Raw genomic sequence first — 57,405 nt, 5'->3', positions numbered from 1 at the left:
GTGAAGCCGTCGTGGGCGGTGACGAAGTTGACGGAGGCGTAGGGGCGGCGGCCGCCCCAGGCGTAGAGGTCGCTGGAGCCCGAGAGCCGGTAGCCGAGGTCGCGCATGTCGGGCAGGGCGCCGCGCCAGTAGTCCCGCACGGCGTCGCGGTAGCGGTCGTTCCACTCCGTCCACAGCGGCGGGAAGGAGCCGACCTGGTAGCCGCCCGAGCCCACGTCCCACGGCTCGGCTATGAGTTTGACGCGGCGCAGCACGGGGTCCTGGGCGATGACGGCGAGGAACGGCGAGAGCATGTCGACGTCGTGCATGGAGCGGGCGAGCGCCGCCGCCAGGTCGAAGCGGAAGCCGTCGACGCCCATCTCCGTCACCCAGTAGCGCAGGGAGTCGGTGATCAGCCGCAGGACGTTCGGCTGGACGACGTGCAGGGTGTTGCCGCAGCCGGTGTAGTCGGCGTAGCGGCGCTGGTCGCTCTGCAGCCGGTAGTAGCGGCGGTTGTCGATGCCCCTCAGGGACAGCGTGGGGCCCAGCTCGCCGCCCTCGGCGGTGTGGTTGTAGACCACGTCGAGGATGACCTCCAGGCCCGCCGCGTGCAGCGCGCGCACCATGCGCTTGAACTCGCCCACCTGCCGGCCGTCGGTCCCGGACGCCGCGTAGGCGGCGTGCGGTGCGAAGTAGCCGATGGAGTTGTAGCCCCAGTAGTTGCGCAGGCCCCGCCGCAGCAGATGGTCCTCGTGCGCGAACTGGTGCACCGGGAGCAGCTCCACGGCCGTCACCCCGAGCCGCACCAGGTGCTCGACGGCCGCGGGGTGCGCGAGCCCGGCGTACGTGCCGCGCAGCCCCTCGGGGACGCCCGGGTGGAGCTTGGTGAAGCCGCGCACGTGCAGCTCGTAGATGACGGAGTCGGGCCAGGGCGTCTTGGGCCGGTGGTCGTCCGCCCAGTCGTCGCCGTCCGCGACGACCACGCCCTTGGGGACGTACGGGGCCGAGTCGCGCTCGTCGCGGACGGTGTCGGCGACGTGCTGCTGGGGCCAGTCCCGCACGTGCCCGTACACCTCGGGGGGCAGGGTGAAGTCGCCGTCCACGGCGCGGGCGTAGGGGTCCAGCAGGAGCTTGGCGGGGTTCCAGCGGGCGCCCGTCCAGGGGTCCCAGCGGCCGTGGACGCGGTAGCCGTAGCGGCGGCCCGGCAGCACTCCGGGGACGAAACCGTGCCATATCTCGTGTGTCAGCTCGGTCAGCGGCAGCCGTGTCTCGCCCTGCGGCGGGCCGTCCGGGCCGCCGTCCCCTCCGCCGTCGAACAGGCACAGCTCGACGGCCTCCGCGCCGCCGGCCCACAGGGCGAAGTTCGTCCCCGCCGTGCCGTCGGCGGCGGTCCTGAAGCGGGCGCCGAGCGGCTCGGGGCTGCCGGGCCAGACCGTGGCGCCGGGCAGCGGCCGCAGGGCCGCATCCGGACGGGGGTGTCCGTTGACGGCGGGGCCCGGGGCCCCCGCGGGCCGTCCGGCCGTGCGGTCGTCCTCGGGGCGCCGGGTCCGGCGGCCGCCGAACTCGTCCCCCCGCTCCGCCTCTTGCTCGGGTGCGCTCGACACGTCTTCGCCTCCGGCGGCTCGCGGGCAGCGCGCCGGGCGCCCGGCGTCCCGTGCCGGGCGGCGGCGGTTCCGTCCTTGCCCCCAGTTCTGCCCAGAACCACGCGTGCGCTCACACGTGTGATCGGACGGCAGGCCGGGGCGTCCGGGCGGACGGGGCGGCGTCGCGGGCGGGGCTCTGCCCGCCTGCGGGCAGCGCGCCGACCCTGGGCCGGAGCACTCAGGTGGCCGGATTATGATGCTCACCTTCAGCCACAGGGTTCACCCCCGCCGCATGTCTCGTACCACCGTTCCCATTTGGGACCCAACGGTGACATTCCACGGGACGGCGGCGCCGGAGCCCTGTGGTTATCTATCGCCAGCGCGTGAGCCGCGCTTCGGGGGCGCCGCGTGGCCGCGGGCCGTGCGAGGGGAGACAACGGATTTGAACGTGCATCTGATACCGAGAGGGCGGGCAGCCCGGAGCAAGGGGCTGCTCGCTCTGCTTCTCGGCGCGCTGATGCTGCTGGTCACCGCCTGCGGCGGCGGTGACGACGACGGGAAGAAGAACGGGGCCAAGAAGGTCCCGGACGGACCGTCGGAAGCCGTCGTGTCCATCACGCCCGACGACGGCACGAAGGACGTCAAGACGTCCGGCGCGCTCAAGGTCACCGCCCAGAAGGGCAAGCTGGCCTCCGTCAAGGTCGCCGACGCCAAGGGCCGTACGGTCGAGGGCAGGATCACCGGCGACGGCGCCGCCTGGGAGCCCACGGCACACCTGGGCGCGTCCACCCAGTACACGGTCGACGCCCTGGCCAAGGACGAGGCCGGCCGGCCGTCGGCCAAGCACGCGTCGTTCACGACCCTCACGCCGCAGAACACCTTCGTCGGCTACTTCACGCCCGAGGACGGCAGCACGGTCGGCGTGGGCATGCCCGTATCGATCAATTTCAGCCGGGGCATCGAAGACCCCAAGGCCGTCGAGCGGGCCGTCAAGGTGACCACCGAGCCGGCCGTCGAGGTCAAGGGCCACTGGTTCGGCAACGACCGCCTCGACTTCCGCCCCGAGAAGTACTGGGCGGCCGGCACGAAGGTGACGGTCGACCTGAACCTCGACGGCGTCCAGGGCCGTCCGGGCGTGTACGGCTCGCAGCGCAAGACCCTGAAGTTCACCGTCGGCCGCAGCCAGGTCAGCACGGTCGACGCCAAGTCCCACCAGATGGTGGTCGAGCGCGACGGCAAGGTCTTCAAGACCATCCCGATCTCCGCCGGCGCCCCCGCCAACCCGACGTACAACGGCCAGATGGTCATCAGCGAGAAGCACGAGGTGACGCGCATGAACGGCGCCACCGTCGGCTTCACGGGAAGTGACGGCAAGGGCGAGTACGACATCCCCGACGTGCCGCACGCGATGCGCCTGTCCACCTCCGGCACCTTCCTGCACGGCAACTACTGGTCCGGGTCGTCCACCTTCGGCTCGGCGAACGCCAGCCACGGCTGCGTGGGCCTGGAGGACGAGCGCGGCGGCGGCGACCCGAACTCGCCGGCGGCCTGGTTCTTCAACAACTCGCTCATCGGTGACGTCGTGATCGTCAAGAACTCCGACGACAAGACGATCAAGCCGGACAACGGGCTCAACGGCTGGAACCTGCCGTGGTCCGAGTGGGGCAAGAGCACCCCCCAGGCCGGCTGACGGCCCCTCGTACACACCCCGCGGCCCGGAGCACTCGTCACGAGTGCCCCGGGCCGCTCGGCGTAACGGGCCCGGTCCGAGCCCGGTCCGCGCCCGCTCCGCGCCCGATCGGGGGGAGCCCCCGAACCCCCGTGTCACTAACCTGGTGTCATGACTGTGCATCTTGAGGTTGCCGAGGGCGTCGGAACCATCCGTCTGGACCGCCCGCCGATGAACGCGCTCGACATCGCCACCCAGGACCGGATCCGCGAGCTCGCCGAGGAGGCGACCCGCCGCGAGGACGTGCGGGCCGTCGTGCTGTGGGGCGGGGAGAAGGTGTTCGCGGCCGGGGCGGACATCAAGGAGATGCAGAAGATGGACCACGCCGCGATGGTGGCGCGGTCCCGCGGCCTCCAGGACTCCTTCACCGCCGTGGCCCGGATCCCCAAGCCCGTCGTCGCCGCCGTCACCGGCTACGCCCTCGGCGGCGGCTGCGAGCTCGCGCTCTGCGCCGACTTCCGGATCGCCGCCGACAACGCCAAGCTCGGCCAGCCCGAGATCCTGCTCGGCCTGATCCCCGGCGCGGGCGGCACCCAGCGCCTGTCCCGGCTGATCGGCCCGTCCAAGGCCAAGGACCTCATCTTCACCGGCCGTATGGTCAAGGCGGACGAGGCGCTCGCGCTCGGCCTGGTCGACCGCGTCGTGCCCGCCGCCGAGGTGTACGAGCAGGCGCACGCGTGGGCGGCGCGGCTCGCCGCCGGCCCCGCGCTGGCGCTGCGCGCGGCGAAGGAGTCCGTGGACTCCGGCCTGGAGACGGACATCGACACGGGTCTCGCCATCGAACGGAACTGGTTTGCGGGCCTGTTCGCGACCGAGGACCGGGAGATCGGTATGCGCAGCTTTGTCGAGGACGGGCCGGGTAAGGCCAAGTTCGTCTGACAACCGGCCGGTTGGCGGCGGTTCCGGACAGGGCCGCCGCTGCCCACGGCGTTGACGCACGGTCGTGCCGGTGTCCACCCCGGGGTGCCTCTTGTGGGGGAATTACGCGCAGTGCGCGACCCCGCGGAACCGTCGTTCCGGCCGTTCCGGGCGATCTTTCCGGGCCCCGTGGTCGCCGCAGGTCAGTCAGGGTTTCCCGGCTGATTTCCTGCCCTTGGCATATGTCGTCGCACGGGCTCGGAGGGTGTCGTTCCGGTCAGGTGAATCCCCCGGTTCCAGCCCCGGGCGTGCCCGCGGCGGCCATGATGGGGGCATGGCGGGCCTGGAGGGAACGGAGCAGCCACGGCAGCGGGCCGGCACGGCCGCTGTGCGCTGGTCGCCGACCGTGGAGGATGAGCTGGCGCTCAAGGCGCTCGATCTGTTCGGCAACCCCACGCAGGGCGAGGTGCGCCTGCCCTCCCGCCCCGAGTCCGCGGTCGCGGCCCGCCGGCTGACGCAGTCCGTGGTCCTGCGCCAGTGGGGCCTCTCGGGTCAACTCACCGAGCACGCCGTCCTGCTGGTCTCCGAGCTCGTCGGCAACGCCGTCCGCCACACCGGCGCGCGCTACTTCGGCCTGCGGATGCTGCGCCGGCGGGGCTGGCTCCGCATAGAGGTCCGCGACCCCTCCCGCGGGCTGCCGTGCCTGATGCCCGTGCACGAGCTCGACGTCACGGGCCGCGGCCTCTTCCTCGTCGACAAGCTCTCGGACCGCTGGGGGGTGGATCTGCTGGCGCGCGGCAAGACCACCTGGTTCGAGATGCGGGTCGCCGACCGCTGAGGCCTGCCACGCAAAGAAGAGGCCGTACAACGAAGAGGCCCCCATCCGTCGGCGTGCGACGGGCCGGGGGCCTCTTCGTGCGCCGCGGAGAATGGGGTGTGTTCCGCGGCGGATGACGACCTGGCTCGGGTCAATGAGGGTCGTGGCTTCCGACTATGGCAGACGGGGTGCGTTCCAGCCAAAGCGGCTATTTGTTCAATTCGGGCAATGCTGGCTATTTCTCTCCGCAATCAAAGGTGAGGTGGGCCACCGTGCCTTGAATTCATCGAATGGATCAGCGGTGCCGCTTATTTTTATGCGAAATTACACAGAGTGAGCTCTGGCCGTGATCGATCTGACCGAAAGGGCCGCTACTCTGTGCCGGTCATACCAGCACACCAAGGGGAGGCTCACATGGCTGACATCGAGAGCGCACGCGAGACGTTCGCCAAGTTCGACATAGACGGGGACGGTTTCATCACGGCTGCCGAGTACAAGAAGGCCATGGCGCAGCTCGGCGACCACTTCGTCACCGAGACCGTCGCGCAGTCCATCATCGACTCCAAGGACACCAACGGCGACCGCCTGCTGTCCTTCGAGGAGTTCTGGAACTCTCTCGACAAGGGCTGACCCGCACGGAACGGCCGACCCTTGCGGAAGGCCGGCCCGGGCCGCGACCCGCGGCCCGGGTCAGCGCCAGCCGCGCCGCTGCGCCCCGGCCCGCCGCCGCCGGTCGTTGCACAGCAGGCAGCGGCCCCAGCCCGGCGGCAGGGGATCGGTCTTGTCCCCGTACAGCGGATCCACGGGGCCCTTCGGGTGCTCCGAGCAGCCCGTCGCCCCCAGGCCGCCGCCCAGGGCACTCGCCGCGGTCAGCGCCCTGCGCAGGGCGTCCACCAGCTGCTCGGCCTCATGGGGTGCGGGTGCGGCGGCGTCGAGGGAGAAGGCGATGTCCGAGGCGGTGGTGAGCGCGCTCTGGAGTTCGCGCAGGTCTGCGTAACTCATGTCTGCGAGCGTAACGGCCGCCACTGACAACGCCGTCCCGCCGCCCGTCGCGCAAGGCTCCTGCGGTCCGTCGCGCAGGGCTCCTGCAGTACGGGCGCGGCCCCCTGCGGTACGGTCGCGCCATGCCGCAGGCCCAGTACATCGCCGTGATGACGGCGACCGACAGCGAGGAGCGCGCCAGGCACCTCGCCACCACCGCGGTCGAGGCGCGGCTCGCCGCCTGCGCCCAGATCGACGGCCCCGTCACCAGCGTCTACCGGTGGCAGGGCGAGGTGCACAGCGACACCGAGTGGCGCGTCCTCTACAAGACCGCGGCGGACCGCTACGGCGAGCTGGAGGCCCACATCAAGGGCGAGCACACCTACGAGACCCCGGAGATCATCGCCACCCCCGTCACGGCGGGCAGCGACGCCTACCTCGCCTGGCTCCGGACGCAGACGCGCGTCAGCCGCGGCTGAGGAACCAGCTCCGCTCCGCTCCCGCCGAGGCTCCATCGCGGACCGTCCGCACCCCCTCGCCGGTCGCGTCGCGCGACGTGCCGGTGCGGTGCGTGGCCTGCTCCCAGATCCGGCCGTCGGCCTCCGCGACGACCTTGACCCGCCCGCCCGAGCCGGTCCGCTCGGTGTGGAAGCGCTGCTCCGCCGCGTCCGCGTCGCACGGCACGGTGACGAGCAGCGCGCCCTGTCTGCCGATGCAGCGATACGGCTGCGCCTGCGACGAGAACTGGTGCGTGGCGGAGCTGTAGACCCAGGTCTGGGCGGTCCGCTCGGAATCCTGGCACGGCTGCAGCGCCACCAGCCAGGGCCGCAGGGTGCCGCGCGGGTCGCGGTAGCCCGATCCTTCGACGGTCAGGCAGCCGCCGTGCGCGCCGTTGTGGATGCGCACGGCGCCGGCCGGCGCCGCAGGCGTGGTCCCGGTGTCGGCGCCGGCCAGGGGGGCCGTCGCGCCGAGGGCGGCGACGGCGCCGAGGATCGCTGCGGTGGCGCGGAGGGAATGGCGCATGGCGAGAGCTCCTCGATCAAGGGGGTAACGGAACGAGGGCGTTGACATTACTGACGGCACCGGTCCGCTGACACGCTGTTTCCGGTCATGGTCATTTCCATTCGCAGTCCGTGATCAGCCGGGATATCCTCACCGAAACTTTACGAAGTACGGATAAAGGACAGTAAGGCACTTGAAGGCGATACGTAAGAGCGTCGTGGCGGCCACCGGGATCGCTCTCGCTCTGAGCCTGGCGGCGTGCGGTGGCACCGGCGGCGGCAAGGACGAGCCCGCGGGCTCCGGCGGGAAGAGCGACAGCGGCGCCGACAAGGCGCTCAAGGCGGCGGAGCCGGCCGGCACCCTCAAGGCGGCCGCGGCCAAGGGGGCGCGGCAGAACACCTTCCGCACCAAGGGGACGCGCAAGGACAAGGACGGGGAGTACGTCACGGAGGGCGCCTTCCAGGTGAAGCCCGACGCCTCCGAGATGAAGGACGTGGGCCCGAAGACGGCCGAGTCCCCCGACGGCGTCAGCCACATGATCACCGTGAACGACAAGATGTACTTCAACGGGGAGAAGGTCCCCGGCAAGAAGTGGTGGACGTTCAGCGTCGAGGGCGCCGACAAGAGCAAGGACCCGTCGTCGGAGCTCTTCGTCCGGCTGACGTCGGCCCTCGCCACGTCCAAGGACGTGAAGAACACGGGCGTGGAGACGGTCGGCGGCCGCCGCGCGGCCCGCTTCCAGGGCACGGTCGTCGTGTCGGAGCTCGCCGCGTACAAGGGCGACGCGATCCAGGACAAGGACCGCGACTTCGTCGTCAAGGGCTACAAGGACGACGGCGTGGAGAAGGTCGACCTCGTCGTCTGGGTGGACAAGGACGGCGTGGTCGCGAAGACCGAGGAGTCGGGCAAGGGCTCCAAGGGAGAGTTCGAGGGAGACTTCCGCCGGACCGACGAGTACTTCGACTGGGGCGCGGACCTGGGCATCAAGCCTCCGCCGGCCGCCGAGACGGCGACCGAGAAGGAGGTCCTGGAGGCCGAGATGAAGAAGCTGCAGAAGTAGCAGAAGCAGCTTCCCGCACGCGAGAGGCGCCCCCCGCCCGGCATCGGCCGGGCAGGGGGCGCCTCTCGCGCAGTGGTGCGGCTCAGCGGTGCGTCAGCACTCGATGATGTTCACGGCGAGACCGCCGCGCGCCGTCTCCTTGTACTTCACGCTCATGTCCGCGCCCGTCTCCTTCATGGTCTTGATGACCTTGTCGAGGGAGACGTGGTGGCGGCCGTCGCCGCGCAGGGCCATGCGGGCCGCGGTGACCGCCTTGGCGGCCGCCATGCCGTTGCGCTCGATGCACGGGATCTGGACCAGACCGCCGACGGGGTCGCAGGTCAGGCCGAGGTTGTGCTCCATGCCGATCTCGGCGGCGTTCTCCACCTGCTCGGGGGAGCCGCCGAGGACCTCGGCGAGACCGCCGGAGGCCATGGAGCAGGCCGAGCCGACCTCGCCCTGGCAGCCGACCTCGGCGCCGGAGATCGAGGCGTTCTCCTTGAAGAGCAGGCCGATGGCGCCCGCGGCGAGCAGGAAGCGGACGATGCCGTCCTCGTCCGCGCCGGGCACGAAGTTCATGTAGTAGTGCAGGACGGCCGGGATGATGCCGGCGGCGCCGTTGGTGGGGGCGGTCACGACGCGGCCGCCCGCGGCGTTCTCCTCGTTGACGGCCATGGCGTAGATCGTGATCCACTCCATGGCACGGGCCTGCGGGTCGCCCTCGGCGCGCAGCTGGCGGGCGGTGTTCGCGGCGCGGCGGCGGACCTTCAGGCCGCCCGGCAGGATGCCCTCGCGGGACATGCCGCGCGTGACGCACGCCTGCATGACGCCCCAGATCTCCAGCAGGCCCTCGCGGATCTCCTGCTCGGTGCGCCAGGCCTTCTCGTTCTCCATCATCATCGCGGAGATCGACAGGCCCGACTCGCGGGACATCCGCAGCAGCTCGTCGCCCGTGCGGAAGGGGTACTTCAGGACGGTGTCGTCCAGCTTGATGCGGTCCTCGCCGACCGCGTCCTCGTCCACGACGAAGCCGCCGCCGACGGAGTAGTACGTCTTCTCCAGCAGGGGGGCGCCGGCCTCGTCGTAGGCGAAGAGGGTCATGCCGTTGGCGTGGTACGGCAGGGAGCGGCGGCGGTGCAGGATCAGCTGCGTCGACTCGTCGAAGTCGATCTCGTGGGTGCTGCCGATCTCCGCGCCGAGCAGCCGCAGCCGCTTCGACTCGCGGATGCGCTCGACCTCGGCGTCCGCGAGCTCGACGTCGACGGTGCGCGGGGAGTAGCCCTCCAGGCCGAGCAGGACGGCCTTGGGGGTGCCGTGGCCGTGGCCGGTGGCGCCGAGCGAGCCGAACAGCTCGGCGCGGACGGAAGCGGTGTGGGCCAGCAGGCCCTCGTTCTTCAGCCGGCGCGTGAACATCAGCGCGGCCCGCATGGGACCGACCGTGTGGGAGCTGGACGGGCCTATGCCGATCGAGAAGAGATCGAAAACGGAGATGGCCACGGTGGCTGCTCCCTGTCTGCTTGGAGGTGGTACTGGGGTGGTACGGGGGCGCGTGGTGCGGGGCACCGGGCGCCACTGTTCAGTGTGCCCGGTGCCCCGTACCCGCGGGTGAATCGGATGCTGATGTGTTACTTCAGGCCGGGGTACAGCGGGTGCTTGTCCGCCAGGGCCGTGACGCGGCCGCGCAGGGCCTCCGCGTCGTAGACCGGCTTCAGCGCCTCGGCGATGATGTCGGCGACCTCACGGAAGTCCTCCGCCTGGAAGCCGCGGGTGGCCAGCGCCGGGGTGCCGATCCGCAGACCCGAGGTGACCATCGGCGGCCGCGGGTCGTTCGGGATGGCGTTCCGGTTGACCGTGATCCCGACCTCGTGGAGGCGGTCCTCGGCCTGCTGGCCGTCCAGCTCGGAGTTGCGCAGGTCCACCAGCACCAGGTGCACGTCCGTACCGCCGGAGAGGACGGAGACGCCCGCCTCGGTGACGTCCGGCTGCATCAGACGCTCGGCCAGGATCTTCGCGCCCTCCAGCGTACGCTGCTGGCGCTCCTTGAACTCCTCGCTGGCCGCGACCTTGAAGGAGACGGCCTTCGCAGCGATCACGTGCTCCAGCGGGCCACCCTGCTGACCGGGGAAGACAGCGGAGTTGATCTTCTTGGCCAGCTCGGCAGTGGAGAGAATCACACCACCGCGGGGACCGCCCAGGGTCTTGTGCGTGGTGGTGGTCACGACGTGCGCGTGCGGCACCGGGGAGGGGTGCAGCCCGGCGGCGACGAGGCCCGCGAAGTGGGCCATGTCGACCATCAGGTACGCGCCGACCTCGTCGGCGATCCGGCGGAAGGCCGCGAAGTCCAGCTGGCGCGGGTACGCGGACCAGCCGGCGACGATCAGCTTCGGGCGGTGCTCCTTGGCGAGGCGCTCGACCTCCTCCATGTCGACCAGGTTGGTCTGCTCGTCGACGTGGTAGGCGACCACGTTGTAGAGCTTGCCGGAGAAGTTGATCTTCATGCCGTGGGTCAGGTGCCCGCCGTGGGCGAGGTTCAGACCCAGGATGGTGTCGCCCGGCTTGATCAGCGCGAACATCGCGGCGGCGTTGGCCTGCGCACCGGAGTGCGGCTGGACGTTCGCGTGCTCGGCACCGAAGAGCGCCTTGATCCGGTCGATGGCGATCTGCTCGACGACATCGACGTGCTCGCAGCCACCGTAGTAGCGGCGGCCGGGGTAGCCCTCGGCGTACTTGTTGGTGAGGACCGAGCCCTGGGCCTCCATGACCGCGACCGGAGCGAAGTTCTCCGAGGCGATCATCTCGAGGGTGGACTGCTGGCGGTGGAGTTCGGCGTCGACAGCGGCGGCGACGTCGGGGTCGAGCTCATGGAGGGAGCTGTTCAGCAGAGACATGAGTTCTTCCTGGACTTCCTGGGCGAGGGAGGGCGAGGGGTGGGGTCAGCCTGCGGTGAGGGTGACGTACTCGTCGGCGGAGAGGAGGTCCGCCGGCTCGTCCGTGATCTTCACCTTGAACAGCCAGCCGCCCTCGAAGGGGGCGGAGTTCACCAGCGCGGGGTCGTCCACGACGGCCTGGTTGGCCTCGGTGACCTCGCCGGTCACCGGGGAGTACAGGTCGCTGACCGACTTGGTGGACTCCAGCTCGCCGCAGGTCTCGCCCGCGGTGACGGTGTCACCGACGGCGGGGAGCTGGGCGTAGACGACGTCACCGAGCGCGTTCGCGGCGAACTCGGTGATGCCGACCGTGGCCACGCCGTCCGCGTCGACGGCCGACAGCCACTCGTGCTCCTTGCTGTAGCGCAGCTGCTGGGGGTTGCTCATGGCTAGATTCTCCTGGATGCGCGTGAGTGCTTGTGCAACGGGTCTTGACAGAGGGAGATGAGAGAGGGCAGGGAAGCCCCCGGGCGAGCCTCGGGGAAGATCAACGCTGCCGCTTGTAGAAGGGCAGGGCCACGACCTCGTACGGCTCGTGGCTGCCGCGGATGTCCACGGCCACGCCCTGCGTGCCGGGCGCGGCGTGCGCCGCGTCGACGTAGGCGATGGCGATCGGCCTGCCGAGCGTGGGGGAGGGGGCGCCGGAGGTGACCTCGCCGACGGCCTCGCCGCCGGCCGTCACCGTGAAGCCGGCGCGCGGCACGCGGCGGCCCTCGGCGATCAGGCCGACGAGCTTGCGCGGCGGCTGCGCCTCGGCGCGCTCGGCGGCCGCCTGCAGCGCGGCGCGGCCGACGAAGTCGCCCTCCTTCTCGAACTTCACGACCCGGCCCAGGCCCGCGTCGAACGGGGTGGTCGCGGTCGTCAGCTCGTGCCCGTACAGCGGCATGCCCGCCTCCAGGCGCAGCGTGTCGCGGCAGGAGAGGCCGCACGGCACGAGGCCGGCGTCCGCGCCCGCCTCCGTGAGGGCCTGCCACAGCTTCACGGCGTCGCCCGGGGCGACGAACAGCTCGAAGCCGTCCTCGCCGGTGTAGCCGGTGCGGGCGATCAGGGCGGGGACGCCCGCGACGGTGCCCGGCAGGCCCGCGTAGTACTTCAGGCCGTCCAGGTCGGCGTCCGTCAGGGACTTCAGGATGCCGGGCGAGGCCGGGCCCTGGACGGCGAGGAGGGCGTAGGCGTCGCGGTCGTCGCGGACGGCCGCGTCGAAGCCGGCGGCGCGCTCGGTCAGGGCGTCCAGCACGGTCTGCGCGTTGGAGGCGTTGGCGACGACCATGTACTCCGCGTCGGCGAGGCGGTAGACGATCAGGTCGTCGAGGATGCCGCCGTCCTCGCGGCAGATCATCGTGTAGCGGGCGCGGCCTACGGCGACGCTCCCTATGTTGCCCACGAGGGCGTAGTCCAGCAGGGCGGCGGCCTGCGGGCCGGTCACGGTGATCTCACCCATGTGCGAGAGGTCGAACAGACCGGCGCGGGTGCGGACCGCGACGTGCTCGTCGCGCTCGCTGCCGTAGCGCAGCGGCATGTCCCAGCCCGCGAAGTCGGTCATGGTCGCGCCGAGCTCGCGGTGCAGGGCGTCAAGGGCGGTGCGGCGAGGGGTGTCGGTCATGGTGTGGGCTCCCGGACATGGCAGTGAGGACGTCCTCCCCATCTGTCATCGGAACCTGAGAGGTTCACCGGAAGCCGCCGCGACACGCGGGGGTCCGGCTTGCACCTTGGGTGGAGCCGCGCACGGTGCGGCCCGCTTTTCAGATCTGCCTCGTCCGCGCGGTACGGGGCCTGAGAGATTCAAGGGAGGAACTTGCTCCTTCGGCGCCCAGCGCACACGCCGTAGCGTGCAGCCTGGGACTCTCCCGCGCGGATTCGAGCGGCCGGTATGCAGTTGGATACGCAGTTGGCGCGCACATCATTGCACGTGCAGGCGCGTTACGGACTGCCTGGCGGCCCTCGAATTCGATTACCTTTCCTTTACGTTCCGTGGGTAGGGGGCAGTGACGGGCAGTGACCGGGCCGGGGGAGGGGCAGGACGGATGGGAACAGCGCCGACGACAGGGGCAGCGGAGACGGCCGGGACGGCCGGGGCCGCGCGGGCGCGCGGCGCGGCCGCGGCGGGGAGTGGCGCGGTGCGGGCCCGGGCGGGGGTGCTCGACCTGCGCGCCGGAGCGGGCCTGGGGGAGCTCCGCTTCCCCGCGGGGGACGTGCTGATCGTCTCCGGGCTGCCCGGCAGCGGGAAGTCCACGCTCATCCGGCGGGCGGTCTCCGCGCTGGACGCACGGGACGGCATCGTCTGGTGCATCGACTCCCAGGACACCCGGGAGCGGCTGGAGCGGCGCACGCCCCCCTGGCTGCCGTACGCGGCCTACCGGCCCTTCGCCCGCCTCGCCCACTACGCGGCGCTGCGGCGCGCCCTGCGCTCCGACGCGAGCGCCGTCGTGCACGACTGCGGGCAGCGCGGCTGGGTCCGCCGCTGGGTCGCGCGCGACGCCCGGCGCCGGGGCGGGGCGGCCCACCTGCTGCTCCTCGACGTGCCGCCGGGCACGGCGCTGGCCGGGCAGGCGGCGCGGGGCCGGGGCGTCTCGCCGCACGCGTTCCGCCGCCACCGGCGGGCGATGGCCCGGCTGGTCGCGGCGGTGTCGCACCCCCCGGTCCCGGACGGCCCCGGGCGCCTGCCGGCGGGGGTGGCGTCGGTGGTGCTGCTGGACCGCGCCGCGGTGGATGCGTTGCGGACGATCGCGTTCGAGTAAAGGCGCCCGGGGTGCGGCCGTGAGCGTGCGCGGCGTCGCCTACAGCGGCAGCGGTGCCGGCAGTGTCGAGCCGTCTTCCGCCAAGGGGAGTTTCGCCAGGAGGTCCTTCACGACGGTGAGGGCCTCCGTGATGGCCGCCTGCACCCCCGGCTGGTCGTGCTTCGTCGCCGCGTCGATCAGCTTCTCGATCGCCTTCTGCAGCTTCTTCAGCAGGTCGTGGACGTCGTCCCCCGGCGCCGCCGCCGGGCGACCCACGGCGGGCGGGGACTGCCTCAGGGAGTCCCCCAGCCGGTTCGCCGACGCCCGCAGCCGCTGCTGCATCTCCTTGAGCGCGTCCACGTCCGGCGTCCTGGACTGCGCCTCCTTGCCGATTCGGGAGACCAGCGTGAGCGCATCCCCCAGTTGCCCCACCGCATCGAGCTGCTGGTGGACGGCGGCCGCCGACTTCGGTTCGGTGGCCGGGAGTACGTGGGACATGTCGGGGTCCGGTGCGCCTACGGCGGCGAGGGAGGGGCCCGCGACGCCGACGGCCACGGAAGCGCAGGCGGCGACGGCTATCGCCGAGGCGGCGAACTTGTTGACACGCATGCTGGAGGTTCCCTTCGGTCCGGGGAGCCGGCGGGCCGGCGCGGGGCCGGCGGAGCCGGTGGGGCTGCAGGGCAACTGTCCGCATCACCCTGTGGCCGCTGGTGGCCCTGTGCAACCCGGTGGATACGGTCAGTGCCGTGACGGGAGTGGGTGGTGCTCCCGCACCGCCCGCCCTGACCTGGGACATCACCGGCGATTTCGGCAGCCGGAGAGAGCCGGCGGGGGTTCAGCCGTTAGGGTGCGTGTGCGGCTTTGTCGAGACGGCGGTTGGGCGGCATTGGACGAGTTGGGCGAGTTGGACGAGATGAGCATCCCCGGGCAGTACGACTGGAGTCCGGCCCCCGGCGGCGGCGTGCCCGCGGCCGCCCCGCACGGTCTGACCGGCCTGCCCGCCAATGAACTCGAAGAGGTGCTCGCCGCCTCCGTGGGCGTGCCCGGCGCGGGCGCGCGCATCGTGGAGGCGCTCGGCCGCAGCCACGTGTGGATTCCGCTGCCGGGCGGCGGCGGCCCGGACAGCGCCGATCTCGATCTGCCCACGCTGGAGCTCGGCGGCCAGGTCTTCGTGCCCGTCTTCAGCTCCGAGGGAGAGTTCCGGAGGGTCGCGGGCGAGCGCATGCCGTATGCCGTCGCCCCGGCCGTCGAGTTCGCCCGCGGCCTGCCCCCGCAGGTGGGCATCGTCGTCAACCCCGAGGGCTCCGTGGGCGCACCGCTGCCGCCGGCCGCCGTCGCCGAGCTGTGCCGGGCCGGCCGCACCGCCCTGGACGGCGACGCCACCGGCGGCCGTGTGCGGCTCTTCGAGCCCGACTGGCAGGAGGAACCCACGGCCTTCCTGGCGGCCGCCGGGCCGGAGTTCGCCGCCGCCCGGGTCGTCCGCACGGCGCGGCGCGCCCTCGCGAGCGTCGAGGGGGCCGCTCCGGCGCTGTTCATCGGCGTCGAGCTCGACCTGCCGGACCCCGACAGCCGGTCCGCGGCGCTGTCCGCCCTCGGCCGCGCCCTGGGCTCCGCGCCCGTGCCCTGGCCCGTCCAGCTGGTCTTCCTGGACGTCGCGCGGGACCCGGTCGGCGACTGGATGCGGGACCGGATCCGTCCGTTCTACGACCGCGACCTGTGACTCCTCCCCTGTCCGCCCCGGCGGGCTCGTAAGCTGGTCGGACGACCACGGGGGCGCGACGGCGCTCCCGGGTCTGCAGCAGTCAAGGCCGAGAGAAGAGGCGGACCCAGGTGAGCGCGGGCGCGGAGAGCGGCGTGGAGCAGATGCTGCGCCAAGTGACGCCCGGCCGGTACGACGCATACGAGGCGCTGCTGCGGTCGCTGGCCGAGGGACGGGTGTGGATGCTGCTCTGGCACGGCCAGGCCGGTTCGCCCGACGCCCAGTACGGCAACATGGACGTCGAAGGCCTCGGCTACGCCCCGTGCGTGACGTCCGCGCAGGAGCTCGCGGCCAGCGGCTGGAACCGCGCCCATGAGGTGATCTCCGGCCGGGCCGTGGCCGAGGCCCTCTACCCCGGGCGCTGGGGCCTGTGGCTCAACCCGCACGCGCCCGGTGGCGGCGTCGGCATCCCCTGGCTCGACCTGCGCCGCATCGCCGGCGGCCTGGACCGGCTGCCGGCCGGCCCGCTGCGCCTGAGCGAGCCCGGCGTGGACATCCCGCAGTTCTACGCCCTCCTCGGGCAGAACGCCCACCGCACCCCCGCCGTGCGCTCGCTGCGCCGCGCCTGGGTGCAGCCCGCGCTCGGCACCGCGTACCTGGCGATCGGCCTGGACCTCTACGACAGCTCGCAGGGGGCCGTGGAATCCGTGCGGCTGATGATGCAGCAGTCGATCGGTGCGGTCCCGGACGGGCTGCCGGTCTCCACGGTGGCGATGTCGGACGAGCACGACCCGGTCGCGATGTGGATGCGGGCCAACGCCCGCCCGTTCTACGACCGCGACGCCTACGGCGGCGGAGCGGCGGGCGGCTCGCAGGCCGCGCCGTCGGGCTACGGATACCCGCCGCAGCCCCCTCAGGCCGGGGTCTACTGAACCTCCTGCCGACCCGCCCACCGATCCGCCACCGATCCGCCGGCCGACCGCCGGCGGATCACTGCTGTCCGTACGGACGGATCACTGCTGTCCGTATAACGGAACTCCTCTCCACACATCACGGTTGCGCATCCTTTGCGGACCGGGTCTGGCGGGTGATCGCGGAGCCGTTGAAGACTCCCGCCACAAGGACTCCCGGTCCTGCGTACCGTCCCGCGTACGTCCTGTGCACGACCTGCTCCGCGTGAACTTCCCGCACCATCGCACCTTTCGCACCACTGATGTGAACCAGCCGCATCCGCGGCGGGCGTTGGGCCGGTCGGCACCGGCCGAGAGGGGTCCACCAGACGATGACGGCACCACTGCACGACACGGGCGCGGCGGAGACCGCAGCCGTCGACGTCGCCGCCGGAGTCCCGGCCAAGGCGATCGAGGGCCGTTCGCCCTGGCGGATCGCCTGGATCCGGCTCAAGCGCGACAGGTTCGCGCTGGCCGGCGGTGTCGTCGTCCTGCTGCTCATCCTGGTGGCGATCCTCGCCCCGGTGATCGTGAGCCTGCTGGGCCACCCGCCCAACGAATTCCACGAGGACCAGATCGACCCGCTGTTCAGCACGCCCAAGGGCGACTGGGGCGGCATCAATTCGGACTTCCTGCTGGGCGTCGAACCGACGAACGGGCGCGACGTCTTCAGCCGCATCGTCTACGGGGCCCGGGTCTCGCTGCTCGTGGCCTTCCTCTCGGCCGTCGTCGCGGTCGTCATCGGCACGGTGTTCGGCATCGTCGCCGGCTTCTTCGGCGGCTGGGTCGACGCGGTGATCAGCCGGGTGATGGACCTGCTGCTGGCGTTCCCGCAGCTGCTGTTCATCATCGCGCTGGTGTCCGTGGTCCCCGACTCGCTGTGGGGGCTGACCGGTTCGGGCGTGCGCATGGGGGTGCTGATCGCGGTCATCGGCTTCTTCGGCTGGCCCTATATCGGCCGGATCGTGCGCGGCCAGACCCTCTCGCTGAGAGAGCGCGAGTACGTCGAGGCGGCGCGCAGCCTCGGCGCGGGCCGCGGCTACATCCTCTTCCGCGAGCTGCTGCCCAACCTGGTGGCGCCGATCACCGTGTACACCACGCTGATGATCCCCACCAACGTCCTCACCGAGGCCGCCCTCAGCTTCCTCGGTACCGGAGTCAAGCCCCCCACGGCATCGTGGGGCGAGATGCTCGCCAGAGCCGTCGACCACTACGAGGCGGACCCCATCTTCATGATCATCCCGGGTCTCGCCATCTTCGTCACCGTCCTCGCCTTCAACCTCTTCGGTGACGGTGTGCGGGACGCGCTGGACCCCAAGGGCTCGCGCTAGCGCCCGCCGCCGGGCAGCTCATTCCGCTCATCCAACCGATCGCACGTGTCCCACCGCCCCTGTCGGTCCGTCAGGAGGCTCTTTCCGCAAACCCGCCGGCCCGCATCCCGGGGCGGCGACGATCACGGAGGTCGCGACACCTTGAGAACACAGAGAACTTCGAGGCGGAGGCCGGCCGCCGGGGCGGCCCTCGTGGTCGCGGCCCTGGTCACCACGGCCGCCTGTGGCGGCGGCGGGGGCAAGAGCGGCAGCGGGGACGGCAAGGGTGCGGGGTTCGACGCCGCCGTCGGCAAGCTCGCCGCCGCGTCGGACAAGAAGGGCGGAGAGCTCAAGTTCATCGGCACGCAGGACGCCGACTCCTGGGACCCCCAGCGCGGTTACTACGGATTCATGTGGGACTTCGCCCGCTACTACACGCGCACCCTGGTCACCTCCAAGCCCGCGCCCGCCGCCGAGAGCTCCACGATGGTGCCGGACATGGCCACCGACACCGGCAAGGTCTCGGACGACAAGAAGACCTACACCTTCACCCTCAGGCCGGGGCTGACCTGGGAGGACGGCCAGCCCGTCACCACCCAGCAGATCAAGTACGGCATCGAGCGCACCTGGGCCACCGACAAGATCTCCGGCGGCCCCACCTGGCTGATGCAGGTCCTGGACCCGGACAAGACGTACAAGGGCCCGTACAAGGACGAGAGCAAGGACAAGCTGGGCCTGAAGGCGATCGAGACGCCGGACGAGAAGACGATCGTCTTCAAGCTGCCCAAGCCCAACGGCGACTTCCTGCAGATGCTCGCGCTGCCCGCCGCGGCCCCGGTCCGCCCCGACAAGGACACCGCGGAGCGCTACGGCCAGAAGCCGTTCTCCAACGGGCCCTACAAGTTCGTCTCGTACAGCCCGAACAAGGGCCTGGAGCTGGTCCGCAACGACAAGTGGAGCAAGGAGTCGGACCCCGTCCGCAAGGCCCTGCCGGACAAGATCTCGGTCACGCTGATCACCAACGCCGACGACATGGACAACCGGCTGATCAAGGGCGACTACGACCTCGACCTCAACGCCACCGGCATGGGCTCGGCGGGCCGGCAGAAGGCCCTCAAGGAGCACAAGGGCAACATCGACAACCCGCAGACCGGCTTCATCCGCTACGCGGCGTTCCCCAAGACCGTCGCCCCGTTCGACAACGAGCACTGCCGCAAGGCCGTCATCTACGGCGCCGACCACACCTCGCTGCAGACCGCGCGCGGCGGCCCCCAGGCGGGCGGTGACATCGGCATCAGCATGCTGCCGCCGGCCGTCAAGGGCTTCGACGCCAAGTACGACCCGTACAGCGTGCAGCAGGGCAAGCCCGACGTCGCCAAGGCCAAGGAGGAGCTGAAGGCCTGCGGCAAGCCGGACGGCTTCAAGACGACCATCGCGGTGCGCAACAACAAGATGCAGGAGGTCGCCTCCGCGGAGTCGCTGCAGGCGTCCCTGAAGGCCATCGGCATCGACGCGCAGATCGACAAGTACGACGGCGCGCAGAACACCGGCATCATCGGCTCGCCCAAGAACGTCAAGGCCAAGGGCTACGGGATCATCATCATGGGCTGGGGCGCCGACTTCCCCAGTGGCCAGGGCTTCCTGCAACCGATCGTGGACGGCCGCTTCATCCAGCAGAGCGGCAACCAGAACTACCCCGAGCTCGACGACCCCGCGGTCAACAAGCTCCTGGACGACGGCATCGCCGAGACCGACCCCGAGAAGGCCGGGAAGATCTACCAGGAAGCCAACAAGAAGGTCATGGAGGGCGCCTGGTACCTGCCCTTCACCTACGAGAAGAACATCATCTGGCGCAGCTCCCGGCTGACCAACGTCTACACGGCCGACGCCTACAACGGCCGCTACGACTACGCCTCGCTGGGCGTCGTCAAGTGATCGTGCTCGTCACGGCAGTGACATTCCGTCCGCTCCGCCGGCGCACCCGCCGCTAGGCACGAAGGGCAGGTGAGGGCCGAGCGCGACGGCCGGGGACGCCCCCCTCTTCCCCAGGGGGGCGCCTCCGGGCCGCCGCCGGGCCGACCGCAGTGTTCGCTTATATCGTCAGGCGGCTGTTCGCCGTCATCGTGATGCTGCTCGTGGTCATCCTCGTGACCTTCGGCATCTTCTTCGCGATCCCGAAGTTCACCGGATCCGACCCCGCGCTGATGTACGTCGGCAAGCAGGCGGACCCGGCGGCCATCGAGGGCATCCGGCAGAAGCTGGGGCTCGGGAAGCCGATCCTCGAACAGTTCTGGAACTTCGTCACCGGGCTCTTCACCGGCCGGGACTACGTCAGCACGGGCGACTCCGTCCACTGCCCGGCGCCCTGCTTCGGCTACTCGTTCCGCCACGAGAGCCCCATCTGGCCCGAGCTGACGAGCCGGCTGCCCGTCACTCTCTCGCTCGCCGGCGGCGCCTGTGTGCTGTGGGTCACCGGCGGCGTCCTGACCGGCGTCGTCTCCGCCCTCAAGCGGGGCACCGTCTGGGACCGCACCGCCATGACCGTGGCCCTGAGCGGCGTCTCCCTGCCGATCTACTTCACGGCCCTGCTCTCGCTCGCGGTCTTCAAGTACAAGCTCGGCTGGGTCGGGGGCGAGTACACCTCGTTCGCGGACGACCCCGGCAGCTGGTTCGGCGGCCTGATCCTGCCCTGGGTGACCCTCGCCTTCCTCTACGCGGCCATGTACGCCCGGCTGACCCGGGCCACCATGCTGGAGGTCCTCGGCGAGGACTACATCCGCACCGCCCGCGCCAAGGGACTCGCCGAACCGGTCGTCATCGGCAAGCACGCGATGCGCTCCACCATGACCCCGATCCTCACCGTGCTCGGCATGGACCTCGGGGCGCTGGTCGGCGGCGCCATCCTCACCGAGACGGCCTTCAGCCTGCCCGGCCTGGGCCAGGCCGCGGTGGCGGCGATCAACGAGCGCGACCTGCCGATGATCCTCGGCGTCACGCTGATCACCGCCTCCGCCGTGGTCTTCGCCAACCTGGTCGTGGACCTCCTGTACGCCGTGATCGACCCCCGAGTGAGGCTCTCGTGACGACGGACCCCGCCCTGCACCCCGGGGAGGCCCCCACCGCCTTCCTCGACGTGCGCGACCTGCGCATCCACTTCCCCACCGACGACGGGCTGGTCAAGTCCGTCGACGGGCTCTCCTTCCAGCTGGAGAAGGGCAGGACGCTCGGCATCGTCGGGGAGTCCGGGTCGGGCAAGTCGGTCACCTCGCTCGGCATCATGGGCCTGCACACCGTCGGCCAGTACGGCCGCGGCAAGGCCCGCATCTCCGGCGAGATCTGGCTCGACGGCAAGGAGCTGATGACCGCCGACCCCGACGAGGTGCGGCGGCTGCGCGGCCGCGAGATGGCGATGATCTTCCAGGACCCGCTGTCGGCCATGCACCCGTACTTCACCATCGGCCACCAGATCACCGAGGCCTATCTGGTGCACAACAGCGGCGCGGACAAGAAGACCGCCCGCAAGCGCGCCGTCGAGCTCCTGGACCGCGTCGGCATCCCGCAGCCGGACCGCAGGGTGGACGACTACCCCCACCAGTTCTCCGGCGGCATGCGCCAGCGCGCCATGATCGCCATGGCGCTCGTCAACAACCCCGAGCTCCTCATCGCGGACGAGCCGACCACCGCCCTGGACGTCACCGTGCAGGCGCAGATCCTCGACCTCATCCGCGACCTGCAGAAGGAGTTCGGCTCGGCGGTCATCGTCATCACCCACGACCTCGGCGTCGTCGCCGAGCTGGCCGACGACATCCTCGTGATGTACGGCGGCCGCTGCGTGGAGCGCGGGCCCGCCGAGAAGGTCTTCTACGAGCCCCAGCACCCCTACACCTGGGGCCTGCTCGGCTCCATGCCCCGCATCGACCGCGAGCAGACCGAGCGGCTGATCCCGGTCAAGGGCTCCCCGCCCAGCCTGATCAACGTGCCGTCCGGCTGCGCCTTCAACCCGCGCTGCCCGTACGCCGACCTGCCCGCCGGCGGAGTCACCCGCACGGAGCGGCCCGAGCTGCGCCGGGTCCTGGGCGGCTCTCCCGCCGCCGCGGGGGGCGGCGGGCACTGGTCCGCCTGTCACCTGCCCCAGGAGGAACGGACCCGCATCTGGACCGAAGAGATCGCGCCGAAGCTGTGAAGGACCACGAGATGACCATTCCCGCGCAGCAGGCGAACGACGGGCCCGAGGCCCTCCTCACGGTCGAGGGCCTGGTCAAGCACTTCCCGATCACCAAAGGGCTGCTGCGCCGCCAGGTCGGCGCGGTGCAGGCCGTGGACGGCCTCACCTTCGACGTCCGCAACGGGGAGACCCTGGGCGTGGTGGGGGAGTCCGGCTGCGGCAAGTCCACCATGGGCCGGCTGATCACCCGGCTGCTGGAGCCGACGGGCGGCCGCGTCACGTTCCAGGGCAAGGACATCAGCCACCTCGGCGTCGCGGGGATGCGCCCGCTGCGCCGCGACATCCAGATGATCTTCCAGGACCCGTACTCGTCCCTGAACCCCCGGCACACCGTCGGCACCATCGTCGGCGCGCCCTTCAAGCTGCAGGGCATCACGCCCGAGGGCGGGGTGAAGAAGGACGTGCAGCGGCTGCTGGAGCTGGTGGGCCTCAGCCCCGAGCACTACAACCGCTATCCGCACGAGTTCTCCGGCGGCCAGCGGCAGCGCATCGGCATCGCGCGGGCCCTCGCCCTCAATCCGAAGCTCGTCGTCGCGGACGAGCCGGTCTCCGCGCTGGACGTCTCGATCCAGGCGCAGGTGGTCAACCTGCTCGACGACCTCCAGGACGAGCTGGGCCTGACGTACGTGATCATCGCGCACGACCTGTCGGTCATCCGCCACGTCTCGGACCGCATCGCCGTGATGTACCTCGGCAAGCTCGTGGAGCTCACCGACCGCACGTCGCTCTACACCAAGCCCATGCACCCGTACACCAAGGCGCTGCTGTCGGCGGTGCCGGTGCCCGACCCCAAGCGGCGCACCAAACGCGAGCGCATCCTGCTCAAGGGAGACGTGCCCTCGCCGATCTCGCCGCCGTCCGGGTGCCGTTTCCACACCCGGTGCTGGAAGGCGACGGAGGTCTGCACGACGCAGGAGCCGCCGCTGGTGGCGCTGGAGCCCGGGCACCAGGTGGCCTGCCACCACCCGGAGAACGCGCCGGGCGGGGCGGGGCAGGCGGCCGTGGCGGGCTGAGGGTCGCCGTGGCGGGCCGGGAGTGAAGGAACGGGCTTGCGGCTGAGTAAGAATGTCTGGTGCTCACCGACCTGTTCAGCCCCTCCGTCCAGCACTCCCTGGACATCGCCGGGATCTTCGTGTTCGCGCTCTCCGGCGCCCTGCTCGCCGTCCGGAAGAACTTCGACGTCTTCGGCATGGCGGTCCTGGCGGAGGTCACGGCGCTGGGCGGCGGGCTGATCCGTGACGTGATCATCGGTGCCGTGCCGCCCGCGGCCTTCACCGACCTCGGCTACTTCCTCACGCCGCTGATCGCCACGGTGATCGTGTTCTTCCTGCACCCGGAGGTCGAGCGGATCACCAAGGCGGTGGGGGTCCTCGACGCCGCGGGGCTCGGGCTGTTCTGCGTCACCGGCACGGTCAAGGCGTACGGGCACGGGCTGGGCCTGGTCTTCGCCGCCACGCTCGGGCTGGCCACGGCGGTCGGCGGCGGCGTGCTGCGCGACATCCTCGCGCACGAGGTGCCGTCGCTGCTGCGCTGGGACCGCGACCTGTACGCGGTGCCGGCGATGGTGGGGGCCGCGCTGGCCGCGCTGCTGATCCGCTTCGGGGCGCTCGACGGCTCGACGTACGCGCTGCCCGTGGTGACCGCGTTCGTGCTGCGCCTGCTCGCGATGCGCTTCCACTGGCGGGCGCCGCGCGCGTGGCACCGGCGGAGTGCGGCTTCGGAAGAGGTCTGACAGCGCGATGTCACCCGGGTTGTTGATCCTTCACTCAGACCCTACCGATGAGTAACTTCCCGGTGTAGCGTGACCGGCATGGCACAGGCGACCATCGGCGACAGTGAATTCGACCGCGACACCGCGGTGACCCCCCGCGAGCCCGGCGTCCACGACGCCGAGCTGCCCACCGGGTGGAGCATCGGCGGCGCGGTCAACGGCGGCTACCTCCTCGCCCTCCTCGGCCGGGGCCTCGGCGCGCACCTGCCCCACCCCGACCCTTTCACCGTCACCGCGCACTACCTGTCCGTCACCCGGCCCGGCCCCGCGGTCATCCGCACCGAGACCGTGCGCACCGGCCGCGCGCTCTCCACCGGCCAGGCCTCCCTCGTGCAGACCGGCGCGGACGGCCGCGAGACCGAGCGCATCCGCGTCCTCGCCGCCTACGGCGACCTCGGCAGCCTCAGCGACGACGTCCGCACCACGGCCAAGCCGCCCGCCATGCCCCCGTACGAGCACTGCCTCGGCAAGGAGCACGGCGACAGCTCCCACCCGCTCGCCGAGATCGCGGCCCGCCTCGACATCCGCCTCGACCCCGCGACCGCCGGCTGGGCGGTGGGCGAGCCCGGCGGACGCGGCGAGATGCGCGCCTGGTTCGGTCTGGCGGACGGCCGCCCCCTCGACCCGCTCGCGCTGCTGCTGGCCGTCGACGCGCTGCCGCCGGCCACCTTCGAGATGGGCCTGACCGGCTGGGTGCCCACCGTCGAGCTGACCGCCCACATCCGCTGCCGGCCCGCCCCCGGACCCGTCCGCGTGGCCGTCACCACGCGCAACCTCGCGGGCGGCTACCTGGAGGAGGACGCGGAGGTCTGGGACAGCGAGGACCGCCTCGTGGCGCAGTCGCGCCAGCTCGCGGTGGCTCCCCGGCACTGACTCCCCGGCGCTGCCCCTCGGTGCTGACCCCCGTACAGCGCCCCGGGCCCGCGGTTACGCCACCTCGCGGCCCAGCCACGCCGCCAGCCGTGCGTACGCGTCCGCGCCCTCGGGCGCCGGCCGCACCGGTCCGAACGGGACCTCCCCGCCCCGCCGGTCCGCCGGCAGGAACCGCTGAGCCCAGCCGAGCGCAAGCTCGGCCAGCTCCTGGTCCAGCGGGAGCGGGTGCCCCAGCGCCTGCGACAGGTCCCAGGCGTGCGTGACGCTCTCCAGCACCATCCCGGACGTCAGGTACACCGCTCCCGGGAACGTCCCCCACTCCACGCTCACCGTCCGCGTCAGCTTGGCGTCGTCCGCCCAGGCGGCCGTCAGCCGCGCCCGCCCCTCGTCGTAGGCGCGGGCCCAGCCGTCGTCCGCGATGCCCGTGGGCGGCTTGCTCCACTCCACGGTGCCCTTCTCGCCCAGCTGTGCGCCGTCGTGCACGCCGGCCACGAGGTGGCCCAGCAGGGCCCGTACGTCGAACTCCGTGCACGGGGTCGGGGCGCCGAGCCGCTCCGCGGGCACGGCGGCGATCAGGGCCGCCACCTGGGCGACGGCGCGGTCCGTCAGGGGGCGGGGGTCGGTCTGGGCGGCCGAGCTGGTCATGTGCGACTCCGGTGAGGTCGGTCGGTTTCGGGAACACGCAGAGCATCCCGCCATAACCTGACAACCGCCGTCAGCTTTTCGTACGGCCCCGGGTCATTCTTGATCCCGTGAAATCCGATCGCCTGCTGTCGATCCTGCTGTTCCTCCAGACCCGCGGCCGCGTGCCCGCCCGTGAACTGGCCGACCGGCTGGAGGTGTCCGTCCGCACCGTCTACCGGGACATCGAGTCCCTGTCGGCCGCGGGCGTGCCCGTCTACGCCGAGCGCGGCCGCCACGGCGGCATCGCACTGCTCCCCGGCTACCGGACGGACGTCACGGGACTCACCGCCGACGAGGCCCGTGCCCTGTTCGTCCTCGCGACCGGGAGCACCCACGCCGACCTCGGCCTCGACGGTGCCCTCGGCTCCGCCCTGCGCAAGGTCATGGCGGCCCTGCCCGCCCCGCACCGCCCCGCCGCCGAGGCCACCAGCCGCCGCATCCTCGTCGACCCCGTCCGGTGGCTGGGCGGCCCCGCACCCGCTCCGGCCGTCGACACCGGGGAGCTGCAGGCCGCCGTCTTCACCGACCGGCGGCTGCGCCTGCGCTACCGCCACGGAGGGCAGGAGCGCCCCCGTACGTACACCGTCGACCCCTACGGGCTCGTCTCCAAGGCCGGCGTCTGGTACCTCGTCGCCGACCGGCGCGCCCGGCCCCGGCTCTTCCGCGCCGACCGTGTGGCCGCCGTGACCGTCACGGGGGACGCGGTGCGCCGCCGCGCGGGCGTGGAGCTCGCCGACGCCTGGGAGGTGCTGCGGCGCGAGGTCGAAGAGCGGCCGGCGGACGTCCGGGCGACCGTCACGGTGCGCCGCTCGCGGCTCGACATGTTCCTGCGCATCCTCGGCCCCGCCGTCGCCGCCCCGCCCTCCGGCGGCGACCCCGCCACCGTCGAACTCCTCCTGCCGGAAGTCCGCGGCGCCCGCATCCTGCTCTCCTTCGGCCCCGACGTCGAGGTCCTCTCCCCGGAGGAGGTCCGGGCGGATCTCGCGCAGGTGGCGGCGGCGACGGCGGAGTTGTACGGGGGCCGGGCCGTGGTGCCGTGACGGCGCCCGCGGGCAGGCGGCCGCCCGAGGGCCGGAACGGCCGGGACGGCGCCCGGCCGCGCCTCGTAGAATCGTCCCCACCATGGCCTACCTCGACCACGCCGCCACCACCCCGATGCTCCCGGAGGCGGTGCAGGCGATGACCGCCCAGCTCGCCCTCACCGGAAACGCCTCCTCGCTGCACGCCGCCGGGCGGCGTGCGCGACGCACCGTCGAGGAGGCCCGCGAGTCCCTCGCCGCGGCGCTCGGCGCGCGCCCCAGCGAAGTGGTGTTCACCGCGGGCGGCACGGAAGCCGACAACCTCGCCGTCAAGGGCCTTTACTGGTCCCGCCGGGCCGCGGACCCCGCCCGTACGCGCATCCTCGCCAGCCCCGTCGAGCACCACGCCGTCCTCGACGCCGTGCACTGGCTCGGCGAGCACGAGGGCGCCACCGTCGAGTACCTGCCCGTCGACGCCTACGGCCGCGTGCACGCCGACGCCCTGCGCGAGGCCATCGCCCGCAACCCCGGCGACGTGGCCCTGGCCACCGTCATGTGGGCCAACAACGAGATCGGCACCGTCATGCCGGTGCGCGAACTGGCCGCCGCCGCGGCCGAGTTCGACGTGCCGCTGCACGCGGACGCCGTACAGGCCGTCGGCCAGCTCGACGTCGACTTCGCCGCTTCCGGGCTGGCCGCGATGACCGTCAGCGGCCACAAGATCGGCGGCCCGTACGGCATCGGCGCGCTCCTCCTGGGCCGGCGGTACGCGCCCGTGCCGCTGCTCCACGGCGGCGGCCAGGAGCGCCACGTGCGCTCCGGGACGCTCGACGTGCCCGCGGTCGCCGCCTTCGCCGTCGCGGGCGAGCTGGCCGCCGCACGGCGCGCGGACTTCGCGCGCGAGGTCGGCGCGCTGCGCGACAGCCTGATCGCCTCCGTACGGGAAGCCGTCCCGGACGCCGTCCTCGGCGGCGACCCCGACCCCGCCGGCCGGCTCCCCGCCAACGCCCACTTCTCCTTCCCCGGCTGCGAAGGCGACTCCCTGCTGCTCCTCCTGGACGCCCAGGGCATCGAGTGCTCCACCGGCTCGGCGTGCACGGCGGGCGTGGCCCAGCCGAGCCACGTGGTCCTGGCCACGGGCACGGATGCCGAGCTGGCCCGGGGCACCCTGCGCTTCTCGCTGGGACACACCTCCACGGAGGCGGACGTGGCGGCCGTCGCGGAGGCCATCGGGCCGGTGGTCGAGCGGGCGCGCTCGGCGGGCCTCAGCTGACCGGGGCCTCCCGCACGAGCCGCAGATACCGGCCCCAGTCCCAGTGGGGCCCGGGATCGGTGTGATCGGTCCCCGGCACCTCGGAGTGCGCGACGATGTGCGCCCGGTCCACGGGGATCCGGTAGCGGGCGCATATGCGGGCCGTGAGCCGGGCGGACGAGACGTACATGGCGTCGGTGAAGTCGCCGGGCCGGTCGACGTAGCCCTCGTGCTCGATGCCGATGCTGCGCTCGTTGAACCGGCGGTTCCCGGAGTGGAAGGCCACGTCCAGCTCGCGGACGGTCTGTGCGATGTGCCCGTCCTTGCGCACGACGTAGTGCGCGGCGGCCTCGTGCAGGGGGTCGCGGAAGACGCGGAGGGCGTCGCCGTAGCCGCCCTGGACGACGTGGATGACGACGCGGTCGACCGTGTAGTCGTCCGGCCGCTGCGCGCGCCGCCAGTTCGCGGACGACGCGGCGACCCACTCGGCGCCCGGGTGGTCGAGGACGCCGTCCGTACGCGGCCTCTCCCGGCCGGAGGTCCGCCACCACCACCGCCTGATCTCGTCACGGCCGGCGTACCCGGCGGCACCGGCCGCCACGAGCGCCCCGGCGCCGCCCATGAGGACCCGCCGCCGCGCGACCCCTCGTGCCCGCTCTTCGCCCGCTTCCACCCGCGCCCCCGCTTCCCCCGCACCTTCCCACTCGCCCCCGAAAACGCGTACGAACCCCTCCCCGGTTCCATCCGGTGCCGCGTGCGCCGGGCCCGGCGCCCTTCTTCCGCCGCAGCGGTGAGCAACCGCGACGGCGCGGTCCGGCGGTGCCGAGCGGGCTCTTGCCCGGTCGGGCACCGCCGGTCACGCCCGTTGTGGTGGTCCGCCGTCGCGGCGGAAGAAGCGTGCCGGGCTGGGCGGCGTCGTTCGGCGTGGAGGAGGCCTGCCGACCCGGCAAGGCCCTCTCCGCCGCAGCGGTGAGAAACCGAAGCGGCGCGGTCCGGCGGTGCCGAGCGGCCTCACGCCGGCCCGGCACCGCTGGCCACCGCCATTGTGGTGCTCCACCGTCGCGGCGGGAGGGGTGCGCCTGGCCCGGCGAGGGCGGCGGGCGCCGGCTCGTCGTGCGTCCCGTACAAACCCGGGAGCCGCGGCGCGCGCCGCCCCCGTACTCTGGTAGGGCTATGACTGACTTCCCCGGTGCCCCCGACCTCCGCGCCCCCCGCAAGGGGCTCCGCGTGCTCGCCGCCATGTCCGGCGGCGTCGATTCCGCCGTCGCCGCGGCCCGCGCCGCCGAGGCCGGACACGACGTGACCGGCGTCCACCTCGCGCTGTCGGCGAACCCGCAGTCCTTCCGGACGGGCGCGCGCGGCTGCTGCACCATCGAGGACTCCCGCGACGCCCGCCGCGCCGCGGACGTCATCGGCATCCCCTTCTACTGCTGGGATCTGGCCGAGCGCTTCCGCGAGGACGTCGTCGAGGACTTCGTCGCCGAGTACGAGGCCGGCCGCACCCCCAACCCCTGCCTGCGCTGCAACGAGAAGATCAAGTTCGCGGCCCTGCTGGACAAGGCGCTCGCGCTGGGCTTCGACGCGGTGTGCACCGGCCACTACGCGACGGTCGTCGTCAATGAGAACGGCACGCGCGAGCTGCACCGCGCCAGCGACATGGCCAAGGACCAGTCCTACGTCCTCGGCGTGCTGGACGACCGGCAGCTGGCCCACGCGATGTTCCCGCTGGGCGACACCGTCACCACGAAGGACGAGATCCGCGCGGAGGCGGAGCGCCGCGGCCTGGCCGTGGCGAAGAAGCCCGACAGTCACGACATCTGCTTCATCGCCGACGGCGACACCCGCGGCTTCCTGGCGAAGCGCCTCGGCAAGGCCGAGGGCGACATCGTCGACGAGACCGGCGCGAAGGTGGGCACCCACGAGGGCGCGTACGGCTTCACGATCGGCCAGCGCAAGGGCCTGCGCATCGGCCACCCGGCCGCGGACGGCAAGCCGCGCTACGTCCTGGACATCTCGCCGGTGAACAACACGGTGACGGTGGGCCCGGTGGAGGCGCTCGATGTCATCGCCCTGACCGCCATCCGCCCCCGCTGGTGCGGGGTGGCCCCCGAGGGCTCCGGCACGTACACCGCCCAGCTGCGCGCCCACGGCGGCGAGACGGAGGTGACGGCCGAGCTCGTCGGCGACGAGCTGCAGGTGACCTTCACGGAGCCGGTCCGCGGCGTGGCCCCCGGCCAGGCGATCGTGCTCTACGACGGCACGCGCGTGGTCGGCTCGGCGACGATCGCCACGACCGAGCGCGCGGCGGCGCAGGCGGCGCAGAGCGCCTGACCCGCGCCCCCGCGCGCTCGGTGCGAGGGGCTGCAGCCCGTTACGACTTGGTGCGGGTCACGTTGTTGACCTCGCACTTGCCGCTGACGCTGGCGCCGGCCTTCGGCACGTACACCTGGGAGACGTCCTGCGTGTCGGTCTTGCCCGGGCCGACGAAGGGGATCGTGCGGTTGCGGGTGCCGATGAGGGTGCCGGTGGAGTCGGTGAACTTCACCGAGAACGTGTAGGTGTAGTTGTCCGTCAGGCTGGGGTTGGTGACGCTGATCTTCGCGGTGATGCCGCGGGCGTCGCTGTAGTCACAGCTGACGATCTTGAGGTCGCGGGTGGCGCTGCCGCTGCCGCCGGTGCTGGTGCCGCCCGAGGTGAGCCCGCTGGTCGACGACCCGCTGCTCGTGGACCCGCCGGTGGTGATGCCGGTCGTACCGCCGGTGGTGCCGCCCGTGGTGAGGCCGCCGTCCGTGCTCGTACCGCCGCCGGTCGTGCCGCCCGTCGTGGTCGTGCCGCCCGAAGTCGAGCTGCTGCTGTGGTGGCTGGAGCTGCCACCGCTGCAGCCGCCGCCGTGGTGCCCGCGGGCTCCGGTCAGGGCGACGACGGCGATTCCGAAGACGGCGGCCGCGCGGACATGACGAAGCTTCACTGGAAAATTCCCCCGAGGAGTTGGCTGGAAACAGCGCCTGTTGACGCGCCGGCTGACGAGTGCACGTCACGCTAACAGCGCTCTTACAAGCCGCCAAACCAAGCCGCTCCCTGTGACGAACCCGCAACCGAACGGGGCCGTAACGGCGACAGCAACGGTCCGAAAACAGCCCACAGTGGCCCGGGCGGTACGACCCCGTACGGACGGCACGTACGGTGGCGTTCATGAACATCGCCGTCTTCTGTTCCGCCGCCGACCTCGACGCCCGCTACACCACCCCCGCCCGCGAGTTCGCCGAACTCATCGGCAGGGGCGGGCACACGCTCGTGTGGGGAGGCTCGGAGTCCGGCCTGATGAAGGTCATGGCCGACGGAGTGCAGGACAGCGGCGGTCGGCTGGTGGGCGTGACGGTGGAGTTCCTCGCCGCGCGGGCCCGCGAGAACGCCGACGAGATGCTCGTCACCCGCGATCTCGCCGAGCGCAAGGCGCAGTTGCTCGCGCGGGCCGACGCGATCGTCGTCATGGTGGGCGGCACCGGCACGCTGGACGAGGCGACGGAGATCCTGGAGCTGAAGAAGCACGGCATCCACGACAAGCCCGTCGTGCTGCTCAACGCCGCCGGTTTCTACGACGGCCTCAAGGCGCAGTTCCAGCGGATGGAGGAGGAGGGCTTCCTGCCGCTCCCCCTGGCCGAGCTGGTCTTCTTCGCGGAGGACGGGCTCGGGGCGATGGCGTACCTGGAGGAGTCGGCGGGTCTGCAGTAGAAGCCGCGGTAGGGCAAGCTGGCTCCCATGGCAACACATCTGATCACCGGGGCCGGCTCCGGCATCGGGGAGGCGGTCGCGCGCCGGCTCCTCGACCGGGGCGACGAGGTCCACCTCTTCGCGCGGGACGCCGGCCGGGCCAGGGAGCTGGCCGCGGCGTTCCCCGGCGCCCACACGCTCGTGGCCGACCTGTCCAACCCGGACCGGCTCTCCTGGGCCCTCGACAAGCAGTCGCTGCCCGACCGGGTCGACACTCTCCTGCACATCGCGGGCGTCGTCGACCTCGGCGCCGTCGGCGAGCTGACGCCGAAGACGTGGAACGCCACGCTCGCCGCCAACCTGGTCTCCCCGGCCGAGCTCACGCGGCTCTTCCTGCCGCAGCTGCGCGTGACGAAGGGGCACGTCCTCTTCGTCAACTCGGGCGCCGGGCTGCACGCCCACGCCACCTGGAGCGCGTACGCCGCGAGCAAGCACGGCCTCAAGGCGCTCGCGGACTCGCTGCGGGCCGAGGAGCACGCGGCCGGCGTGCGCGTCACCAGCATCTACCCCGGCCGTACCGCGACCCCCATGCAGGCGAAGGTGCACCAGCAGGAGGGCAAGGAGTACGACCCGTCGAAGTGGATCGACCCCGAGTCGGTCGCGTCGACGATCCTGCTCGCGATCGACCTTCCGCGCGACGCGGAGATCAACGACCTGTCCGTCCGGCCCGGTCGCTGACGCGGCGGCGTACGCTGGCGGCATGAGCAGCAGCGCAGTGCGGGACACGGCGGCCGTCGGGTGCTCGGTCAGGGAGATACGGTCCCTGGTCGTCGAGCTCAACAAGCGCATGGACGCGCACCAGCGCGGCCGCAGTGCCGAGTTCGACCTGACGCCGACGCAGGCGAAGGCCCTTGAGGAGCTCGGGCAGCCGAAGACGGCGCGCGAGCTGGCGGCGGTCCTGTGCTGCGAGCCGCCGAACGTCACCTACGTGATGGACAAGCTGGAGAAGCGCGGCCTGGTCGTGCGCGAGCCGCACCCGCAGGACAGGCGGGCCAAGCGGCTCGTCCTGACCGATGCGGGACGGGAGTTGCGGCTGGAGCTGCTGCGGCGCATCGGGAGCGACTCGCCGCTCGACCACATGTCGCACGAGGAGCGGGTGGTCCTGCGGGACCAGCTGGCGAGGGCGCTGGACGGCGCGTAGCCGCGGATGTGCGTGAGAGAGCCCCCGGGACATCCCGTCCCGGGGGCTTTCGTATAGCTCTCGTAAAGTTATAGCTGTAATGATTGCTCGCGTAATCGATACAGCTTTAACTATCTCTCATGATCGCTCAGACCCGTTCGTCCTCAGCGGCCACCGCCACTACCGCCGCAGCCCCTGCCACCGCCACCGCAGCGGCCCCGTCGTCCGCCACCCCCGCCCGGCCCGGGCTCAGCATCTTCACTCTCGCCCTCGGCTTCGTGATGGCCTCGCTGGACGTCACGATCATCAACGTCGCCGGCCCGTCCCTCCGCGAGGGCCTCGGGCTCTCCCTGTCCGGCCTGACGTGGGTCGTCAGCGGCTACGTCCTCGCCTTCGCCGCCCTCCTGCTCCTGGCCGGCTCCCTCGCCGGCCGCTACGGCGCGCGCCGCACCTACCTCGCCGGGCTCGCCCTCTTCACTGCGGCCTCCCTGCTGGCCGCGGTCGCGCCCGGGGCGGGCGTCCTCGTCGCGGGGCGGGTGCTGCAGGGCGCCGGTGCGGCCCTGTTCATGCCCAGCTCGCTGACGCTGCTCCTCGCCGCCTTCCCCGGCGCCCGCGAGCGGGCCCGCGTCCTCGGCCTGTGGTCCGCGATCGTCTCCGTGGCCGCCGGGCTCGGCCCGGCCGTCGGCGGCGTCCTCGTCGGCACGTTCGGCTGGCGCTCGATCTTCCTGATCAACCTGCCGCTGGGCCTGCTCGGCCTCGTGCTCGCCCGCCGCGTCATAGCCCCCGTGCCGGGCCGGCCCGCCCCGCTCGCCGCCGCCGGGCACGCGCTCGGCCTGCTCGCCCTGGCCGCCCTCAGCTACGGGCTCATCGAGGGCCCGGACCTGGGCTGGGCCGCGCCGCGGGTGCTGCTCCCGCTCGCCGTCGCCGTCCTCGCGGGCACTGCGTTCGCCGTCCGCGAGCGCCGTGCGGCGGCCCGCGTCCTGCCCCGTGCGCTCTTCTCCGACGCCCGCTTCCCGGCCGCCAACGCCATCGGCTTCCTCTTCAACTTCGGCCTCTTCGGCGGACTGTTCATGCTCGGCCTCTTCCTGCAGAACGCGCGCGGCGCGAGCCCCGTGCAGGCCGGACTGGAGATGCTGCCCGTTCAGGCCGTCTGGCTCCTCGGCAACGTCGTCTACGCGAAGATCGGCCCCCGCGTCGGCAACCGCGTGATCCTCGCGGTCACCCTCGTCACCTCCGCCGCCGGCACCCTCGCCCTGGCCCTGACCGTCTCGCCCGGCATGCCGTACTGGGTCCTCGCGACCGTCCTCGCCACGGTCAACGTCGGCATCGGCATGGCCTCCCCGGCGATGACCGCCGCCACCATGGAGTCCGCCGGCGCCGAGCACTCCGGCATCGCGGGCGCCGCGCTCAACGCCAACCGCCAGATCGGCTCTCTCGTCGGCGTCGCCGCCGTCAGCGCCGTGCTCGCCGCGGCGGACGGCTGGTACGCGGGCGCGGCGGCGTCCTTCGGGCTGACCACGGGCGCCTACGCGGCGGCCGGGCTCGTCGCCTGGCTCGGCCTGCGCACCGGCCGCCGCGCGCCCCGTAGTCTTCCTGCGTGAGCGACAAGAGCAACAACGACCAGGGGTCCGGGGGCCGTCCGCCGGGAGCGGGGAAGAGCTGGGGCGCCGGTGCGGCCACCGGCGTCGGATCGATGCCCGGCGGCGACGCCCGCGAGGCCGCGAAGACCGTCACCGGGTCCCTGGAGACCCTGCCGTACCTGCCGGAGCTGCCCTCCCGCGGCCCCGGCGCCGACATGATCGGGCGCACCACCGGCCTCCTGGTGGACGTCTACGCGCACGTGGAGCCCAGCGGATGGCGCATCAGCGACCGGCCGGGCCGCGACACCAAGCGCGCCCGCTCCTGGCTGGGCGAGGACCTGGACGCGCTGGAGGAGTACACGCAAGGCTACGAGGGCACGCTCAAGGTCTCCGCCGTCGGCCCGTGGACGCTTGCGGCCGCCCTCGAACTGCGCGGCGGCGAGGCCGCCCTCGGTGACGCCGGTGCCTGCCGCGACCTCACGGAGTCGCTGGCCGAGGGCCTGCGCAACCACCTCGCCGACGTGCGGAGGCGGGTGCCCGGCGCCCGCGTCGTGCTGCAGCTGGACGAGCCGTCGCTGACCGCCGTCCTCACCGGCCATGTGCGCACCGCCAGCGGGTACCGCACCTACCGGGCCGTCGACCGGGCCGTGGTCGAGGGCGCTCTGCGCGACCTGGTGACGGTCGCCCGCGAGGTCACCGGCGAGGCCCCCGTCGTGCACTCGTGCGCCCCCGGCGTGCCCTTCGCACTGCTGCGCCGGTCCGGCTTCCAAGGCATCTCGTTCGATTTCTCCCTCTTCACCGAGCGTGAGGAAGAAGCGGTGGGAGAGGCGGTCGAGGCGGGTACCGCGCTGTTTGTGGGCGTGGTGCCCGGCACGGACGGTCCATTGTCAGACCCTGCCGGTAGCGTCATGGGTGTCAGGACGCTGTGGCGCAGGCTGGGGCTGGCACCGGGGACTCTCGCGGAGTCCGTGGTCGTCACGCCCTCGTGCGGGCTCGCGGGTGCTTCGCCCGCATATGCCCGTGCGGCCCTCGCCCACTGCGTCCGGGCGGCGAAATCACTCGCAGACAACCCTGAGTGACGGCGCTCATGGATCAACGGGAGGACGAGACGGTGGCTGTCGAACAGCAGGGCGGACAGCAGGGCGAAGAGCTCGCGGCGGGCTCCGCCGTGCCCGCGGAGGCGCGGGAGAAGCACGCGCTGCTGGCCGAGCAGGTCGAGGAGCACCGCTTCCGGTATTACGTCAAGGACGCCCCCGTCGTCAGCGACGCCGAGTTCGACAAGCTGCTGCGCTCGCTGGAGGCCCTGGAGGAGGAGCACCCGGAGCTGCGCACGCCGGACTCGCCCACCCAGAAGGTCGCCGGGGCCTACGCGACGGAGTTCACGGCCGTCGAGCACCGCGAGCGCATGCTCTCCCTCGACAACGCCTTCGACGACGAGGAGCTGGCCGCCTGGGCCGAGCGCATCGCCAAGGAGATCGGCGGCGGCGCGGCGTACCACTTCCTGTGCGAGCTCAAGGTCGACGGCCTCGCCGTCAACCTCACCTACGAGCACGGCCGCCTCACCCGCGCCGCCACCCGCGGCGACGGCCGCACCGGCGAGGACATCACGCCCAACGTCCGCACCATCGCCGAGATCCCCGACCGCCTCAAGGGCGACCGCATCCCGGCCCTGGTCGAGGTCCGCGGCGAGGTCTACTTCCCGATGGAGAAGTTCGAGGAGCTCAACGCCGGCCTGGTGGAGGCCGGCAAGCCCCCCTTCGCCAACCCGCGCAACGCGGCGGCCGGCTCCCTGCGCCAGAAGGACCCGCGCGTCACCGCCACCCGCCCCCTGCACATGGTCGTCCACGGCATCGGCGCCCGCGAGGGCTTCGACATCGACCGCCAGTCGCAGGCCTACGAGCTGCTGCGCGAGTGGGGGCTGCCGACGGCGGCGCACGCCCAGGTCGTGGGCGACCTGGCGGACGTACGGAAGTTCATCGCCCACTACGGCAACCCTGACGTGCGCCATTCGATGGAGCACGAGATCGACGGCGTCGTCGTCAAGCTCGACGAGATCCCCCTCCAGGGGCGGCTCGGCTCCACCGCACGCGCCCCCCGCTGGGCCATCGCGTGGAAGTACCCCCCGGAGGAGGTCAACACCAAGCTGGTGGACATCCGGGTGGGCGTCGGCCGCACGGGCCGCGTCACGCCGTACGCCGTGGTCGAGCCGGTCACGGTCGCGGGCTCCGAGGTCGAGTTCGCCACCCTGCACAACCAGGAGGTCGTCAAGTCCAAGGGCGTCCTCATCGGCGACACCGTCGTGCTGCGCAAGGCGGGCGACGTCATCCCCGAGATCCTCGGCCCGGTGGCCGACCTCCGTGACGGCACGGAGCGGGAGTTCGTCATGCCCGCGGAGTGCCCCGAGTGCGGCGAGGGCCTGCGGCCCATGAAGGAGGGCGACATCGACCTCCGCTGCCCCAACGCCCGCGCCTGCCCCGCCCAGATCCGCGAGCGCCTCTTCTACCTCGTCGGCCGCCAGTGCCTCGACATCGAGAACTTCGGATACGTGGCCTCCACGGCGCTCACCCAGCCGCTGGAGCCCGCCGAGCCGCCCCTGCGGGACGAGGGCGACCTGTTCGGCATGACCATCGAACAGCTGCTGCCCATCAAGTCCTACGTCGTGGACCCGGACTCCGGCCTGCCCAAGCGCGACCCGAAGACGGGGGAGGAGAAGGTCGTCACCTTCTTCGCCAACCAGAAGGGCGAGCCGAAGAAGAACGCCCTGGCCATGCTGGAGAACATCCAGGCTGCCAAGCAGCGCCCCCTCGCCCGCATCATCAACGGCCTGTCCATCCGCCACGTGGGCCCGGTCTCGGCCGCCGCCCTCGCCCGCGAGTTCCGGTCGATCGACCGCCTCGCCGCGGCGACGGAGAAAGAGCTCGAAGCCGTGGACGGCGTCTCCGGCACCATCGCCGCCGCCGTCCGCGAGTGGTTCGCCGACGACTGGCGCCGCGAGATCATCGAGAAGTGGCGCGCCGCCGGCGTCCGGATGGAGGAGGAGGCCGGGGAGGACGAAGGCCCGCGCCCCCTCGCGGGCCTGACGGTCGTCGTCACCGGCACGCTCTCCTCGTACACCCGCGACGGCGCCAAGGAGGCCCTCCAGAGCCGGGGTGCCAAGGTCACCGGCTCGGTGTCGAAGAAGACGGACTTCGTGGTCGTCGGTGACAACCCCGGATCCAAGTTCGACAAGGCCATGCAGCTGAAGGTCCCCGTCCTGGAAGAGGACGGCTTCGCCGTGCTCCTCGCCGAAGGGCCCGACGCCGCGCGCGAAGCGGCCGTTCCGCAAGAGGGCGCGGAAGCGGGCGGGGGCGCGGGCGAGGACAAGAGCGCCCACGGCAAGGCGTAGCGGGCAGGGGGTGCGGGTAGCCCCTCCGCACCCCCCACCACCCCCGCCGTCACCCGCCCCACGCGGAGCGGCGCCTCAGGCGGAAGGCAGGTTCGCACACCGGTCGCCACCCCAGCGGAGTAATGCCCGCATAGTCAGTGGGCATTACCCCTACAGCGCATACCAGATGGCTACAAGAGGTCGGATCCCAATCGGGCAACCGCTGCCGATCGCTGCCCGCCGTAGCCTTCTGCGGCCTACTGTTGAGATGTGCGCCTGCCGTGGCGCGGGCACCGCCGGCTGTGAGAGGGACGGGCATGAAACCCACCGACAGCGCCGAACCGGCATCCCGGCTGCGCCGGGTTCCTCCGCCCGCGCTGCCGACGGTCTGTGTCGCCGTGGCGGTGCTCGCACTGGCCGCCGGGGTCTGCCGGGTGCTCACCGCCGGTCACTCCGTCTTCCCCGGACACACCGTCGGCTGGTCGCTGGCCGTCCTCACCGGCCTCATCGTCGCCCACCTCGTCGCCCTCGGGCGCGACCGCTGGTGGGGCGGCACGGGCTCCGGCGCCGCCCTCACCCTCGCCGTCCTCCTGCTCTACGGCTGGCTGCCCGCCGTCCTGATCAGCATCGCCGTCGTCCTCCTCGTCGCCACCGCGCGCCGCCACCGCTGGCGCCAGGCCTTACTCCACGGTGCCGTCGACATCCTCGGCATCGGCGCCGCCGGACTCGCCCTCGCCGTGTGCGGCGTCGTCTCCACCGTCGAGCGCCCCTGGCTGCCCGACGAGTGGCCGCTCACCGCCATCCCCAAGGTGGCCCTCGCCGCCTTCATGTACCTCGCGGTCACCCGCGCCCTGCTCTGGTACTCCATGGCCCCCCGGGCCGGCCTCAGCACCATCGCCCGCACCGCCCTCGTCCGGCAGGCCCTCGTCGGCGGCGCCCTCCTCGGCATCGCCCCGCTGATCGCCGTCGTCGCCGACCACGCGCCGCTGCTGCTGCCCCTGTTCGCCGTCCCCCTCATCGCCCTCGACTCCACGCTGTGGATCGCCCGAGCCCGCGCCGAGGAACAGCTGCGCGACCCCCTCACCGGACTGCCCAACCGCCAATGGCTCCTGGAGCGCACCTGGAGTGCGCTCGACGAAGCCGAGCGCGCCGGGACCCGCTCCGCCCTCGTCCTCATCGACCTCGACCGCTTCCGCTCCGTCAACGACACCCTCGGCCACCTCGCCGGAGACCGGCTGCTGCTGCAGATAGCCGAGCGGCTGCGCCTCGCCCTCCCGCGCGACGCGGAGGCCGCCCGGCTCGGCGGCGACGAGTTCGCGGTGCTCCTGCCCACCGCGGACTCCCTCACCAGCGCCCAGCGCGTGGCCCGTTCGCTGGTGGCCGCGCTCGGCTCGCCCCTCGACCTCGACGGGCTCACCCTCGTGCTGGAGGCCAGCGCCGGCGTCGCCGTCTACCCCGATCACGCCCTCGACGCCGAAGGGCTGCTGCGCCGGGCCGACGTCGCCATGTACCAGGCCAAGCGCGACCGCAGCGGCGTCGAGGTCTACGAGGCCCGCCGCGACGGCAACACCCCCGACCGGCTCGGCCTCCTCGGCGACCTCCGCCGCGCGCTCGACGCAGGCGACGTCGAGCTGCACTACCAGCCCAAGGTCGGCTTCGACGGGCACGTCGAGGGGCTGGAGGCGCTGGTGCGCTGGGTCCACCCCGAGCGGGGGCGCGTCTCGCCGGACGAGTTCATCGCGATCGCCGAGTCGTCGGGGCTGATGCCCAGGCTGACCGAGTACGTCCTGGAGACCGCCCTCGGGCAGGTCGCGAAGTGGCGGGCCATGGGCCTGGAGGTGCCGGTCGCCGTCAACGTCTCGCCTCGGGACGTTCACACTCCCGGATTCGCGGGCTCGGTCGCGGCGCGGCTCGCCCGCCACGGGGTCCCTGCGGGGGCGCTGCAGCTGGAGATAACCGAGCACGTGCTGCTGGAGGATCCGCAGCGGGCCGCGGACACCCTCGCAGGGCTGACGGGCCACGGGGTGAAGATGTCGCTCGACGACTTCGGCACGGGGTATTCGTCCCTGGTCCACCTCCGCAGGCTCCCGGTCAGCGAACTGAAGATCGACCGCTCGTTCGTGGCCCGGCTCGCCATCGACAACGAGGACGCCGAGATCGTCCGCTGCACGCTCGACCTCGCGCACTCCCTCGGCCTGCTCGTCGTCGCCGAGGGCGTCGAGGACGACGAGACCTGGGAGCGCCTGCGGGACCTCGGCTGCGACGCCGTCCAGGGCTGGCTCGTCGCCGCGGCCATGCCGCCGGACGAGACCACGGCGTGGCTGCGCCTGCGCAACGAGTCCGGCTGGCACCGGGAGGTCGACCGCGTCGCCGCGGCGGCGTCCGCCCCCGCGGAGGAGGACGCGGTCACCTAGGGGTTGCGGCCGGTCCGGCACCGCCGGTCACCCCGGCGGGGCTTGCGCGCCGCGGCGGCGGAAGAACACACCCGGACGACCCCGCCCGTAGGGCAGGCCGACAGCGCCGGTCACGTCCCGCCGTGCCCCGGGTCGCAGCCACGCGGAAAGCGTTTAGCAGGCACGGCTCCCGGAGCCATAGGATTGGGCGCACAACCCGCCCAGAATCCGTTACAACCCCTGAGGATCGCCGCATGCCTGGCATCACGCGCGAGGAGGTAGCCCACCTCGCACGGCTGGCACGTCTGGAGCTCAAGGACGAAGAGCTCGAGCACTTCGCCGGCCAGCTCGACGACATCATCGGCGCGGTCGCCCGCGTCTCCGAGGTCGCCGAGCAGGACGTCCCCCCGACGTCCCACCCGCTGCCGCTGACCAACGTCATGCGCCCGGACGAGGTCCGTCCGTCGCTGACCCCGCAGGAGGCGCTCTCCGGCGCCCCCGCCCAGGAGCAGCAGCGTTTCAAGGTGCCGCAGATCCTGGGGGAGGACTAGTCAGCCATGACGGACATCAACATCATCAAGCTCACCGCCGCCGAGATCGCGGCGAAGATCGCCTCCGGCGAGCTCACCGCCGTCCAGGTCACCGAGGCCCACCTGGCCCGGATCGAGGCCGTGGACGAGAAGGTGCACGCCTTCCTCCACGTGGACCGCGAGGGCGCCCTGGCCCAGGCCCGTGAGGTCGACGCCAAGCGCGAGCGCGGCGAGAAGCTCGGCCCGCTGGCCGGCGTCCCGCTGGCGCTGAAGGACATCTTCACCACCAAGGGGATCCCGACCACGGTCGGCTCGAAGATCCTCGAGGGCTGGATCCCGCCGTACGACGCGACGCTCACCAAGCGCCTGAAGGACGCGGACGTCGTCATCCTCGGCAAGACCAACATGGACGAGTTCGCGATGGGCTCCTCCACGGAGAACAGCGCCTACGGCCCGACCGGCAACCCCTGGGACCTCACCAAGATCCCCGGCGGCTCCGGCGGCGGCTCCAGCGCGGCGCTCGCCGCGTACGAGGCCCCCCTCGCCATCGGCACGGACACCGGCGGCTCGATCCGTCAGCCCGCCGCCGTGACCGGCACCGTCGGCGTCAAGCCGACCTACGGCTCGGTCTCGCGCTACGGCATGGTGGCCTTCTCCTCCTCCCTCGACCAGGGCGGGCCCTGCGCCCGTACGGTCCTGGACGCGGCCCTGCTGCACGAGGTGATCGCCGGCCACGACCCGATGGATTCCACGTCCATCGACGCCCCGGTCCCGCCGGTCGTCGAGGCGGCCCGCAACGGCTCGGTCGCCGGCATGCGCGTCGGCGTCGTCAAGCAGTTCCGCGGCGAGGGCTACCAGGCCGGCGTCGTGCAGCGCTTCGACGAGTCGGTGGAGCTGCTCAAGGAGCTGGGCGCCGAGATCGTCGAGCTGGACTGCCCGTCCTTCGACCTGGCGCTGGCCGCGTACTACCTGATCGCGCCGTCCGAGTGCTCCTCGAACCTGGCCCGCTTCGACGGCCTGCGCTACGGCCTGCGGGCCGGCGACGACGGCACCCGCTCCGCCGAGGACGTCACCGCCCTCACCCGCGAGGCCGGCTTCGGCCCCGAGGTCAAGCGCCGCGTCATGCTCGGCACGTACGCCCTGAGCTCGGGCTACTACGACGCCTACTACGGCTCGGCGCAGAAGGTCCGCACGCTCATCACGCGCGACTTCGAGAAGGCGTTCGAGCAGGTCGACGTGATCGTCTCGCCGACCACCCCGACCACCGCCTTCGCGATCGGCGAGCGCGCCGACGACCCGATGGCGATGTACCTCGCGGACCTGTGCACCATCCCGACCAACCTGGCGGGCAACGCCGCCATGTCGCTGCCGTGCGGCCTGGCGCCCGAGGACAACCTGCCGGTCGGTCTGCAGATCATCGCTCCCGCCCTGAAGGACGACCGGCTCTACAAGGTCGGTGCCGCGGTCGAGGCCGCGTTCACCGCCCGCTGGGGCCACCACCTGCTCGAGGAGGCACCGTCGCTGTGAGCACCGAAGTGAGCAAGCCGAGCGCCCTGAAGAAGGCCAAGGGCTTCAAGAAGTCCAAGCCCGGTACGTATCTGTCGATCGGCACCACGCTGTTCGGCGCCGTCAGCGTGCTCAAGCAGGCGAAGAAGGCGCGCGGCGAGCAGGACACGCTCCAGCTGGTCGACGCGATCGTCTCCGCCGCCGCCATCGCCACCGGTGTCGCGCTGCTGGTGCGCGAGCTGCGCCGGATGAACAGCGACGACGTCCTCGCGGACTGAGCCAGGACCTGAGAGGTTAGTTTTCCGTGACCGTCACTGAACTGGTGTCGTACGAGGACGCGCTGGCTTCCTACGACCCCGTCATGGGCCTGGAGGTCCATGTCGAGCTCGGCACCAAGACGAAGATGTTCTGCGGCTGCTCCACGGAGCTGGGCGCGGACCCCAACACCCAGACCTGCCCGGTCTGCCTCGGCATGCCCGGCGCCCTGCCGGTGGTCAACGCCACCGGCGTCGAGTCCGCCATCAAGATCGGCCTCGCGCTGCACTGCGAGATCGCCGAGTGGTGCCGCTTCGCCCGGAAGAACTACTTCTATCCGGACATGCCGAAGAACTTCCAGACCTCCCAGTACGACGAGCCGATCGCCTTCAACGGCTACCTCGACGTGCAGCTGGAGGACGGCGAGGTCTTCCGCGTGGAGATCGAGCGCGCCCACATGGAGGAGGACACCGGCAAGTCCACCCACGTGGGCGGTGCCACCGGCCGCATCCACGGCGCCCAGCACTCCCTGCTGGACTACAACCGTGCCGGCATCCCGCTGATCGAGATCGTCACCAAGCCGATCGAGGGCGCGGGCGAGCGGGCCCCGGAGGTCGCCAAGGCCTACGTGGCCGAGCTGCGCGAGCTCATCAAGGCGCTGGGCGTCTCCGAGGCCCGGATGGAGATGGGCCAGATGCGCTGCGACGTGAACCTGTCGCTGCGTCCGCACGGCCGGGAGAAGTTCGGCACCCGCTCCGAGACCAAGAACGTCAACTCGCTGCGCTCCGTCGAGCGCGCGGTGCGCTTCGAGGTCCAGCGGCACGCCTCCGTCCTCTCGGCCGGCGGCACGATCGTGCAGGAGACCCGCCACTTCCACGAGGAGGACGGGTCGACCACCTCCGGCCGCATCAAGGAAGAGGCCGAGGACTACCGCTACTTCCCCGAGCCGGACCTGGTGCCGGTGGCCCCCTCCCGCGAGTGGGTCGAGGAGCTGCGGGGCACCCTGCCCGAGCTGCCGCGCGTGCGCCGCAACCGCCTCCGTGAGGACTGGGGCGTCACCGAGCACGACATGCAGTCGATCCTCAACGCGGGCGCGGTCGACCTGATCGTCGCGACCGTCGAGGCCGGTGCCGACTCCGCCGCCGCACGCAAGTGGTGGATGGGCGAGCTGGCCCGCAGCGCCAACGAGTCCGGTACGGACCTCGCGGCGCTGCCGATCACCCCGGCGCAGGTCGCCCGGGTGGCGGCGCTCGTCGCCGAGGGCTCGCTCAACGACAAGCTGGCCCGCCAGGTCATCGAGGGCGTGCTCGCGGGCGAGGGCGACCCGGACGCCGTCGTCGACAAGCGCGGTCTGAAGGTCGTCTCCGACGACAGCGCCCTGGGTGCCGCCGTGGACGAGGCCATCGCGGCCAACGCCGCCATCGCGGACAAGATCCGCGGCGGCAAGGTCGCGGCGGCGGGTGCGCTGGTCGGCGCGGTCATGAAGGCCACGCGCGGCCAGGCCGACGCGGCACGTGTCCGTGAGCTCATCCTGGAGCGCCTCGGCGTCGAGGGCTGACCGGCCGAGGGCTGATCATCAGCTCATAGGCAGCGTTCTGCGACATCCGATGGCCGCCCCTTTTCGAAGGGGCGGCCATTGTCTGTCCGGGAATGATCCGGGAATGGCTGGTTTCCTCTGCTCTATGGCCTTCATGTCCCCCGTCCGGCATGATCCCGACTGCGGGCCCACCAGGTGCCCGCAGTCGATATATCTGGGGGTTGGCACATGAGACGGTTGAGCAGGGCGCTGGCTGCGCTCACGCTGGCGGGCGCAGGCCTGCTGGTCGCGACGGTCCCGGCCGGCGCGGCCACGGAGGCGGCGGCCGCGGTGAAGTGCGAGGCGGGCTGGGGGAGCCTGCCCAAGGTCAGCACGGACACGGCGTACCGCCCGCTGCTGGACATCAGGGCCGGGTCGCACGAGTGCTACGACCGCCTGGTCTTCGACGTCCAGGGCATCGGCGACCGTCCCATCGGCTACCGCGTGGAGTACGTGGACCAGCTGCGCCAGGACGGCTCGGGCGATGTGATCCCGGTCGGCGGCGGCGCGATCCTGGCGGTCCGCGTGGCCGCCCCGAGCTACGACCCGAGCGGCGGCGAGCCGCGCTACCCCGGCCACGCCGGACAGCCGCTGACGGGCGTGGACCTCACCGGCTTCCGCACCTTCCAGGACACCCGCTTCGCCAGCAGCTTCGAGGGCGACACCGTGATCGGCGTCGGCGTCCGGGCGCGGCTGCCCTTCCGGGTCTTCCAGGAGCGCAACCGCATCGTCGTGGACGTCGCCCACAGCTGGCAGCAGTCCCTGCGCTGAGCCGGGCCGTACCTGCGCTGAGCTGCGGACCCTGCGCTGAGCGGTTCGTGAACGGCCCCCGTGTGGGGTGGGCCACAAAGCGGACAAAGGATCTTTTTCCGCTGTCACAGTGGTTCGGCAAGGGGCCCCCTACCGCGTCTCTCGCGCTGCGGGGCCCCAGGCCCAACAGCTCATGCGCTCGGAAATGCACGGGGCAGTCTCCCGGCGGGATCGACGCGACAACCGGGAAGCAGCCCGAATGACCTCACTCGCCCGATGGTGCCTGCGCCGTCGTTTCGCCGTGATCGTGCTGTGGCTCGTGGCCCTCGCGGGCACCGCCGCGGCCGCGACCCTGGCAGGCCCGGCGTACTCCAACGACTACGGCGTCCCCGGCACCGAGGCCGCCCGTGCGGGCGCGCTCCTTGAGGCGGGCTTCCCCGGCCAGGGCGGCGACGACACCATCGTCTGGCACACCGGCAGCGGCACCGTGCGCGCCGCCGCCGTCGAGCAGCGCATGACCGAGGCCCTGCACGACATCGCGGCGCTGCCCGGCGTCGAGTCCGTCAGCGGCCCGTACAGCGGCCCCGACGGCGCCGCCAGGATCAGCCCCGACGGGCACACCGCGTACGCCTCCCTCACCTTCACCTCCCCCGGCGACCCCGGCAAGGAGCTGGTGCACCAGGTCGTCGACACCGCACGGGGCGCGTCGGACGGCAATCTGGAGGTCGCCCTCGGCGGCACCGGCATCGCCACCGGGGAGGCCGCGAGCGGCCACCTCAGCGAGATCATCGGGATCGCCGTCGCCGCCGTCGTGCTCTTCGTCGTCTTCGGATCCCTGGCCGCGAGCCTGCTGCCGATCGCCACGGCCCTCGTGGGCGTGGGCACCGCTTCCATGGGCACCCAGCTGCTCGGCCACGTCATGAACGTCGCCGACTTCGCGCCCATGCTCGGCACCCTCATCGGACTCGGCGTGGGAATCGACTACGCCCTGTTCATCGTCACCCGGCACCGCAAGGGCCTGCGGGCGGGGCTGCCCGTGGCCGTCGCGGCCGAGCGGGCCGTCGCCACCACCGGGCGCGCCGTCGTCTTCGCGGGCGGCACCGTGTGCGTGGCGCTGCTGGGCATGCTCATCCTGCGGCTGAGCTTCCTCAACGGGGTCGCCCTCGCCGCCTCGCTCACCGTCGTCCTCACCGTCGCCGCCTCGGTCACGCTGCTGCCCGCGCTCCTCGGGGTCATCGGCGAGCGCGCCCTCAGCCGGCGCGAGCGCCGCCGGCTCGCCGGCAGCGGCCCCCGCCCGGAGCTGCCCACGGGGCTGGCCGCCCGCTGGTCCGCGTTCGTGGAGCGCCACCCCAAGCTGCTGGGCACCGTGGCGGCGGCCGTCATGCTCGTGCTCGCGCTGCCCACGTTCTCCCTCCACCTGGGCACCTCCGACCAGGGCAACAACCCGGCCACGTCCACCACGCGGCAGGCGTACGACATGCTCGGCCGCGGCTTCGGGCCCGGCGTCAACGGTCCCCTGACCCTCGTGGCCGATCTCGACAGCGCCGCCGACCGGCTCGCCTTCACCAAGCTCCCCGAGGCCCTGCGGCACACCGAGGGCGTCGCCTCCGCCTCGCCCGCCGAGGTCAGCGCCAGCGGCGACACGGGCGTCATCAGCGTCGTCCCCACCACCTCCCCGCAGTCGCGCGACACCAGCGACCTGGTGGACCGGCTGCGCGGCACCGTGCTGCCGAAGGCGACCGCCGGCACCGGGGTGGACGTCCACGTCGGCGGCGTGACCGCGAGCTACGACGACTTCGCCGGCATCATCCTCGGCAAGCTGCCGCTGTTCGTGGGCACCGTCGTCGGCCTGGGCTGCCTGCTGCTCCTGCTGGCCTTCCGCAGCATCGGCATCCCCCTGAAGGCCGCGCTGATGAACATCGCCGCCGTCGCCTCGTCCTTCGGCATCGTCGTCGCGATGTTCCAGTGGGGCTGGGGCGCCGGGTTCCTCGGCCTCGGCGGCGCCGGGCCGATAGAGCCCTTCCTGCCCGTCGTCATGGTCTCCGTCCTCTTCGGACTGTCCATGGACTACCAGGTCTTCCTGGTCAGCCGGATGTACGAGGAGTGGCTGGCCACGCGCGACAACACCCGGGCGGTCCGCGTCGGGCTCGCCGAGACCAGCCGCGTGATCAACTCCGCGGCGGTGATCATGATCTCGGTCTTCCTGGCCTTCGTCCTCAGCGGGGACCGCGTCATCGCGATGTTCGGCATCGGCCTCGCGGCGGCCGTCGCCCTCGACGCCTTCGTGCTGCGCACGCTGCTGGTGCCGGCCCTCATGCACATGCTGGGCGGCGCCAACTGGTGGCTGCCGGCGTGGCTGGACCGCCGCCTGCCCCGGATCAGCATCGAGCCGCCGGAGCCGGTGGAAGCCGAGCCGGAGGCGGAGCCGGAGCCCGGCCCCGTCGAGGTCAGTCCCGAGCGGAGCCTTGCCGGGGCGGGCGTATGACCACCAGGCCCGAGTCGAGATCGACCGGGCCGCGCGCGGGGTCCCCGTCGCCGACGTCGTCGCGGGTGAGTTCGAGGCGGTTCTGCTCCTCCTGAGTGTGCTTCCGGCCCGGCGCGAACACTTCCTCGAACACGTTGAACATCTCAACTCCCGTCGCTGTCCCTTCCGTCCAGCATAGGCGGACTGATGTACGGTCCAAGGAAAAGCGGTGCGGAGGCGCTCAGCTCACTTCGAGCCGCAGGATGCGGTCGTCCTCCCCGCCCGGCTTCCCGCGCCCGTCGGTGTTGCTCGTCGTCAGCCACAGCCCGCCGTCGTCCGTGGCCACGACCGTGCGCAGCCGCCCGTACTCGCCCTGCAGGAACGCCTGCGGGCCGGCCACCGGCCTCGTGCCGTCCAGCGGGATCCGCCACAGGCGCTCGCCGCGCAGGCCCGCCATCCACAGCGAGCCCTTGGCGAAGGCGAGGCCGCTGGGGGAGGCGTCGGAGGTCTTCCACTGCTCGACGGGGTCGGTGTAGCCGGACCTGCCCGCCTTGCCCTCGGCGACGGGCCAGCCGTAGTTGCCGCCGGGCCGGATCAGGTTGAGCTCGTCCCAGGTGTCCTGACCGAACTCCGACGCCCACAGGCGGTTGCCCGCGTCCCACGCCAGGCCCTGCACGTTGCGGTGGCCGTAGGAGTAGACGACGGAGTTCTCCTCGGGGTTGCCGTACGCGGGGCGGCCGTCCGGCGTCATGCGCAGGACCTTCCCGCCGAGGGACTCCTTGTCCTGGGCGAGGCCGCGCTGCCCGCTCTCGCCCGTCCCGGCGTAGAGCATCCGGTCGGGGCCGAAGGCGATGCGGCCGCCGTTGTGGACCGCGCCCTTGGGGATGCCCCGGAGCACCGTGTCGGGCGCCCCCAGCCGCTGCCCCGCGGGCTTGCGCTCGTCGTAGCGCAGGCGGGCGATGCGGTTGTCCGAATCGGTGGTGAAGTACGCGTACACCAGGCGGTCGGTGGCGAAGTCGGGCGAGACCGCGAGGCCCAGCAGGCCGCCCTCGCCGCCCTTGACGACGCCGGGCACCTCGCCCACCTCGCTCTGCGCCCCGTCCTTCGCCGCCACCCGGATGATCTTTCCGGTGTCGCGCGAGCCGGCCAGGAGGTCGCCGCCGGGCAGCGCTGCGACGCCCCACGGCGAGCCGAGCTTGGCGGTGAGCGTCCGGACGACCTTGACCGAGCCCTTGGCGGGCGCCGGCGAGGCCGAGGGGGTGGCCGAAGAGCCGTCCTTCCCGGGCGACTTGGCCGCCGAACCCGGCGACGGGCCCACGCCCGGGAAGCCCTCCCCGCCCGAACAGCCCGCGAGCAGCAAGGAGACGGTCAGCAGCAGCGCGGCGGCCGGCGCGGCGGCGCCGGTACGGACACGGGGACGTCGTCGCACGGTGCGTTCCTCTCGCCGGTGCAGCCATCGTTCACCCGGCACTGTGCCATACCGGGGGCGTGGCCACGCGCGCGCACGCGCGCGTAGGCGCACCTTGTCCGGTGCGCCTTGCCGTGCCCCGTCAGTCCCAGGACCCCATGGCCCGGGGCAGTGCGGCTATCTCCGCGAAGTCCTCGGGAGTGAGCCGCAGTTGGGCCGCCGCGGCGTTCTGCACCGCCCACACCGGCTTCTTCGTGCCCGGTACGGGTATGACGTGCCGGCCCTGCGCCAGCACCCAGGCCAGGGCGACCTGCGCGGCCGTCGCGTCGTGGCGCAGCGCGACCCGGCGCAGCCCCGCCACGATCGGCTGGTTGGCGGCCATCATCTCGGCGGTGAAGCGCGGGTGGCGCGCCCGGAGGTCCTCCGGCTCGAAGCCCTGCCCCGGCGTGAGCGTGCCGCTGAGGAAACCATTCCCCAGGGGCATGGCGGCCAGCAGGCCGACGCCCCGGGAGGCGCACCAGGGCACGAGTGCGTCGAGCGCCTCCCGGGACCACACCGACAACTCCACTTGCACACAGCTCACCGGGAACACCTGCTGCACCCGTTCCAGCTGCCGGATCGTCGCGTCGTACAGCCCCGCGCGCGACCGGCGGTGTCTGCGCGCACCGATCGCACACCAGCCCAGTGCCCGCACCTTGCCCGCGGAGACCAGATCCGCCATCGCGCCCCAGGTCTCCTCGACGGGCACCTCGGGATCGGGCCGGTGCAGCTGGTAGACGTCGATGACGTCGGTCTGCAGCCGGCGCAGCGAGGCGTCGCAGGCCCGTTTCACATAGCCGGGGCGGCCGTTGGCGACGATGTGGCTGTCGCCCACCAGCAGGCCGCACTTGGTCGACACGAACGCCTCGGAACGCCTCTCCCGCAGCACCCGCCCCACCAGCAACTCGTTGGTGAAAGGCCCGTACATGTCCGCGGTGTCCAGCAGGGTCGTGCCGGCGTCGAGCGCCGCGTGCACCGTGCGCAGCGCGCCCTGCCCGCTCCGCTGGGAGGCGGTGTATCCCCAGTGCATGGGCATGCACCCCAGGCCGATCGCGCCCACTTCGAGCGCCGCCGCACCGATATTCCTGCGCTCCACCGGCCGTACCCCTCCCGTTCCTCGCCCCCAAACTAACCTCTGCCGCGACGGCCCGATCGCATAGCCTCCAGGCATGAGTGCAGATGACAGCGGTTCCGCCCGCCCCCTGGTCTGGCTGCCCTTCCCGCCCGAGCGGATCGAAGGGCTGCCGGAGGGCCTCGACTACGCCTTCTGGGACGGCGGACCGGACTACCCCACCGACCCCGCCCGCTGCGACTTCTACGCGGTCCCGTACGTCACCGACCCCGAGCCGTGCCTGCGCCCGCTGGCCGCCATGACGCGCGTACGGGTCGTGCAGGCGCTCACCGCGGGCGTGGACCACCTGCTGCCCGTCGTGGACCGGCTGCCGAAGGGCGCCGTGCTGTGCAACGCCCGCGGGCTGCACGACGCGAGCACCGCCGAACTCGCACTCACCCTCACCCTCGCCTCGCTGCGCGACATCCCCGGCTTCGTGCGCGCGCAGGACGCGGGGGAGTGGCGCCAGGGCTTCCGGCCGGCGCTGGCCGACAAGTCGGTGCTCATTGTGGGTTACGGTTCGATCGGCAGCGCCATTGAGGACCGGCTCGCGCCCTTCGAGTGCGCGCGGGTCACACGCGTCGCACGCTCCGCACGGGACAGTGCGCGCGGTCCCGTGCACCCGATCGCCGCCCTGCCCGGCTTGCTGCACGACGCCGACGTCGTGATTCTCGCGACGCCGCTCACCGAGGAGACCCGGGGGCTCGTCAACGCCGGTTTCCTGGCGCGGATGAAGGACGGGGCGCTGCTGGTGAACGTCGCGCGCGGTCCCGTCGTCGACACCACGGCCCTTCTCGCCGAGCTGGACGCAGGTCGGCTGCGTGCCGCACTCGATGTCACGGACCCCGAGCCGCTGCCGCCCGGGCACCCGCTGTGGAGCGCGCCGGGGGCACTGATCACCCCCCATGTGGGTGGGCCCTCTTCGGCCTTCCTGCCGCGCGCCGAGCGGCTGCTGCGTGATCAGCTGGCCAGATTCGCTCTGGACGCGCCACTGCAAAATGTCGTAGTCGTCGCCCGCTAGATACCACGTAGAGGTACCGTTCGACTGCACTCAGTGTCCATAACCCCGTGGCTGATTACGCTATGTATATGAGCTATGTCCCTGAGTGACGAGTCTGGTGTATCGTCCGGACGGGGGCTGCGGCGTGCACAGGAACGGCCGCAGCGAGGACCGGAACTCGAGGGGGGCGACGGGCGATGCACGGCCAATGGACGATCAACCCGACGCGGCTCACGCACCGACCACGACCGCACTGTGCACCACGACCGCCCTGTGCACCGCGACCGCACTGCGTGGCGACGCTGCTCCTGTGGCTTCCATGGATCCCGCTCCTTCGGACGGCGGCGCGGTGAGCGCCCCGGGGGCGGCCCTGTCCCGCCCGTCCGGCGGCTCGGGCCCGGTCTCCCAGCTGCTGCTGGCCCTCGTCTGCGGCGGCTATGCCACAGGTGCGGCCTTCGGCTGGGGATCGAGCGAGCTCGCCTCCGCCATGGGCGACTTCGGCCTCGGCGGCGCCGCGGTCCTCGCCGCCGTCTCCTGCTTCTGGTACGGGCGCACACACCGCACGCGGTTCCGGCTCGCCTGGTTCCTCTTCGCCGCGTCCTCGGCCATGGCCGGCCTCGGCAACGTTGTCTGGGGCTGGTACGAGGTCGTCCTCGACGCCCGCGTGCCGACGCCGTCCATCGCCGACTTCTGCTTCCTGCTCTTCGCGCCGCCGGCCATCATCGGCCTGCTGGTCCTCGCCCGCCGCCCCGTCACCCGGGCCGGCTGGGTCTGCCTGGCCCTGGACGCCTGGCTCACCGGCGGCTCGCTGCTCACGCTCTCCTGGAGCCTCGCGCTCGCGCACACCGCCCACTTCGAGGGCGAGAGCGTCGCCCACGCCGCGCTCTCCCTGGCCTATCCGCTGCTGGACATCGCCCTGGTGTCCATGGTGCTGGCCCTGCACTTCCGGCGCTCGACCGCCAACCGCTCCGCCATCAACACCGCCATCGCGGCCCTCGCCCTGACGGTCCTGTGCGACGCCCTGTTCACCTCGCCGCTGCTGCGCTCGCACTACCGCTCGGGCCAGATCCTCGACGCCGGCTGGTTCGCGGGCTACATGCTCATGGCGTACGCCCCCTGGGTCGCGCGCGAGGACGGCGACGATGCCGCCCCGGCCCGCTCGGCCCAGCACCCGCACCACCCCAGCCGCCCCATCGCCGGCTCCCTCGCGGCCCTCACGCCGTACCTGGCCGCCGCGGTGTGCACCCTGGGCATCCTCTACAACGTCCTGGACGGCCACCAGGTCGACAAAGTGGTCCTGTTCACCGGCTGCACGGTCGTCCTGGCCCTGGTGATCCGCCAGGGCATCATGCTGCTGGACAACATCTCCCTCACCCAGGAACTGGCCCAGAAGGAGAACCACTTCCGCTCCCTCGTCCAGGGCTCCAGCGATGTGATCATGATCGCCGCGCCCACGGGCATACTGCGCTACGTCAGCCCGGCCGCCGCCGGGGTCTACGGGCGCGAGGCCGAAGACCTCGTCGGCTCCGAGCTGGCCTCGCTGATCCACCCGGAGGACCTGGGCAGAGTCGTCCACGAGGTGCGCCGCTTCCTCGCGGCGCCGCCCGCCGAGGAGCCCACGACCCGCATCGAGTGCCGCTTCCGCTCCGGCGACGGCGAATGGCTCAACGTCGAGTCCACGGTCAACCGCCACCACGGCGGCCTGATCTTCAACAGCCGCGACGTCACCGAGCGCGTCCGCCTCCAGGCCCAGCTCCAGCACACGGCCGAGCACGACCCGCTCACCGACCTGCCCAACCGCGCCCTGTTCACCAAGCGCGTCCAGCAGGCCCTCACCGGCCGCAGAGCGACCGACGCGGGCACCGCCGTGCTCTTCATCGACCTCGACGGCTTCAAGGCGGTGAACGACAGCGTCGGCCACCAAGCCGGCGACGAGCTGCTCGTCCAGGCGGCCCGTCGCCTCCAGGACTCCGTCCGCGCGGGCGACTCCACGGCCCGCTTCGGAGGCGACGAATTCGCGGCGCTCATCATCGGCGACGGCACCCGCGACCCCGCCGCCCGCGAGTACCGCATCCACGAGATCGCCGACCGGCTGCGGGTCACCCTCTCCCAGCCCTACCGCGTGGAAGGAGGCACCGAGGTCCGCGTCGCCGCCAGCATCGGCGTGGCCTTCGCCGAGCCCGGCATCACCCCGGGCGAGCTGATGCGCAACGCCGACCTCGCGATGTACCGCGCCAAGCAGGCCGGCAAGGGCCGCGTCGAGCTCTACGCACCGCAGATGCAGGCCGATGTCGTCCGCCGCGCCGAGCTCGCCACACGGCTGCGCACCGCCCTGCACGAGGGCGAGTTCGCCCTGCTGCACCAGCCCGTCGTCGATCTGGGCACGGGCGCGGTCACGGCGGTCGCCGCCCAGCCCCGCTGGCGCTCCGCCCAGGGAATACTGTTCACCCCTGCGGAGTATCTCCGCGTGGCCGAGAACGACCGGGGCGACGAGGCCGCCCGCATCGCCGAACTGGGCCGCTGGACGGTGGAGAAGGCCGTCGAGCAGGCCGCCCAGCGCTGCCGCGCGGGGCACCCCGTGCCCGTGTACGTCCGGCTGTCCGCCGCCCGGCTGATGGACAGGTCGCTGCCCGCCAAGAACCTGGAGGGGCTGCTGATCCGCCACGGGCTGCCCTCCGGCGCGCTCGTCCTGGAGCTGTCCGGAAGCGACCCCCGGGTGCCGCTGGACGAGCTGGAGCGGCGGCTGGCCGCCCTGCGCCGGATGGGGGTGCGGATCGCCCTCGACGGCTTCGGCAGCGGCTATGCCGCCATCAGCGCCCTGCGCCGGCTGCCCATCGACACCCTCAAGCTCGACCGCGGGCTGGTCGACGGCGTGGTGGAGTCCGCCCGGCTGCACAAGATCACCGCCGGGCTGCTGAGGATCGCCACCGACCTGGGCATGCAGTCCGTCGCCGACGGCGTCGACGTCCCCGAGCAGGCACTCGCCCTGCGCGCGATGGGCTGCACCCACGCCCTGGGCGCCGCCTTCGCCGGGCCGCTCGACGAGCACCGCCTGCGCCACGCGCTGAACCTCGGGGCCTACCCCGTCCCCGGCGCGCCGGGGGATGGCGCAAAAGCGTGGGTCGGAGGCGGCGCCCTGCCCGCAGGAGCAGTACCGTCCGCTACACGATCCGGGTCCGCGGGGGGCGCCGGATCGCTCGCCCATGCTCCATTGCGCTCAAATAATGAGACGCCCGTCCCACCCACTTGACACTTCCCAGGTGGCGGGTGGAGGGTCGGTTCCATGCGCACCCGAATTCTCGTACTTGGAAAGCGCGTCGGCTGAAGCAGGCCCTTTCACACGCCCTGCTGACCACACCGGCGCGCTCCCCTCGCTTGCCTCACGGCACGAGGGGTTTTTTGTTGCACTAGAACGTGACAGACCCACCCAAACCGACCTCCGCTCAATCAGTCGAACCCGTCGAATCCGTCGATCGAACCCGTCGAAATCCTTCGAGAAGAGAATGTCGATGACCGAGCAGGCCACCGGGGCCCACCATCCGCAGCCGCGGGCCCGTAACGGCGCGGCGCACCAGCCCGCCACCGTCGAGCACGTCACGGGCGCGCAGTCCCTCATCCGCTCGCTGGAGGAGGTCGGGGCCGAGATCGTGTTCGGGATCCCGGGCGGGGCGATCCTCCCCGCGTACGACCCGATGATGGACTCCTCGAAGGTCCGCCACGTCCTGGTCCGTCACGAGCAGGGCGCAGGCCACGCCGCGACCGGATACGCCCAGGCCACGGGCAAGGTCGGCGTCTGCATGGCCACCTCCGGCCCCGGTGCCACCAACCTCGTCACCCCGATCGCCGACGCCCACATGGACTCCGTCCCGCTGGTCGCCATCACCGGCCAGGTCGCCTCCAAGGCGATCGGCACGGACGCCTTCCAGGAGGCGGACATCTGCGGCATCACCATGCCGATCACCAAGCACAACTGGCTGGTGACCGACCCCGCCGAGATCCCCCGCACCATCGCCGAGGCCTTCCACGTCGCCTCCACCGGCCGCCCCGGCCCCGTGCTCGTCGACATCGCCAAGGACGCCCTGCAGGCGCAGACCACCTTCAGCTGGCCCCCGCACACCGACCTGCCCGGTTACCGCCCGGTCACCAAGCCGCACTCCAAGCAGATCCGCGAGGCCGCCAAGCTGATCAGCCAGGCCGCCCGCCCCGTGCTCTACGTCGGCGGCGGCGTCCTCAAGGCCCGCGCGACCGCCGAGCTGAAGGTGCTCGCCGAGCTGACCGGCGCCCCCGTCACCACCACCCTGATGGCGCTCGGCGCCTTCCCCGACAGCCACCCCCAGCACCTGGGCATGCCCGGCATGCACGGCTCCGTCGCCGCCGTCACCGCCCTGCAGAAGTCCGACCTGATCATCGCCCTCGGCGCCCGCTTCGACGACCGCGTCACCGGCAAGCTGGACTCCTTCGCCCCGTACGCCAAGATCGTCCACGCCGACATCGACCCCGCCGAGATCGGCAAGAACCGCGCCGCCGACGTCCCGATCGTCGGTGACGCCCGCGAGGTCATCGCCGACCTGATCGTCGCCCTCCAGGCCGAGCACGCCGAGGGCCGTAACGGTGAGGCCGCCCGGACGGGATACGCCGCCTGGTGGCAGGACCTCAACCGCTGGCGCGACACCTACCCCCTCGGCTACGACCAGCCCGAGGACGGCAGCCTCTCCCCGCAGCAGGTCATCCAGCGCATCGGGCAGCTCGCGCCGAAGGACACCATCTACGCCGCCGGCGTCGGCCAGCACCAGATGTGGGCCGCGCACTTCATCGACTACGAGCAGCCCGCCACCTGGCTCAACTCCGGCGGCGCCGGGACGATGGGCTACTCCGTGCCCGCGGCGATGGGCGCCAAGGCCGGCATGCCCGACCGCACCGTCTGGGCCATCGACGGCGACGGCTGCTTCCAGATGACCAATCAGGAACTGGTCACCTGCGCGCTCAACGACATCCCGGTCAAGGTCGCCATCATCAACAACGGCGCCCTCGGCATGGTCCGCCAGTGGCAGACCCTGTTCTACAACCAGCGCTACTCCAACACGGTGCTCCACACGGGCCCGGCCGTCTCCGACGGCGGCTCCGCCACGGGCGCCGGCACCGAGCCCTGCAAGGGCACCCGCGTCCCGGACTTCGTCAAGCTCGCCGAGGCCATGGGCTGCGTCGGCATCCGCTGCGAGCGCCCCGACCAGCTCGACGCCGTCATCGAGAAGGCCAACTCCATCAACGACCGGCCCGTCGTGATCGACTTCATCGTCCACCAGGACGCGATGGTCTGGCCGATGGTCGCCGCCGGCACCTCCAACGACGAGATCCTCGCCGCGCGCGGAGTCCGCCCGGACTTCGGCGACACCGAGGACGACTGAGGGACCGAGAGAAGAGAGAGAACGAGCACATGACCAAGCACACGCTCTCCGTCCTGGTGGAGAACACCCCCGGCATCCTCACCCGGATCGCCGCCCTGTTCGCCCGCCGCGGCTTCAACATCGACTCCCTCGCCGTCGGGGTCACCGAGCACCCGGACATCTCCCGCATCACGATCGTCGTCAACGTCGAGTCGCTGCCGCTGGAGCAGGTGACCAAGCAGCTCAACAAGCTCGTCAACGTGCTGAAGATCGTCGAGCTGGAGGACAGCGCGGCCATCCACCGCGAACTCGTCCTGGTGAAGGTCCGCGCCGACAACGAGACCCGCTCCCAGATCGTCGAGATCGTCCAGCTCTTCCGCGCCAAGACCGTCGACGTCTCCCCGGAGGCCGTCACCATCGAGGCGACCGGCGGCAGCGACAAGCTCGGCGCCATGCTCAAGATGCTGGAGCCGTTCGGCATCAAGGAGCTGGTGCAGTCCGGGACGATCGCCATAGGGCGCGGCGCCCGGTCCATCACGGACCGCAGCCTGCGCGCGCTGGACCGTTCGGCCTGACCGGCCGGAACTAGTCCATCCGTATACCGAGACCTGAAATCTTTCCCCCGCCCGCCCGTCATACGGTGGGACGCACAACCGGAAAACCGGAAACAAGGAGAATCCCCAACGTGGCTGCCGAGCTCTTCTACGACAACGACGCCGACCTGTCCATCATCCAGGGCCGCAAGGTCGCGGTCCTCGGATACGGCAGCCAGGGCCACGCCCACGCGCTGTCCCTGCGCGACTCGGGCGTCGACGTCCGCGTGGGCCTGCACGAGGGCTCCAAGTCCAAGCAGAAGGCCGAGGAGCAGGGCCTGCGCGTCGTCACCCCGGCCGAGGCCGCGGCCGAGGCCGACGTCATCATGATCCTCGTCCCGGACCCGATCCAGGCCAAGGTCTACGAGGAGTCCGTCAAGGACTACCTCAAGGACGGCGACGCGCTCTTCTTCGGCCACGGCTTCAACATCCGCTTCGGCTTCATCAAGCCCCCGGCCGGCGTCGACGTCTGCATGGTCGCCCCCAAGGGCCCGGGCCACCTGGTCCGCCGCCAGTACGAGGAGGGCCGCGGCGTGCCGTGCATCGCGGCCGTCGAGCAGGACGCCTCCGGCAACGCCTTCGCGCTCGCCCTCTCCTACGCCAAGGCCATCGGCGGCACCCGCGCCGGCGTCATCAAGACGACCTTCACCGAGGAGACCGAGACCGACCTCTTCGGCGAGCAGGCCGTGCTGTGCGGCGGCGCGTCGGCGCTCGTCAAGGCGGGCTTCGAGACCCTGGTCGAGGCCGGCTACCAGCCGGAGATCGCGTACTTCGAGTGCCTCCACGAGCTCAAGCTGATCGTGGACCTGATGTACGAGGGCGGCCTGGAGAAGATGCGCTGGTCGGTCTCCGAGACCGCCGAGTGGGGCGACTACGTCACCGGCCCGCGCATCGTCAACGAGGGCACCAAGGCCGAGATGAAGAAGGTCCTCGGCGAGATCCAGGACGGCACCTTCGCCAACAACTGGATGAAGGAGTACCAGGCCGGCCTGCCCAAGTACAACGAGTACAAGAAGGCCGACGAGGACCACCTGCTGGAGACCACCGGCAAGAAGCTGCGCAAGCTGATGAGCTGGGTGGACGACAAGGAGTAAGCCTCCTGTGCGGGGAGCGGGCGCTCCCCGCGCCGCCCGGGCGCCGGGGGGG

General features: G+C 72.0%; 51 protein-coding genes and 1 riboswitch (1 of these 52 only partly in view). Of the genes, 37 read left to right on the top strand and 14 right to left on the bottom strand.

What is annotated here, in order from left to right; all coding sequences use genetic code 11:
• On the bottom strand, positions 1-1,583 hold the 5' portion of the coding sequence (glgX, locus tag IE241_RS14160; protein ID WP_190022061.1) for a glycogen debranching protein GlgX. It extends 823 nt beyond the left edge of the window; only the first 1,583 of its 2,406 coding nucleotides appear in the window; the start codon lies at positions 1,581-1,583; its stop codon lies beyond the left edge, outside the window.
• Positions 1,584-2,079: 496 nt separating this feature from the next.
• Between glgX and IE241_RS14155 the strand changes: the two genes are divergently transcribed.
• From IE241_RS14155 to IE241_RS14140, 4 genes are all read left to right on the top strand, one after another.
• Positions 2,080-3,252, top strand: coding sequence for a L,D-transpeptidase (locus IE241_RS14155; RefSeq protein WP_190022208.1), 1,173 nt, complete (start codon positions 2,080-2,082; stop codon positions 3,250-3,252).
• Positions 3,253-3,402: 150 nt separating this feature from the next.
• A complete protein-coding gene (locus tag IE241_RS14150; RefSeq protein WP_190022060.1) occupies positions 3,403-4,170 on the top strand; it encodes an enoyl-CoA hydratase/isomerase family protein in 768 nt (255 codons plus the stop codon).
• A 208-nt stretch (positions 4,171-4,378) separates the two neighbouring features.
• Complete coding sequence (locus tag IE241_RS14145; RefSeq protein ID WP_373300674.1) at positions 4,379-4,987, top strand: ATP-binding protein; 609 nt, start codon at positions 4,379-4,381, stop codon at positions 4,985-4,987.
• A gap of 393 nt (positions 4,988-5,380) precedes the next feature.
• Complete coding sequence (locus tag IE241_RS14140; protein ID WP_190022059.1) at positions 5,381-5,596, top strand: EF-hand domain-containing protein; 216 nt, start codon at positions 5,381-5,383, stop codon at positions 5,594-5,596.
• 60 nt (positions 5,597-5,656) lie between these two features.
• Here the strand turns inward: IE241_RS14140 and IE241_RS14135 are convergent, their stop codons facing one another.
• A complete protein-coding gene (locus IE241_RS14135) occupies positions 5,657-5,968 on the bottom strand; it encodes a hypothetical protein (protein WP_190022058.1) in 312 nt (103 codons plus the stop codon).
• A 122-nt stretch (positions 5,969-6,090) separates the two neighbouring features.
• On the opposite strand from IE241_RS14135, the gene cutA reads away from it, so the two are divergent.
• The gene (cutA, locus tag IE241_RS14130; protein ID WP_190022057.1) at positions 6,091-6,426 is read left to right on the top strand and encodes a divalent-cation tolerance protein CutA; all 336 of its coding nucleotides are present in this window, start codon (positions 6,091-6,093) and stop codon (positions 6,424-6,426) included.
• Here cutA and IE241_RS14125 read toward each other — a convergent pair.
• Positions 6,413-6,970 carry a ricin-type beta-trefoil lectin domain protein gene (locus tag IE241_RS14125; protein ID WP_190022056.1) on the bottom strand — a complete coding sequence of 186 codons (558 nt, stop codon included), beginning with the start codon at positions 6,968-6,970 and terminating at the stop codon, positions 6,413-6,415. The two genes, cutA and IE241_RS14125, sit on opposite strands and share 14 nt — an antisense overlap.
• Positions 6,971-7,142: 172 nt before the next feature.
• Here IE241_RS14125 and IE241_RS14120 point away from each other — a divergent pair, with 172 nt between their 5' ends.
• A complete protein-coding gene (locus tag IE241_RS14120) occupies positions 7,143-8,009 on the top strand; it encodes an SCO4651 family lipoprotein (RefSeq protein WP_190022055.1) in 867 nt (288 codons plus the stop codon).
• 93 nt (positions 8,010-8,102) lie between these two features.
• Here IE241_RS14120 and IE241_RS14115 read toward each other — a convergent pair whose 3' ends face one another.
• The 4 genes from IE241_RS14115 to gcvT form a co-directional block, all read right to left on the bottom strand.
• Positions 8,103-9,485, bottom strand: coding sequence for an L-serine ammonia-lyase (locus IE241_RS14115; RefSeq protein WP_190022054.1), 1,383 nt, complete (start codon positions 9,483-9,485; stop codon positions 8,103-8,105).
• A gap of 128 nt (positions 9,486-9,613) precedes the next feature.
• A complete protein-coding gene (gene glyA, locus IE241_RS14110; protein WP_190022053.1) occupies positions 9,614-10,876 on the bottom strand; it encodes a serine hydroxymethyltransferase in 1,263 nt (420 codons plus the stop codon).
• A gap of 45 nt (positions 10,877-10,921) precedes the next feature.
• Positions 10,922-11,302, bottom strand: a complete 381-nt coding sequence (gene gcvH / locus IE241_RS14105) for a glycine cleavage system protein GcvH (protein ID WP_190022052.1) — start codon at positions 11,300-11,302, stop codon at positions 10,922-10,924.
• Positions 11,303-11,402: 100 nt separating this feature from the next.
• Positions 11,403-12,518 (bottom strand): glycine cleavage system aminomethyltransferase GcvT, encoded by a 1,116-nt coding sequence (gene gcvT, locus IE241_RS14100; protein WP_190022051.1) that lies wholly within the window; start codon positions 12,516-12,518, stop codon positions 11,403-11,405.
• Between the two features lie 149 nt (positions 12,519-12,667).
• Positions 12,668-12,775: riboswitch (glycine riboswitch) on the bottom strand.
• Positions 12,776-12,939: 164 nt separating this feature from the next.
• Between gcvT and IE241_RS14095 the strand changes: the two genes are divergently transcribed.
• Positions 12,940-13,653, top strand: a complete 714-nt coding sequence (locus IE241_RS14095) for an AAA family ATPase (RefSeq protein ID WP_190022050.1) — start codon at positions 12,940-12,942, stop codon at positions 13,651-13,653.
• A gap of 39 nt (positions 13,654-13,692) precedes the next feature.
• On the opposite strand, the gene IE241_RS14090 is transcribed toward IE241_RS14095, so the two are convergent.
• Positions 13,693-14,241 (bottom strand): hypothetical protein, encoded by a 549-nt coding sequence (locus tag IE241_RS14090; RefSeq protein WP_190022049.1) that lies wholly within the window; start codon positions 14,239-14,241, stop codon positions 13,693-13,695.
• A gap of 304 nt (positions 14,242-14,545) precedes the next feature.
• On the opposite strand from IE241_RS14090, the gene IE241_RS14085 reads away from it, so the two are divergent.
• From IE241_RS14085 to IE241_RS14045, 9 genes are all read left to right on the top strand, one after another.
• Positions 14,546-15,352 carry an enhanced serine sensitivity protein SseB gene (locus IE241_RS14085; RefSeq protein ID WP_190022207.1) on the top strand — a complete coding sequence of 269 codons (807 nt, stop codon included), beginning with the start codon at positions 14,546-14,548 and terminating at the stop codon, positions 15,350-15,352.
• 143 nt (positions 15,353-15,495) lie between these two features.
• On the top strand, positions 15,496-16,263 hold the full coding sequence (locus tag IE241_RS14080) for an enhanced serine sensitivity protein SseB C-terminal domain-containing protein (RefSeq protein ID WP_190022206.1): 768 nt from the start codon (positions 15,496-15,498) through the stop codon (positions 16,261-16,263).
• A 350-nt stretch (positions 16,264-16,613) separates the two neighbouring features.
• Positions 16,614-17,612 (top strand): ABC transporter permease, encoded by a 999-nt coding sequence (locus IE241_RS14075; RefSeq protein WP_190022048.1) that lies wholly within the window; start codon positions 16,614-16,616, stop codon positions 17,610-17,612.
• Positions 17,613-17,753: 141 nt separating this feature from the next.
• Positions 17,754-19,526 (top strand): ABC transporter substrate-binding protein, encoded by a 1,773-nt coding sequence (locus IE241_RS14070; protein WP_190022047.1) that lies wholly within the window; start codon positions 17,754-17,756, stop codon positions 19,524-19,526.
• Positions 19,527-19,675: 149 nt separating this feature from the next.
• On the top strand, positions 19,676-20,674 hold the full coding sequence (locus IE241_RS14065; protein WP_190022046.1) for an ABC transporter permease: 999 nt from the start codon (positions 19,676-19,678) through the stop codon (positions 20,672-20,674).
• A complete protein-coding gene (locus IE241_RS14060) occupies positions 20,671-21,774 on the top strand; it encodes an ABC transporter ATP-binding protein (protein ID WP_190022045.1) in 1,104 nt (367 codons plus the stop codon). Before IE241_RS14065 ends, IE241_RS14060 begins: the two co-directional genes overlap by 4 nt.
• A gap of 11 nt (positions 21,775-21,785) precedes the next feature.
• Positions 21,786-22,829, top strand: a complete 1,044-nt coding sequence (locus IE241_RS14055; RefSeq protein WP_190022044.1) for an ABC transporter ATP-binding protein — start codon at positions 21,786-21,788, stop codon at positions 22,827-22,829.
• A 59-nt stretch (positions 22,830-22,888) separates the two neighbouring features.
• The gene (locus tag IE241_RS14050; protein WP_190022043.1) at positions 22,889-23,548 is read left to right on the top strand and encodes a trimeric intracellular cation channel family protein; all 660 of its coding nucleotides are present in this window, start codon (positions 22,889-22,891) and stop codon (positions 23,546-23,548) included.
• A 78-nt stretch (positions 23,549-23,626) separates the two neighbouring features.
• Complete coding sequence (locus tag IE241_RS14045) at positions 23,627-24,460, top strand: thioesterase family protein (protein ID WP_190022042.1); 834 nt, start codon at positions 23,627-23,629, stop codon at positions 24,458-24,460.
• Between the two features lie 54 nt (positions 24,461-24,514).
• Here the strand turns inward: IE241_RS14045 and IE241_RS14040 are convergent, their stop codons facing one another.
• Positions 24,515-25,105, bottom strand: a complete 591-nt coding sequence (locus tag IE241_RS14040) for a TIGR03086 family metal-binding protein (protein ID WP_190022041.1) — start codon at positions 25,103-25,105, stop codon at positions 24,515-24,517.
• Positions 25,106-25,212: 107 nt separating this feature from the next.
• Between IE241_RS14040 and IE241_RS14035 the strand changes: the two genes are divergently transcribed.
• A complete protein-coding gene (locus IE241_RS14035; RefSeq protein WP_190022040.1) occupies positions 25,213-26,184 on the top strand; it encodes a helix-turn-helix transcriptional regulator in 972 nt (323 codons plus the stop codon).
• A gap of 82 nt (positions 26,185-26,266) precedes the next feature.
• Positions 26,267-27,436 (top strand): cysteine desulfurase family protein, encoded by a 1,170-nt coding sequence (locus IE241_RS14030; RefSeq protein WP_190022039.1) that lies wholly within the window; start codon positions 26,267-26,269, stop codon positions 27,434-27,436.
• Here the strand turns inward: IE241_RS14030 and IE241_RS14025 are convergent.
• Positions 27,429-28,037, bottom strand: a complete 609-nt coding sequence (locus IE241_RS14025; RefSeq protein ID WP_190022205.1) for an N-acetylmuramoyl-L-alanine amidase — start codon at positions 28,035-28,037, stop codon at positions 27,429-27,431. The two genes, IE241_RS14030 and IE241_RS14025, sit on opposite strands and share 8 nt — an antisense overlap.
• A 551-nt stretch (positions 28,038-28,588) precedes the next feature.
• Between IE241_RS14025 and mnmA the strand changes: the two genes are divergently transcribed.
• Positions 28,589-29,746, top strand: coding sequence for a tRNA 2-thiouridine(34) synthase MnmA (gene mnmA, locus IE241_RS14020; protein WP_190022038.1), 1,158 nt, complete (start codon positions 28,589-28,591; stop codon positions 29,744-29,746).
• A 40-nt stretch (positions 29,747-29,786) separates the two neighbouring features.
• Here mnmA and IE241_RS14015 read toward each other — a convergent pair whose 3' ends face one another.
• The gene (locus IE241_RS14015; RefSeq protein ID WP_190022037.1) at positions 29,787-30,383 is read right to left on the bottom strand and encodes a hypothetical protein; all 597 of its coding nucleotides are present in this window, start codon (positions 30,381-30,383) and stop codon (positions 29,787-29,789) included.
• A gap of 224 nt (positions 30,384-30,607) precedes the next feature.
• On the opposite strand from IE241_RS14015, the gene IE241_RS14010 reads away from it, so the two are divergent.
• From IE241_RS14010 to IE241_RS13950, 13 genes are all read left to right on the top strand, one after another.
• A complete protein-coding gene (locus IE241_RS14010) occupies positions 30,608-31,147 on the top strand; it encodes an LOG family protein (RefSeq protein ID WP_190022036.1) in 540 nt (179 codons plus the stop codon).
• Positions 31,148-31,165: 18 nt separating this feature from the next.
• Positions 31,166-31,864: an SDR family oxidoreductase gene (locus tag IE241_RS14005; protein WP_190022204.1), complete on the top strand. Its 699-nt coding sequence runs from the start codon at positions 31,166-31,168 to the stop codon at positions 31,862-31,864.
• A gap of 22 nt (positions 31,865-31,886) precedes the next feature.
• On the top strand, positions 31,887-32,327 hold the full coding sequence (locus tag IE241_RS14000) for a MarR family winged helix-turn-helix transcriptional regulator (protein WP_229899215.1): 441 nt from the start codon (positions 31,887-31,889) through the stop codon (positions 32,325-32,327).
• Positions 32,328-32,446: 119 nt separating this feature from the next.
• Positions 32,447-33,907, top strand: coding sequence for an MFS transporter (locus IE241_RS13995; RefSeq protein ID WP_190022035.1), 1,461 nt, complete (start codon positions 32,447-32,449; stop codon positions 33,905-33,907).
• The gene (locus IE241_RS13990; RefSeq protein WP_190022034.1) at positions 33,904-34,965 is read left to right on the top strand and encodes a methionine synthase; all 1,062 of its coding nucleotides are present in this window, start codon (positions 33,904-33,906) and stop codon (positions 34,963-34,965) included. Before IE241_RS13995 ends, IE241_RS13990 begins: the two co-directional genes overlap by 4 nt.
• Before the next feature lie 8 nt (positions 34,966-34,973).
• Entirely contained in the window at positions 34,974-37,271 is a 2,298-nt protein-coding gene (gene ligA / locus IE241_RS13985) for an NAD-dependent DNA ligase LigA (protein ID WP_190022033.1), read from the top strand.
• A 296-nt stretch (positions 37,272-37,567) separates the two neighbouring features.
• Complete coding sequence (locus IE241_RS13980; RefSeq protein ID WP_190022032.1) at positions 37,568-39,664, top strand: putative bifunctional diguanylate cyclase/phosphodiesterase; 2,097 nt, start codon at positions 37,568-37,570, stop codon at positions 39,662-39,664.
• A 233-nt stretch (positions 39,665-39,897) separates the two neighbouring features.
• On the top strand, positions 39,898-40,194 hold the full coding sequence (gatC, locus tag IE241_RS13975) for an Asp-tRNA(Asn)/Glu-tRNA(Gln) amidotransferase subunit GatC (RefSeq protein ID WP_030368121.1): 297 nt from the start codon (positions 39,898-39,900) through the stop codon (positions 40,192-40,194).
• 6 nt (positions 40,195-40,200) lie between these two features.
• Positions 40,201-41,700: an Asp-tRNA(Asn)/Glu-tRNA(Gln) amidotransferase subunit GatA gene (gene gatA, locus IE241_RS13970; protein WP_190022031.1), complete on the top strand. Its 1,500-nt coding sequence runs from the start codon at positions 40,201-40,203 to the stop codon at positions 41,698-41,700.
• Complete coding sequence (locus tag IE241_RS13965; RefSeq protein WP_229899213.1) at positions 41,697-41,957, top strand: hypothetical protein; 261 nt, start codon at positions 41,697-41,699, stop codon at positions 41,955-41,957. Before gatA ends, IE241_RS13965 begins: the two co-directional genes overlap by 4 nt.
• A gap of 26 nt (positions 41,958-41,983) precedes the next feature.
• Positions 41,984-43,492, top strand: a complete 1,509-nt coding sequence (gene gatB / locus IE241_RS13960) for an Asp-tRNA(Asn)/Glu-tRNA(Gln) amidotransferase subunit GatB (RefSeq protein ID WP_190022030.1) — start codon at positions 41,984-41,986, stop codon at positions 43,490-43,492.
• A gap of 207 nt (positions 43,493-43,699) precedes the next feature.
• The gene (locus IE241_RS13955; protein ID WP_190022029.1) at positions 43,700-44,281 is read left to right on the top strand and encodes an AMIN-like domain-containing (lipo)protein; all 582 of its coding nucleotides are present in this window, start codon (positions 43,700-43,702) and stop codon (positions 44,279-44,281) included.
• A 238-nt stretch (positions 44,282-44,519) separates the two neighbouring features.
• The gene (locus IE241_RS13950) at positions 44,520-46,745 is read left to right on the top strand and encodes an MMPL family transporter (RefSeq protein ID WP_190022028.1); all 2,226 of its coding nucleotides are present in this window, start codon (positions 44,520-44,522) and stop codon (positions 46,743-46,745) included.
• Here IE241_RS13950 and IE241_RS13945 read toward each other — a convergent pair.
• The 3 genes from IE241_RS13945 to IE241_RS13935 all read right to left on the bottom strand — a co-directional run bounded on the left by IE241_RS13945 (position 46,708) and on the right by IE241_RS13935 (position 49,267).
• The gene (locus tag IE241_RS13945; RefSeq protein ID WP_190022027.1) at positions 46,708-46,887 is read right to left on the bottom strand and encodes a DUF6191 domain-containing protein; all 180 of its coding nucleotides are present in this window, start codon (positions 46,885-46,887) and stop codon (positions 46,708-46,710) included. The two genes, IE241_RS13950 and IE241_RS13945, sit on opposite strands and share 38 nt — an antisense overlap.
• 78 nt (positions 46,888-46,965) lie before the next feature.
• Positions 46,966-48,153 carry a PQQ-dependent sugar dehydrogenase gene (locus IE241_RS13940; protein ID WP_190022026.1) on the bottom strand — a complete coding sequence of 396 codons (1,188 nt, stop codon included), beginning with the start codon at positions 48,151-48,153 and terminating at the stop codon, positions 46,966-46,968.
• 121 nt (positions 48,154-48,274) lie between these two features.
• On the bottom strand, positions 48,275-49,267 hold the full coding sequence (locus IE241_RS13935) for an aldo/keto reductase (RefSeq protein WP_190022025.1): 993 nt from the start codon (positions 49,265-49,267) through the stop codon (positions 48,275-48,277).
• 73 nt (positions 49,268-49,340) lie between these two features.
• Here IE241_RS13935 and IE241_RS13930 point away from each other — a divergent pair, with 73 nt between their 5' ends.
• The 5 genes from IE241_RS13930 (at position 49,341) to ilvC (ending at position 57,353) form a co-directional block, all read left to right on the top strand.
• Entirely contained in the window at positions 49,341-50,303 is a 963-nt protein-coding gene (locus tag IE241_RS13930) for a 2-hydroxyacid dehydrogenase (RefSeq protein WP_190022024.1), read from the top strand.
• 298 nt (positions 50,304-50,601) lie between these two features.
• Positions 50,602-53,532, top strand: coding sequence for a putative bifunctional diguanylate cyclase/phosphodiesterase (locus tag IE241_RS13925; protein ID WP_190022023.1), 2,931 nt, complete (start codon positions 50,602-50,604; stop codon positions 53,530-53,532).
• Between the two features lie 253 nt (positions 53,533-53,785).
• Positions 53,786-55,687 carry an acetolactate synthase large subunit gene (locus tag IE241_RS13920; protein WP_190022022.1) on the top strand — a complete coding sequence of 634 codons (1,902 nt, stop codon included), beginning with the start codon at positions 53,786-53,788 and terminating at the stop codon, positions 55,685-55,687.
• A 29-nt stretch (positions 55,688-55,716) separates the two neighbouring features.
• Positions 55,717-56,241 carry an acetolactate synthase small subunit gene (ilvN, locus tag IE241_RS13915; protein ID WP_058046407.1) on the top strand — a complete coding sequence of 175 codons (525 nt, stop codon included), beginning with the start codon at positions 55,717-55,719 and terminating at the stop codon, positions 56,239-56,241.
• Positions 56,242-56,351: 110 nt separating this feature from the next.
• Entirely contained in the window at positions 56,352-57,353 is a 1,002-nt protein-coding gene (ilvC, locus tag IE241_RS13910; RefSeq protein ID WP_190022021.1) for a ketol-acid reductoisomerase, read from the top strand.
• Positions 57,354-57,405: the final 52 nt, after the last annotated feature.

The sequence above is a fragment of the Streptomyces hiroshimensis genome, from assembly GCF_014650335.1.
In the GTDB taxonomy this organism is placed as follows: Bacteria; Actinomycetota; Actinomycetes; order Streptomycetales; family Streptomycetaceae; genus Streptomyces; species Streptomyces hiroshimensis.
This window is presented reverse-complemented; position numbering and strand designations above follow the sequence as displayed.

Coding starts and splice junctions, on each gene's coding strand:
- IE241_RS14040 (WP_190022041.1), bottom strand. CDS start 25,105: ATGACCAGCTCGGCCGCCCAGACCGACCCCCGCCCCCTGACGGACCGC.
- IE241_RS13950 (WP_190022028.1), top strand. CDS start 44,520: ATGACCTCACTCGCCCGATGGTGCCTGCGCCGTCGTTTCGCCGTGATC.
- IE241_RS14055 (WP_190022044.1), top strand. CDS start 21,786: ATGACCATTCCCGCGCAGCAGGCGAACGACGGGCCCGAGGCCCTCCTC.
- IE241_RS14150 (WP_190022060.1), top strand. CDS start 3,403: ATGACTGTGCATCTTGAGGTTGCCGAGGGCGTCGGAACCATCCGTCTG.
- IE241_RS14095 (WP_190022050.1), top strand. CDS start 12,940: ATGGGAACAGCGCCGACGACAGGGGCAGCGGAGACGGCCGGGACGGCC.
- IE241_RS14075 (WP_190022048.1), top strand. CDS start 16,614: ATGACGGCACCACTGCACGACACGGGCGCGGCGGAGACCGCAGCCGTC.
- gcvH (WP_190022052.1), bottom strand. CDS start 11,302: ATGAGCAACCCCCAGCAGCTGCGCTACAGCAAGGAGCACGAGTGGCTG.
- IE241_RS14140 (WP_190022059.1), top strand. CDS start 5,381: ATGGCTGACATCGAGAGCGCACGCGAGACGTTCGCCAAGTTCGACATA.
- gatC (WP_030368121.1), top strand. CDS start 39,898: ATGCCTGGCATCACGCGCGAGGAGGTAGCCCACCTCGCACGGCTGGCA.
- IE241_RS14080 (WP_190022206.1), top strand. CDS start 15,496: ATGCTGCGCCAAGTGACGCCCGGCCGGTACGACGCATACGAGGCGCTG.
- IE241_RS14045 (WP_190022042.1), top strand. CDS start 23,627: ATGGCACAGGCGACCATCGGCGACAGTGAATTCGACCGCGACACCGCG.
- IE241_RS14155 (WP_190022208.1), top strand. CDS start 2,080: ATGCTGCTGGTCACCGCCTGCGGCGGCGGTGACGACGACGGGAAGAAG.
- ligA (WP_190022033.1), top strand. CDS start 34,974: ATGGATCAACGGGAGGACGAGACGGTGGCTGTCGAACAGCAGGGCGGA.
- IE241_RS14125 (WP_190022056.1), bottom strand. CDS start 6,970: ATGCGCCATTCCCTCCGCGCCACCGCAGCGATCCTCGGCGCCGTCGCC.
- IE241_RS13920 (WP_190022022.1), top strand. CDS start 53,786: ATGTCGATGACCGAGCAGGCCACCGGGGCCCACCATCCGCAGCCGCGG.
- IE241_RS14025 (WP_190022205.1), bottom strand. CDS start 28,037: ATGGGCGGCGCCGGGGCGCTCGTGGCGGCCGGTGCCGCCGGGTACGCC.
- IE241_RS13930 (WP_190022024.1), top strand. CDS start 49,341: ATGAGTGCAGATGACAGCGGTTCCGCCCGCCCCCTGGTCTGGCTGCCC.
- IE241_RS13980 (WP_190022032.1), top strand. CDS start 37,568: ATGAAACCCACCGACAGCGCCGAACCGGCATCCCGGCTGCGCCGGGTT.
- ilvN (WP_058046407.1), top strand. CDS start 55,717: ATGACCAAGCACACGCTCTCCGTCCTGGTGGAGAACACCCCCGGCATC.
- IE241_RS13995 (WP_190022035.1), top strand. CDS start 32,447: ATGATCGCTCAGACCCGTTCGTCCTCAGCGGCCACCGCCACTACCGCC.
- IE241_RS14085 (WP_190022207.1), top strand. CDS start 14,546: ATGAGCATCCCCGGGCAGTACGACTGGAGTCCGGCCCCCGGCGGCGGC.
- IE241_RS13955 (WP_190022029.1), top strand. CDS start 43,700: ATGAGACGGTTGAGCAGGGCGCTGGCTGCGCTCACGCTGGCGGGCGCA.
- IE241_RS13945 (WP_190022027.1), bottom strand. CDS start 46,887: ATGTTCAACGTGTTCGAGGAAGTGTTCGCGCCGGGCCGGAAGCACACT.
- gcvT (WP_190022051.1), bottom strand. CDS start 12,518: ATGACCGACACCCCTCGCCGCACCGCCCTTGACGCCCTGCACCGCGAG.
- gatA (WP_190022031.1), top strand. CDS start 40,201: ATGACGGACATCAACATCATCAAGCTCACCGCCGCCGAGATCGCGGCG.
- IE241_RS14030 (WP_190022039.1), top strand. CDS start 26,267: ATGGCCTACCTCGACCACGCCGCCACCACCCCGATGCTCCCGGAGGCG.
- IE241_RS14135 (WP_190022058.1), bottom strand. CDS start 5,968: ATGAGTTACGCAGACCTGCGCGAACTCCAGAGCGCGCTCACCACCGCC.
- IE241_RS13925 (WP_190022023.1), top strand. CDS start 50,602: ATGGATCCCGCTCCTTCGGACGGCGGCGCGGTGAGCGCCCCGGGGGCG.
- IE241_RS14000 (WP_229899215.1), top strand. CDS start 31,887: ATGAGCAGCAGCGCAGTGCGGGACACGGCGGCCGTCGGGTGCTCGGTC.
- cutA (WP_190022057.1), top strand. CDS start 6,091: ATGCCGCAGGCCCAGTACATCGCCGTGATGACGGCGACCGACAGCGAG.
- mnmA (WP_190022038.1), top strand. CDS start 28,589: ATGACTGACTTCCCCGGTGCCCCCGACCTCCGCGCCCCCCGCAAGGGG.
- IE241_RS14090 (WP_190022049.1), bottom strand. CDS start 14,241: ATGCGTGTCAACAAGTTCGCCGCCTCGGCGATAGCCGTCGCCGCCTGC.
- glyA (WP_190022053.1), bottom strand. CDS start 10,876: ATGTCTCTGCTGAACAGCTCCCTCCATGAGCTCGACCCCGACGTCGCC.
- IE241_RS14010 (WP_190022036.1), top strand. CDS start 30,608: ATGAACATCGCCGTCTTCTGTTCCGCCGCCGACCTCGACGCCCGCTAC.